Source organism: Kitasatospora sp. CB02891, assembly GCF_002803145.1.
Classification (GTDB): Bacteria; Actinomycetota; Actinomycetes; order Streptomycetales; family Streptomycetaceae; genus Kitasatospora; species Kitasatospora griseola.
The window spans coordinates 1-57,671 of sequence record NZ_NNBO01000003.1; the positions used below are offsets into that span (position 1 = coordinate 1).

The 57,671-nt window shown below is 71.8% G+C and carries 48 protein-coding genes, 2 tRNA genes and 1 riboswitch (1 of these 51 running past the window's edge); of the genes, 36 read left to right on the forward strand and 14 right to left on the reverse strand.

Annotated features, from left to right (window positions below; genetic code table 11):
* The first annotated feature begins 83 nt into the window (after positions 1-83).
* The 4 genes from CG736_RS08825 to CG736_RS08840 all read left to right on the forward strand — a co-directional run bounded on the left by CG736_RS08825 (position 84) and on the right by CG736_RS08840 (position 3,776).
* A complete protein-coding gene (locus CG736_RS08825) occupies positions 84-776 on the forward strand; it encodes a SigE family RNA polymerase sigma factor (protein ID WP_100585649.1) in 693 nt (230 codons plus the stop codon).
* A 655-nt stretch (positions 777-1,431) separates the two neighbouring features.
* A complete protein-coding gene (locus CG736_RS08830) occupies positions 1,432-1,878 on the forward strand; it encodes a hypothetical protein (RefSeq protein WP_157815486.1) in 447 nt (148 codons plus the stop codon).
* Positions 1,879-2,178: 300 nt separating this feature from the next.
* Positions 2,179-3,102, forward strand: a complete 924-nt coding sequence (locus CG736_RS08835; protein ID WP_369879997.1) for an ABC transporter ATP-binding protein — start codon at positions 2,179-2,181, stop codon at positions 3,100-3,102.
* Between the two features lie 8 nt (positions 3,103-3,110).
* Positions 3,111-3,776, forward strand: coding sequence for an ABC transporter ATP-binding protein (locus CG736_RS08840; RefSeq protein ID WP_100585651.1), 666 nt, complete (start codon positions 3,111-3,113; stop codon positions 3,774-3,776).
* An 11-nt stretch (positions 3,777-3,787) separates the two neighbouring features.
* Here CG736_RS08840 and CG736_RS08845 read toward each other — a convergent pair whose 3' ends face one another.
* Positions 3,788-4,615, reverse strand: a complete 828-nt coding sequence (locus CG736_RS08845; protein ID WP_100585652.1) for a patatin-like phospholipase family protein — start codon at positions 4,613-4,615, stop codon at positions 3,788-3,790.
* Positions 4,616-4,742: 127 nt separating this feature from the next.
* On the opposite strand from CG736_RS08845, the gene CG736_RS08850 reads away from it, so the two are divergent.
* The 4 genes from CG736_RS08850 to CG736_RS08865 all read left to right on the forward strand — a co-directional run bounded on the left by CG736_RS08850 (position 4,743) and on the right by CG736_RS08865 (position 9,178).
* Positions 4,743-7,304 (forward strand): sensor histidine kinase KdpD, encoded by a 2,562-nt coding sequence (locus tag CG736_RS08850; RefSeq protein ID WP_100585653.1) that lies wholly within the window; start codon positions 4,743-4,745, stop codon positions 7,302-7,304.
* A complete protein-coding gene (locus tag CG736_RS08855; RefSeq protein ID WP_043914021.1) occupies positions 7,301-7,981 on the forward strand; it encodes a response regulator in 681 nt (226 codons plus the stop codon). Before CG736_RS08850 ends, CG736_RS08855 begins: the two co-directional genes overlap by 4 nt.
* Before the next feature lie 76 nt (positions 7,982-8,057).
* Positions 8,058-8,468 carry an OB-fold nucleic acid binding domain-containing protein gene (locus tag CG736_RS08860; RefSeq protein WP_043916373.1) on the forward strand — a complete coding sequence of 137 codons (411 nt, stop codon included), beginning with the start codon at positions 8,058-8,060 and terminating at the stop codon, positions 8,466-8,468.
* Entirely contained in the window at positions 8,465-9,178 is a 714-nt protein-coding gene (locus CG736_RS08865) for a DUF3159 domain-containing protein (protein ID WP_232733894.1), read from the forward strand. Before CG736_RS08860 ends, CG736_RS08865 begins: the two co-directional genes overlap by 4 nt.
* A 60-nt stretch (positions 9,179-9,238) precedes the next feature.
* On the opposite strand, the gene CG736_RS08870 is transcribed toward CG736_RS08865, so the two are convergent.
* Both CG736_RS08870 and CG736_RS08875 read right to left on the reverse strand, forming a co-directional pair.
* Complete coding sequence (locus tag CG736_RS08870) at positions 9,239-9,895, reverse strand: TrkA family potassium uptake protein (protein WP_035862848.1); 657 nt, start codon at positions 9,893-9,895, stop codon at positions 9,239-9,241.
* Positions 9,895-10,563, reverse strand: a complete 669-nt coding sequence (locus CG736_RS08875; RefSeq protein ID WP_100585654.1) for a TrkA family potassium uptake protein — start codon at positions 10,561-10,563, stop codon at positions 9,895-9,897. Before CG736_RS08875 ends, CG736_RS08870 begins: the two co-directional genes overlap by 1 nt.
* A gap of 246 nt (positions 10,564-10,809) precedes the next feature.
* Between CG736_RS08875 and CG736_RS08880 the strand changes: the two genes are divergently transcribed.
* The 8 genes from CG736_RS08880 (at position 10,810) to CG736_RS36045 (ending at position 19,407) form a co-directional block, all read left to right on the forward strand.
* On the forward strand, positions 10,810-12,861 hold the full coding sequence (locus CG736_RS08880) for an APC family permease (protein WP_100585655.1): 2,052 nt from the start codon (positions 10,810-10,812) through the stop codon (positions 12,859-12,861).
* Between the two features lie 498 nt (positions 12,862-13,359).
* Complete coding sequence (locus CG736_RS08885) at positions 13,360-14,679, forward strand: class I SAM-dependent RNA methyltransferase (protein ID WP_198520435.1); 1,320 nt, start codon at positions 13,360-13,362, stop codon at positions 14,677-14,679.
* 174 nt (positions 14,680-14,853) lie between these two features.
* The gene (locus tag CG736_RS08890; protein WP_035862820.1) at positions 14,854-15,090 is read left to right on the forward strand and encodes a toxin-antitoxin system HicB family antitoxin; all 237 of its coding nucleotides are present in this window, start codon (positions 14,854-14,856) and stop codon (positions 15,088-15,090) included.
* A complete protein-coding gene (locus tag CG736_RS08895) occupies positions 15,087-15,500 on the forward strand; it encodes a fic family toxin-antitoxin system, toxin component (RefSeq protein ID WP_100585656.1) in 414 nt (137 codons plus the stop codon). The genes CG736_RS08890 and CG736_RS08895 overlap by 4 nt, the downstream gene beginning before the upstream one ends.
* Before the next feature lie 148 nt (positions 15,501-15,648).
* Positions 15,649-16,479, forward strand: coding sequence for a putative RNA methyltransferase (locus CG736_RS08900; protein ID WP_100585657.1), 831 nt, complete (start codon positions 15,649-15,651; stop codon positions 16,477-16,479).
* A gap of 98 nt (positions 16,480-16,577) precedes the next feature.
* Complete coding sequence (locus CG736_RS08905) at positions 16,578-17,930, forward strand: AAA family ATPase (RefSeq protein WP_157815487.1); 1,353 nt, start codon at positions 16,578-16,580, stop codon at positions 17,928-17,930.
* Positions 17,927-18,253 (forward strand): nucleotide pyrophosphohydrolase, encoded by a 327-nt coding sequence (locus CG736_RS08910; RefSeq protein ID WP_043914016.1) that lies wholly within the window; start codon positions 17,927-17,929, stop codon positions 18,251-18,253. Before CG736_RS08905 ends, CG736_RS08910 begins: the two co-directional genes overlap by 4 nt.
* 263 nt (positions 18,254-18,516) lie before the next feature.
* Complete coding sequence (locus CG736_RS36045; protein WP_157815488.1) at positions 18,517-19,407, forward strand: DUF6099 family protein; 891 nt, start codon at positions 18,517-18,519, stop codon at positions 19,405-19,407.
* A gap of 239 nt (positions 19,408-19,646) precedes the next feature.
* On the opposite strand, the gene dapD is transcribed toward CG736_RS36045, so the two are convergent.
* Positions 19,647-20,636 (reverse strand): 2,3,4,5-tetrahydropyridine-2,6-dicarboxylate N-succinyltransferase, encoded by a 990-nt coding sequence (gene dapD, locus CG736_RS08925; protein WP_100585661.1) that lies wholly within the window; start codon positions 20,634-20,636, stop codon positions 19,647-19,649.
* A gap of 101 nt (positions 20,637-20,737) precedes the next feature.
* Between dapD and CG736_RS08930 the strand changes: the two genes are divergently transcribed.
* The 3 genes from CG736_RS08930 (at position 20,738) to argF (ending at position 26,372) form a co-directional block, all read left to right on the forward strand.
* A complete protein-coding gene (locus CG736_RS08930) occupies positions 20,738-22,531 on the forward strand; it encodes a 3' terminal RNA ribose 2'-O-methyltransferase Hen1 (protein ID WP_100585662.1) in 1,794 nt (597 codons plus the stop codon).
* Entirely contained in the window at positions 22,528-25,131 is a 2,604-nt protein-coding gene (locus CG736_RS08935; RefSeq protein ID WP_100585663.1) for a polynucleotide kinase-phosphatase, read from the forward strand. Before CG736_RS08930 ends, CG736_RS08935 begins: the two co-directional genes overlap by 4 nt.
* Positions 25,132-25,370: 239 nt before the next feature.
* A complete protein-coding gene (gene argF / locus CG736_RS08940) occupies positions 25,371-26,372 on the forward strand; it encodes an ornithine carbamoyltransferase (protein ID WP_100585664.1) in 1,002 nt (333 codons plus the stop codon).
* Between the two features lie 140 nt (positions 26,373-26,512).
* On the opposite strand, the gene CG736_RS08945 is transcribed toward argF, so the two are convergent.
* The 4 genes from CG736_RS08945 to CG736_RS08960 all read right to left on the reverse strand — a co-directional run bounded on the left by CG736_RS08945 (position 26,513) and on the right by CG736_RS08960 (position 29,275).
* The gene (locus CG736_RS08945) at positions 26,513-27,061 is read right to left on the reverse strand and encodes a hypothetical protein (RefSeq protein WP_100585665.1); all 549 of its coding nucleotides are present in this window, start codon (positions 27,059-27,061) and stop codon (positions 26,513-26,515) included.
* A 196-nt stretch (positions 27,062-27,257) separates the two neighbouring features.
* The gene (locus tag CG736_RS08950; protein WP_043916367.1) at positions 27,258-27,662 is read right to left on the reverse strand and encodes a type II toxin-antitoxin system VapC family toxin; all 405 of its coding nucleotides are present in this window, start codon (positions 27,660-27,662) and stop codon (positions 27,258-27,260) included.
* A gap of 90 nt (positions 27,663-27,752) precedes the next feature.
* Positions 27,753-28,628: a hypothetical protein gene (locus CG736_RS08955; protein ID WP_100585666.1), complete on the reverse strand. Its 876-nt coding sequence runs from the start codon at positions 28,626-28,628 to the stop codon at positions 27,753-27,755.
* Between the two features lie 128 nt (positions 28,629-28,756).
* On the reverse strand, positions 28,757-29,275 hold the full coding sequence (locus CG736_RS08960) for a SigE family RNA polymerase sigma factor (RefSeq protein ID WP_100585667.1): 519 nt from the start codon (positions 29,273-29,275) through the stop codon (positions 28,757-28,759).
* Between the two features lie 317 nt (positions 29,276-29,592).
* Between CG736_RS08960 and acnA the strand changes: the two genes are divergently transcribed.
* The 5 genes from acnA to CG736_RS08985 all read left to right on the forward strand — a co-directional run bounded on the left by acnA (position 29,593) and on the right by CG736_RS08985 (position 37,470).
* Positions 29,593-32,238 (forward strand): aconitate hydratase AcnA, encoded by a 2,646-nt coding sequence (acnA, locus tag CG736_RS08965; protein ID WP_100585668.1) that lies wholly within the window; start codon positions 29,593-29,595, stop codon positions 32,236-32,238.
* 168 nt (positions 32,239-32,406) lie between these two features.
* Positions 32,407-33,723, forward strand: coding sequence for a glycoside hydrolase family 18 protein (locus CG736_RS08970; protein ID WP_100585669.1), 1,317 nt, complete (start codon positions 32,407-32,409; stop codon positions 33,721-33,723).
* Between the two features lie 379 nt (positions 33,724-34,102).
* On the forward strand, positions 34,103-35,509 hold the full coding sequence (gene ngcE / locus CG736_RS08975) for an N-acetylglucosamine/diacetylchitobiose ABC transporter substrate-binding protein (protein WP_100585670.1): 1,407 nt from the start codon (positions 34,103-34,105) through the stop codon (positions 35,507-35,509).
* A gap of 76 nt (positions 35,510-35,585) precedes the next feature.
* Positions 35,586-36,518 (forward strand): carbohydrate ABC transporter permease, encoded by a 933-nt coding sequence (locus CG736_RS08980; RefSeq protein ID WP_100585671.1) that lies wholly within the window; start codon positions 35,586-35,588, stop codon positions 36,516-36,518.
* 13 nt (positions 36,519-36,531) lie between these two features.
* Complete coding sequence (locus CG736_RS08985; protein ID WP_100585672.1) at positions 36,532-37,470, forward strand: carbohydrate ABC transporter permease; 939 nt, start codon at positions 36,532-36,534, stop codon at positions 37,468-37,470.
* A gap of 74 nt (positions 37,471-37,544) precedes the next feature.
* Here the strand turns inward: CG736_RS08985 and pepN are convergent, their stop codons facing one another.
* Entirely contained in the window at positions 37,545-40,112 is a 2,568-nt protein-coding gene (gene pepN / locus CG736_RS08990; protein ID WP_100585673.1) for an aminopeptidase N, read from the reverse strand.
* 173 nt (positions 40,113-40,285) lie between these two features.
* Here pepN and CG736_RS08995 point away from each other — a divergent pair, with 173 nt between their 5' ends.
* Positions 40,286-40,936, forward strand: coding sequence for a DsbA family protein (locus tag CG736_RS08995; RefSeq protein WP_100585674.1), 651 nt, complete (start codon positions 40,286-40,288; stop codon positions 40,934-40,936).
* Positions 40,937-40,993: 57 nt separating this feature from the next.
* Here the strand turns inward: CG736_RS08995 and CG736_RS09000 are convergent, their stop codons facing one another.
* A complete protein-coding gene (locus tag CG736_RS09000; protein WP_100585675.1) occupies positions 40,994-42,394 on the reverse strand; it encodes an amino acid permease in 1,401 nt (466 codons plus the stop codon).
* A gap of 280 nt (positions 42,395-42,674) precedes the next feature.
* On the opposite strand from CG736_RS09000, the gene CG736_RS09005 reads away from it, so the two are divergent.
* Positions 42,675-43,271 (forward strand): biotin transporter BioY, encoded by a 597-nt coding sequence (locus CG736_RS09005; protein ID WP_100585676.1) that lies wholly within the window; start codon positions 42,675-42,677, stop codon positions 43,269-43,271.
* 69 nt (positions 43,272-43,340) lie between these two features.
* Positions 43,341-43,826: a ribose-5-phosphate isomerase gene (locus CG736_RS09010; protein ID WP_100585677.1), complete on the forward strand. Its 486-nt coding sequence runs from the start codon at positions 43,341-43,343 to the stop codon at positions 43,824-43,826.
* Positions 43,827-43,892: 66 nt separating this feature from the next.
* On the opposite strand, the gene CG736_RS09015 is transcribed toward CG736_RS09010, so the two are convergent.
* A complete protein-coding gene (locus CG736_RS09015; RefSeq protein ID WP_100585678.1) occupies positions 43,893-45,146 on the reverse strand; it encodes a GNAT family N-acetyltransferase in 1,254 nt (417 codons plus the stop codon).
* Positions 45,147-45,333: 187 nt separating this feature from the next.
* Here CG736_RS09015 and CG736_RS09020 point away from each other — a divergent pair, with 187 nt between their 5' ends.
* The 3 genes from CG736_RS09020 (at position 45,334) to CG736_RS09030 (ending at position 48,660) form a co-directional block, all read left to right on the forward strand.
* Entirely contained in the window at positions 45,334-46,545 is a 1,212-nt protein-coding gene (locus tag CG736_RS09020; protein ID WP_100585679.1) for a PP2C family protein-serine/threonine phosphatase, read from the forward strand.
* A 388-nt stretch (positions 46,546-46,933) separates the two neighbouring features.
* Positions 46,934-47,128: a hypothetical protein gene (locus tag CG736_RS09025; RefSeq protein ID WP_043913995.1), complete on the forward strand. Its 195-nt coding sequence runs from the start codon at positions 46,934-46,936 to the stop codon at positions 47,126-47,128.
* Positions 47,129-47,500: 372 nt separating this feature from the next.
* Positions 47,501-47,656: riboswitch (cyclic di-AMP (ydaO/yuaA leader) on the forward strand.
* A 2-nt stretch (positions 47,657-47,658) separates the two neighbouring features.
* Positions 47,659-48,660 carry a M23 family metallopeptidase gene (locus CG736_RS09030; RefSeq protein WP_100585680.1) on the forward strand — a complete coding sequence of 334 codons (1,002 nt, stop codon included), beginning with the start codon at positions 47,659-47,661 and terminating at the stop codon, positions 48,658-48,660.
* Positions 48,661-48,886: 226 nt separating this feature from the next.
* On the opposite strand, the gene CG736_RS09035 is transcribed toward CG736_RS09030, so the two are convergent.
* Positions 48,887-48,960: transfer RNA gene (locus CG736_RS09035), tRNA-Gly, on the reverse strand.
* A gap of 150 nt (positions 48,961-49,110) precedes the next feature.
* Between CG736_RS09035 and CG736_RS09040 the strand changes: the two genes are divergently transcribed.
* The 5 genes from CG736_RS09040 (at position 49,111) to clpX (ending at position 53,895) form a co-directional block, all read left to right on the forward strand.
* Positions 49,111-49,184, forward strand: a tRNA-Pro gene (locus CG736_RS09040).
* Between the two features lie 205 nt (positions 49,185-49,389).
* On the forward strand, positions 49,390-50,775 hold the full coding sequence (gene tig / locus CG736_RS09045) for a trigger factor (RefSeq protein ID WP_100585681.1): 1,386 nt from the start codon (positions 49,390-49,392) through the stop codon (positions 50,773-50,775).
* Between the two features lie 235 nt (positions 50,776-51,010).
* Positions 51,011-51,628 (forward strand): ATP-dependent Clp protease proteolytic subunit, encoded by a 618-nt coding sequence (locus CG736_RS09050; protein ID WP_100586005.1) that lies wholly within the window; start codon positions 51,011-51,013, stop codon positions 51,626-51,628.
* 44 nt (positions 51,629-51,672) lie between these two features.
* Positions 51,673-52,335 (forward strand): ATP-dependent Clp protease proteolytic subunit, encoded by a 663-nt coding sequence (locus CG736_RS09055; RefSeq protein ID WP_043913990.1) that lies wholly within the window; start codon positions 51,673-51,675, stop codon positions 52,333-52,335.
* A gap of 273 nt (positions 52,336-52,608) precedes the next feature.
* On the forward strand, positions 52,609-53,895 hold the full coding sequence (gene clpX / locus CG736_RS09060; RefSeq protein WP_043913988.1) for an ATP-dependent Clp protease ATP-binding subunit ClpX: 1,287 nt from the start codon (positions 52,609-52,611) through the stop codon (positions 53,893-53,895).
* Between the two features lie 83 nt (positions 53,896-53,978).
* Here clpX and CG736_RS09065 read toward each other — a convergent pair whose 3' ends face one another.
* Positions 53,979-54,785 carry a hypothetical protein gene (locus CG736_RS09065; protein WP_100585682.1) on the reverse strand — a complete coding sequence of 269 codons (807 nt, stop codon included), beginning with the start codon at positions 54,783-54,785 and terminating at the stop codon, positions 53,979-53,981.
* 39 nt (positions 54,786-54,824) lie between these two features.
* On the reverse strand, positions 54,825-55,865 hold the full coding sequence (locus CG736_RS09070; RefSeq protein ID WP_100585683.1) for a hypothetical protein: 1,041 nt from the start codon (positions 55,863-55,865) through the stop codon (positions 54,825-54,827).
* A gap of 149 nt (positions 55,866-56,014) precedes the next feature.
* On the opposite strand from CG736_RS09070, the gene CG736_RS09075 reads away from it, so the two are divergent.
* Positions 56,015-57,671 carry the 5' portion of a valine--tRNA ligase gene (locus CG736_RS09075; RefSeq protein ID WP_100585684.1) on the forward strand. The gene runs 983 nt beyond the window's last position, so only the first 1,657 of its 2,640 coding nucleotides appear in the window; its start codon is at positions 56,015-56,017; the stop codon falls past the right edge of the window.

Consider the following 57,671-nt stretch of genomic DNA (forward strand, 5'->3'; position numbering starts at 1 on the left):
GGGCTTTTTCGCGTTCCCGGGCAGCGGGCGAACAAGTCCGAGGCTGTTGCCGGGTGCTTCGGTGCACGGCACACTGTGGCGTCATGGTCGTGGAGCAGGACGAGGGGGCCGGCGGCAGAGCCGGCCGGGGCGGCGACGACTTTCGAGTGTTCTACGAGGCCGCGTACGGTCAACTGGTCGCGCACCTGTATGCGCTGACGGGTGATCTGGGTGAGGCACAGGATGCTGCCCAGGAGGCGTTCGTTCGGGCGTGGAACCACTGGGGGCGGCTGGTGTCGCACGAGAACCCGGTGGCGTGGGTCCGGCTGACGGGGCAGCGGATCGCGATCAGTCGCTGGCGGCGGGCGCGGACGGCGTTGCAGAGCTGGATCCGGCACGGGGACGCGAGTTCGCCGGTGCCGGGGCCGGGTCCGGAGACGGTGGCCTTGGTGGAGGCGCTGCGGAAGCTGCCGGAGGCACAGCGGTCGGCGCTGGTGTGGCATCACATGGGGGGTCGTTCGGTGGCGGAGATCGCCGCGGACGAAGGGGTGCCGGTGGGGACGGTCAAGGCGAGGCTGCATCGCGGGCGGCAGGCATTGGCGGTGCTGCTGAGGGAAGAATCGGCGGCGGTCGCGGAGGAGTCGACGGTCGCGCCGCTGCGGTCGGCTCCGGCGGCTGCCGCGGGTGAACGGGCTGCGGGGAAAGCGGAGTTGACGGGGGTCGGCGAGGGTGACGGGGAGCCGGTGGCGATGCGGTTGACGGAGGCTCGGGTGCGAGTGGCGGATTCGCATGTCTAGACCCGAGGTGGAGACGCCGGGGTCAGTGGCGGAGGACCGTCCGGCGATCGGCGCGGCGCGGCTGGACGCGATGTTCGACGGGCTGCGGCGCGAGGTGGTGCTGGGAGTGTCGGCGCCGCCGAGTGCGGAGGTGGTGCGTCGCGGGATGAGGCGTCGTCGCCGTCGGGCGGGTGCGGTGGCGGTGGCGGGCGTACTGGGCATCGCGGTGCTGTGGTCCGTGGCGGCGGTGGTGCCGGCGCCGACGGGGCACGGGGTGGCGGGGTATCCGGTGCCGCCGACGGCTGCGGCGCCGCGGCCGACGGTGGATCTGCCGTTCCCGGCACCGCGGTTGTCGGGACCGCCGTCGGTGGACGGGGCGGCGGAGTGGGCGTCGTTGGAGTCGGCCGATGCCGCGGTGCGGGCACTGGTACTGGATGCGTCGCGGCTGCCGAGCGTGCTGGGCGGGTACGGCCCGTGGACGGTGCCTCAGGCGGAGGGCCCGTCCGCGTCCGGTTCGCCGGCGCAGCCTACCGCGCCGGCTTCGCCGGCGGGCGGCAACTCCGCGGGCACCGGCGGTACTTCACCGTCCGGAAGTCCGTCCCGAAGTGGAAGCCAGTCCGAGAGTGGAAGTCCGTCCGGGAGCCCCTCCGGAGCTGCCGCAAGCCCGTCGGGAGGCGTGACCGGAACCCCCGGTGCGGGCTCGTTCGCGGACGGCTGTGTGTCGCGGCTGGTCCGTACGGCGGGCGCCGAGCAGTTGTGGGGGCAGCGGTACGTGGACGCCGGTCACCCGGAGGCGTCGGCGCAGCAGGTGGTGATGCGGTTCGGGTCGCCGCTGGCGGCGGAGTACCAGGCGACCCGGCTGATGCGGGGTGGGGAGTGTGTGAGTTCGGGGGCCGGCTGGACGGTGGAGCAACAGGTCGGTGCGGTGGTGTCGTTGGGGGTGCGGCAGCCGGTGGCGTACGCGGAGGAGGTGGCGGTGCACATCAGCGGGACGATGGTGGCGGTGCTGACGGTGCGTCGCGGTGGGCGGGGGGTGACGCCGGCGGCGGGGTTGTCGGATCCGTTCCGGGCCTCGGCGGAGGAGTTCCTGCAACTGCGGGCGTCCGATCCCGGGGTCGGCTGAGGCCCGCGCGGGAGCGGAACGGCCGGGTGGGGCGAGGTGGCCGGGCGGTGTTCGGAGGGTTTCGAAAAAAGTCCGCGAACCGATGCAACCGGGCTGCTGCGGGCCGCGTTGGTGTGGTGAGGTCGCTGCCGATCGGGGTGGTGGCCTACGGGGGTACGCCCGGTCGGGTGGTCGGGGCAGAACAGGGGACTGCCCCGCCCGCCCGGCCGGGTGTCGGACCGGAACGCAGGCCGTGGTGAGCGGTGGCTCCGGCGGCCGGAGGGGAACGCGGTGGGGGCTGAGACGGTGGGGGTGCCGGCGGTGTCGGAGCCCGAGGGGCTGGACGAGCTGCGCAGGCGGGCGGTCGCGGCGGGGCCGCCGCCGGTCGAGGGCATGGTGGTGTGCGAGAACCTGGTGCGGATCCACCGTTCCGAGGGCGTCGAGGTGCAGGCCCTGCAGGGGCTCGATCTGACGGTCGAGGACGGCGAGTTGATCGCGGTGGTGGGCGCCTCGGGTTCCGGCAAGTCGACGTTGCTGGGGATCCTCGCGGGGCTGGACGTGCCGACGGCGGGCAGTGCCCGGGTGGCGGGGTACGACCTGCTGGCGATGGACAAGAAGGAGCGGTTGGCGTTCCGGCGCCGGACGGTGGGGTTCGTCTGGCAGCAGACGGCGCGGAATCTGTTGCCGTACCTGACGGCGGTGGAGAACGTGATGCTGCCGATGGGGTACGCGCGGGTGCCGCGGCGGGACCGGCAGCGGCTGGCGGCGGACCTGCTGGGAATGCTGGGCATCGCGCACCTGGCGGGTCGTCGTCCGGCGGAGATGTCGGGCGGTGAGCAGCAGCGGGTGGCGATCGCGGTGGCGAACGCGAACTCGCCGGCGCTGCTGCTGGCGGACGAGCCGACGGGTGAGCTGGACAGCGCGACCAGCGAGGAGATCTTCGCGGCGCTGCGTTCGGTGAACGAGGAGTTGGGGGTGACGGTGCTGATCGTCACCCACGACCCGATGGTCGCTCAGGAGGTGCGGCGCACCGTGCGGATCCGCAACGGGCGGACCTCGACGGAGGTGCTGCGTCCGGAGCGGGGCGAGCCGGGGGTGGAGTACGCGGTGCTGGACCGGGTGGGCCGGTTGCAGTTGCCGCAGGACTTCACGGAGGCGTTGGGGCTGAGCCGCCGGGTGCGGCTGGCGTTGGAGGAGGACCACATCGGGGTGTGGCGTGCGGAGGGATCGGAGGTTCGCGGGTGACTGGCGCGATGGTGGTCGTGGAGGACGTGCACCGGACGTTCGGTGCGGGTGACCGAGCGGTGCACGCGGTGCGCGGGGTGTCGTTCACGGCGAAGGCCGGGGAGTTGACGGCGCTGCGGGGCCGGTCGGGGTCGGGGAAGACGACGCTGCTGAACCTGGTGGGCGGTCTGGACATGCCGTCGGCGGGGCGGATCAGCATCGCGGGGATGGACCTGTCGGGTCTGGACGAGTCGGGCCGGTTGGCGCTGCGGCGGGACCGGATCGGTTTCGTGTTCCAGTCGTTCGGGCTGATCTCGGTGCTGACGGCGGCGGAGAACGTCGGGGTGCCGATGCGGTTGCGCCGAGTGGCGGTGAAGGAGCGCGAGGAGCGGGTCCGGACGCTGCTGGCGCTGGTGGGCCTGACCGATCACGCGGCGCAGCGGCCGACGGAGCTGTCGGGTGGTCAGCAGCAGCGGGTGGCGGTGGCGCGGGCGTTGGCGAACGAGCCGGCGCTGCTGATCGCGGACGAGCCGACCGGGCAGCTGGACTCGGACACCGGTCTGGCGATCATGGAGTTGCTGCGGGCGGTGGTGCGCAGCGAGGGCGTGACGGCGCTGGTGGCGACGCACGACCCGCAGCTCATGGACCTGGCGGACCGGGTGCTGGAGCTGCGGGACGGCAAGATCGTCGAGTAGTCGCGCGAAGGTCAGGTCCAGAGTTCGCGGACCTGGTCGGCGACCCGTCGGGCCTGGGTGCGGCCGGCCTCGGCGGCGGGGGCGCGGACGGCGGTGTCGAGCGGGTTGACTCCGAAGGCGGCGAGCGCGTCCTCGTCGGGGGTGAGGGCGAGGGCGGCGCCGGTGGCCCGGAGCGTCTCCAGTTCGGTGGCGAGGTGGTGGTCGGTCATCGGGGCGATGATCAGGACGGTCTGCCGGCCGGCCATCAGGTCGGCGTTGGTGTAGCTGCGGATGCCGCCGTCCACGTAGCGGTGGCCGTCGATCTCGACGGTGGGCCAGATGCCGGGGATGGCGCAGCTGGCGGCGACGGCGTCGACCAGGGGGACGCCGTTGTGGCGGTCGAAGGTGCGGAGCTCGCCGGTGTCGGCGTCGACGGCGGTGAGGGTGAGCGGCCGGTCGGGCCAGTCGTGGGCGGGGAGCCGGCCGGCGATGACGCGGCGTCGTTCGGCGGCGGGGACGGTGTCGGCGTCCAGGGCGAGGCGGCCGAGGCGGCGGCGCAGTTCGGCGGGGTCGGTGATCTCGGCGAGCAGGGTGCCGTAGGTTTCGAGGAAGGCGCCGAGGGTTTCGGTGGGCGGGACGATCTCGTGGTTCTGCCGGTCGGGGTCGGTCTGTCGGAGGTGGAGTTCGGCGAGCGGGAGGCCGGAGGCGAGTTGGCCGCCGACGGTGGCTCCGGCGGAGGTGCCGAGGATGTGGTCGGCGGTGCCGGGGAGGTCGAGGCCGGCTTCGGCGAGGCCGTGGAGCAGGCCGGTCTCCCAGGCGATGCCGGCGAGTCCGCCGCCGCCGAGTACGAGTCCGCGCATGTGGTCCCCCTGAAGTCGATCGATTCGTTCGGCATTGTGGCGCAACGGGCGTCAAGAAGTTGACAATTCTTCAGCCAGGCCAGCCTGATCAGCGGATATTCCGATTGCAGGGCTTAATCTCAGGGGCATGGTGCACACGGGCCGCGGCCGGCTGCGGATCTACCTCGGGGCGGCCCCGGGCGTCGGCAAGACGTACGCCATGCTCGCCGAGGCGCACCGCCGACTGGAGCGCGGCGCGGACGTGGTGGTCGGATTCGTGGAGACCCACGGGCGCGCCCGCACCGCCGAACTGCTGGACGGCCTGGAGATCGTCCCGCGCCGCACCATGACCCATCGCGGCGCCGAGTTCACCGAACTCGACCTGGACGCGGTGCTGGACCGCGACCCCGCGGTGGTGCTGGTCGACGAGCTCGCCCACACCAACGTCCCCGGTTCGCGGCACGCCAAGCGCTGGCAGGACGTCGAGGAGCTGCTGGCGGCCGGGATCGACGTGATCTCCACCGTCAACATCCAGCACCTGGAGTCGCTCGGCGACGTGGTCGAGGGCATCACCGGCGTCCGCCAGCGGGAGACCGTCCCGGACGAGGTGGTGCGGCGCGCCGACCAGATCGAGCTGGTCGACATGTCGCCCCAGGCACTGCGCCGCCGCCTGGCGCACGGCAACGTGTACGCGCCGGAGAAGGTGGACGCGGCGCTCGCCCACTACTTCCGGCCCGGCAACCTGACGGCGCTGCGCGAGCTGGCGCTGCTGTGGACGGCCGACCGGGTCGACGAGTACCTGCAGCGGTACCGGGCCGAGCAGGGCATCCAGGGCACCTGGCAGGCCCGGGAGCGGATCGTGGTCGGCCTGACCGGCGGCCCGGAGGGCGCCACGCTGATCCGCCGGGCCGCCAGGATCGCGGCCCGCGGCAGCGCCGGCGAACTGCTGGCGGTGCACATCTCGCGCTCCGACGGCCTGTCGGGTTCCTCGCCGCAGACGCTGATCGAGCAGCGCGCGCTGGTGGAGAGCCTCGGCGGCAGCTTCCACTCGGTGCTCGGCGACGACCCGGCGGCCGGGCTGCTGGACTTCGCGCGCGGCGTCAACGCCACCCAGATCGTGATCGGCACCAGCCGCCGCAAGGTCTGGCAGTACGTGTACGGGCCGGGCGTCGGCTACACGGTGACCCGGGACTCCGGGGACATCGACGTCCACATGGTCAACCACGAGCACGCGGCGCGCGGCCGGGGCCGGATCCCGATCCGGAAGGTCACCGACCTGGGCCGGACCCGGACGGTGGCGGGCTGGCTGATCGGCGTGGCCGGGCCGCCGCTGCTGGCGCTGGTGCTGAGCCGGTTCCACGGGCAGGGGCTCTCCACCGACATGCTGCTGTTCCTGTCGCTGACGGTGTGCGCGGCGCTGGTCGGCGGGCTGTACCCGGCGATCGCCTCGGCGCTGGTCGGATCGACGGCGCTCAACTACTACTTCGCGCCGCCCATTCACGCCTTCACCATCGCCGAGCCGCAGAACATCCTGGCGGTGGCGATCTTCACCGCGGTCGGCATCGCGGTCGCCACCGTGGTCGACCTGGCCGCCCGGCGCAGCCATCAGGCGGCCCGCGCCCAGGCCGAGGCGCAGACCATGTCGGCGCTGGCCGGCACCGTGCTGCGCGGCGCCCCCACCGGCGAGGGGGTGCTGACGGCGCTGCTGGAGCAGGTCCGGGAGACCTTCCAGCAGGAGGCCGTGGCGCTGGTCGAGCGCGCCGACCCGCACGCCCCCTGGCGCGCCGCCGCCGCGGTCGGCCCGCGCCCGCCCGCCGGGCCCGAGCAGGCGGACGTGGACGTGCCGGTCGGCGAACGCCTCGCCCTGGTGCTGCGCGGCCGGGTGCTGCCCGCCGCGGACCGACGGATGCTCGGCGCGTTCGCCAACCAGGCCGCCGTGCTGCTGGACCGCCGTCGACTGGCCGGGGAGGCCGCCGCCGCCCGCCGCGAGGCCGAGGGCAACCGGATCCGCACCGCGCTGCTGGCCGCCGTCTCGCACGACCTGCGCACCCCGCTGGCCGGGATCAAGGCCGCCGTCACCTCGCTGCGCGCCGAGGACGTCCAGTGGGACCCGGAGGACGAGGCCGAGCTGCTGGCCGGCATCGAGTCCGGCGCGGACCGCCTGGATCATCTGATCAACAACCTGCTGGACATGAGCCGCCTGCAGACCGGCACCGTCACCCCGCTGCTGCAGCCCACCGACCTGGACGAGGTGGTGCCGTTCGCCCTCGGCGGCGTACCGCCCGGCAGTGTCCGGCTGGACGTGGCGGAGTCGCTGCCGATGGTGCGCGCCGACGCCGGGCTGCTGGAGCGGGTGCTGGCCAACCTGGTGGAGAACGCCGTCAAGTACGGCCCGCCCGGCAGCCCGGTGCTGGTCAAGGCGGACCTGCTGCCCCGCGACGGCCGGGTCGAGCTGCGCGTCGTCGACCGCGGCCCGGGCGTCCCCGAGGAGGCCCGGGAGCGGATCTTCGCCCCGTTCCAGCGCTACGGCGACGCCCCGCGCGGCACCGGCGTCGGCCTCGGTCTGGCGGTGGCGCGCGGCTTCGCCGAGGCGATGGGCGGCGCCGTCACCGCCGAGGACACTCCCGGCGGCGGGCTGACCATGGTGGTCTCCCTGCCCGCCGTCGACCTGCACGACCACGCTGACAACGGAAAGGCCGGTCCCGCATGACCCGGGTCCTCGTGGTGGACGACGAACCGCAGATCGTCCGCGCCCTGGTGATCAACCTCAAGGCCCGCAAGTACGAGGTCGACTCCGCGCACGACGGCGCGAGCGCCCTGGAACTGGCCGCCGCCCGCCACCCCGACGTGGTGGTGCTCGACCTCGGCCTGCCCGACATGGACGGCGTCGAGGTGATCCGCGGTCTGCGCGGCTGGACCCGGGTGCCGATCATCGTGCTGTCCGCCCGGCACGCCTCCGACGAGAAGGTCGAGGCACTGGACGCCGGCGCCGACGACTACGTCACCAAGCCGTTCGGCATGGACGAGCTGCTGGCCCGGATGCGGGCCGCGGTGCGCCGCGCCGAGCCGGTCACCGCCGAGGGCGAGCCGGTGGTCGCCACCGAGTCGTTCACCGTCGACCTGGCCGCCAAGAAGGTCAACCGTCAGGGCCACGACGTCCGACTCACCCCCACCGAATGGCACCTGCTGGAAGTGCTGGTGCGCAACTCCGGGCGGCTGGTCAGCCAGACCCAGCTGCTGCAGGAGGTGTGGGGCCCGGCCTACCGCAAGGAGACCAACTACCTGCGGGTCTACCTGGCACAGCTGCGTCGGAAGCTGGAGGCCGACCCGTCGCACCCCCGCCACTTCATCACCGAACCGGGCATGGGCTACCGCTTCGAGCCGTGACCCGGACGTGACCGGGGCGTGACCGGCGCGGCCGGAGCTCTGCCGCCCGGCGGGGGTGAACCGGTACCCTTCCGGCATGAGTGGTGACAACATCGGCGACCAGCCGCAGGGCCGTTTCCGCCGCATGCTGAGTCGGCTGACGACCTCCTCGGAGGAGCTGGCGGCCGAGGAACTGCGGCAGGACACCGCCGAGGCGGGCTGCACCCCGATCGCCGCCTGCGGCGACCGTGAGATCGTCACGGTGGCCGGCACGCTGCGGACCGTCACGCTGCGCCCGCGCGCGGGTGTGCCCGCGCTGGAGGCCGAGCTGTTCGACGGCACGGAGGCGCTGGACGTGGTGTGGCTGGGCCGTCGCTCGATCGTGGGGATCGAGCCGGGCCGCCGCCTGATCGCCAGCGGCCGGATCGGCCACGCACGCGGGCGCCGCGTGCTCTTCAACCCCCGCTACGAGCTGCGTCCGGTGGGACACGGGAGCGAGTCCGCGTGAGCAACGAGGCCGAGGCGGTCAGGATGGCCGCGCACGACCCCCAGGGCGGCGACGACGAGCGGGACGCCTCGAAGGAGGCGGCCGAGACGGTGCTGAAGGCGTTCGGCGGCGTCCGCGGCATGATCGACATGACGCTGCCCGGCCTGGTGTTCATCGTCGCCTTCAACATCACCCACAAGGTGCCGGTGGCCGCCTGGTCGGCGCTGGCCCTGTGCGCGGTGTTCGTGGTGGTCCGACTGGCCCGCCGGGAGACCATCCAGCACGCCTTCTCCGGCGTGTTCGGCGTGGCGCTCGGCGCCTGGATCTCGATGAAGACCGGCAAGGCCGAGGACTTCTACCTGCCGGGTCTGCTGTGGAACGTCGGCTACTGCGTGGCGCTGGCGATCTCCGCACTGGTGCGCTGGCCGATGATCGGACTGATGCTGGGCCCGATCACCGGCGAGATGTTCACCTGGCGCAAGCAGAACCCGGGCCGGCTCGCCGCCTACACCCGGGCGACCTGGGCCTGGGTGGTGATCATGGGCCTGAAGCCGATGATCCTGTTCCCGCTGTACTTCACCCACAACGTCAACCTGCTGGGCTGGCTGAAGGTCGCCCTCGGCATTCCGCCGATGCTGCTGGCGATGTACGTCACCTGGCAGATCCTGCTGAAGGCGCCGCCGCCGATCAAGGCGGAGCTGCCCGAGGACGAGGAAGAGCCGCAGAAGTAGAGCCCCGTACGACGAAGGGCCCGCGCGATGCGCGGGCCCTTCGTCGTACGGCGGGGCGGATCAGCCGGCGAGCAGCGTCTCCAGCTCCTCCTCGCGCTCCTGGGCGGCCACGAACAGCAGTTCGTCGCCGGCCTCCAGGGTGTCGCTGCCGCCGGGGACCAGCACCCGGCCCGCGCGGATGATGGTGACCAGCGCGGTGTCCACCGGCCAGGCCACGTCCGCGACCCGGGTGCCGACCAGGCCGGTGTCGGCGGCCAGGGTGAGCTCGACCAGGTTGGCGTTGCCCTGCGAGAAGCGCATCAGCCGGACCAGGTCGCCGACGCTCACGGCCTCCTCGACCAGCGCCGACATCAGGCGCGGGGTGGAGACGGCGACGTCCACGCCCCAGGACTCGTTGTACAGCCACTCGTTCTTCGGGTTGTTCACCCGGGCGACCACCCGGGGCACCCCGTACTCGGTCTTGGCGAGCAGCGAGACGACCAGGTTGACCTTGTCGTCACCGGTGGCGGCGATCACCACGTGGCAGCGCTGCAGGGCGGCCTCGTCCAGCGAGGTGATCTCGCAGGCGTCGGCGAGCAGCCACTCCGCCAGCGGGACCCGCTCCACCGAGATGGAGTTCGGGTTCTTGTCGATCAGCAGGACCTCGTGGCCGTTCTCCAGCAGCTCTCCGGCGATGGAACGACCGACGGCACCGGCTCCGGCGATTGCGACGCGCATCAGTGACCAGCCTCCTCGGGGCCCTTGGCGAAGGCCGCCTCGACCGCGGTCAGTTCGTTGCGGCGCAGCATCACGTGCACCAGGTCGCCCTCCTGCACCACCATCTGCGGGGTGGGCAGCACGCCCTCGCCGACCCGCGTGACGAACGCCACCCGGACACCGGCCTCGGCCTCCAGCTCGGACAGGCGGTGGCCTATCCAGGCGGGGTTGAAGGCCACCTCGGCGAGCTGCACGGCACCCGACGGGTCCTGCCAGACCGGCTCGGCGCCGCTGGGCAGCAGCCGGCGCAGCATCTGGTCGGCCGTCCAGCGGACGGTGGCGACGGTCGGGATGCCCAGGCGCTGGTAGACCTCGGCGCGGCGCGGGTCGTAGATGCGGGCCGCGACGTGCTCGACGCCGAAGTTCTCGCGGGCCACCCGGGCCGCGATGATGTTCGAGTTGTCACCGCTGGAAACGGCGGCGAAGGCGCCCGCCTCCTCGATTCCGGCTTCCCTCAGGGTGTCCTGGTCGAAGCCGACACCGGTGACCCGGCGGCCGTTGAAGCCCGCTCCGAGCCGACGGAAGGCGGTCGGGTCCTGGTCGATGACCGCGACCGAGTGGCCTTGTTTCTCGAGCGTTCTGGCGAGGGCGGAGCCCACGCGCCCGCAGCCCATGATGACGATGTGCACGCGACTACCTCACCCGATCCGTTGGGGTCATGACCTGCGTAAACACCGCTCATCGTCCTTCCGTGCCCCCGATTGCGGGGGCGAGTTCTCGATCGCGCCTGTGATCCGACGCGAGGGGGCAACGAGGTGTTGCCCGCTAACCCGTATTCCGACACGCTAGCCGGTCCGCCGAACACAGTCGCGACCAAGGTGCCCCCGTGCGGCGTCGGTTGCCGCCGCGAGCCTTTAGCATTCCTTGCTGTGCCTATGCCTGCTGACCTACCGAAACGCATCCTGATCGGGCGTGCGCTGCGCAGCGACAAGCTGGGGGAGACGCTGCTCCCCAAGCGGATCGCGCTGCCGGTGTTCGCCTCGGACGCGCTCTCCTCCGTGGCGTACGCGCCCGAGGAGATCCTGCTCACGCTGTCGCTGGCCGGCGCCGGGGCGATCCACTTCTCCTGGCAGATCGGCGTCGTCGTCGCCATCGTGATGCTCGCGGTGGTCGCCTCGTACCGGCAGAACGTGCACGCGTACCCGAGCGGCGGCGGCGACTACGAGGTCGCCACCGTCAACCACGGGCCGAACTCCGGCCTGGTGGTGGCGAGTGCGCTGATGGTCGACTACATCCTGACCGTGGCGGTGTCCACCACCTCCGGCGTGGCCAACGTGGTGTCGGCGGTGCCGGCGCTGCGCGGGCACGAGATGGCGCTGTCGGTCTTCGTGGTCATCCTGCTGATGGGCATGAACCTGCGCGGTGTCCGCGAGTCCGGTTCGGCGTTCGCGGTGCCGACGTACGCGTTCATGGTGGGCGTGCTCGGCATGGTGGTCTACGGCCTGGTGCGGCACTTCGGGTTCGGTGCGGCGCTGCCCGCGGAGAGCTCGGCGTACCACCTGGAGGCGACGCCCGGGAACGGGGCGCTGGGCGGGTTCGCGCTGGTGTTCCTGCTGCTCAAGGCGTTCTCGTCGGGCTGTGCGGCGCTGACCGGTGTGGAGGCCATCTCCAACGGCGTGCCGGCCTTCCGCAAGCCGAAGAGCAAGAACGCGGCGACCACGCTGCTGATGATGGCGTCCATCGCCGTCACGATGTTCATGGGCATCATCTACCTGGCGCACCTGACCGGGACGCAGATGGCCGAGAACCCGACCGAGCAGCTGATCGGCGCGCCCGAGGGCTACCACCAGAAGACCGTGCTGGCGCAGATCTCCGAGGCGGTGTTCTCCAACTTCACCCCGGGCTTCTACTTCGTCGCGGGCACCACCGGCCTGATCCTGGTGCTGGCCGCGAACACCGCGTTCAACGGCTTCCCGGTGCTCGGCTCGATCCTGGCCCAGGACCGCTACCTGCCGCGGCAGCTGCACACCCGCGGCGACCGGCTGGCGTTCTCCAACGGCATCGTGCTGCTGGCCGGCGCGGCGGTCCTGTTCATCGTGGCGTTCGGCGCCGACCCGAACCGGCTGATCCAGCTGTACATCGTCGGCGTGTTCGTGGCGTTCAACATGAGCCAGTCCGGCATGATCCGGCACTGGACCCGGCTGCTGAAGACCGAGACCGACCCGAAGAAGCGCGCCCGCATGCAGCGCAGCCGGGCGATCAACACCTTCGGCCTGGTGATGACCATGGCCGTGCTGATCGTGGTGCTCGCCACCAAGATCGGCCACGCCTGGATCGCCATCGCGCTGATGGTGGTGCTGTTCGTGATGATGAAGGCGATCCGCCGGCACTACGACAGCGTCAACGCCGAGCTGAAGGCCGCCGAGGAGCCCGCGGACGTCGCCCCGCCGACCCGGGTGCACGCCGTCGTGCTGGTCTCCAAGCTGCACAAGCCCGCGCTGCGCGCCCTCGCCTACGCCCAGCTGTCCCGGGCGCACATCCTGGAAGCCGTCACCGTCAACGTCGACCCGGTCGACACCGCGGCACTGCGCAAGGAGTGGGACGAACGCGGCATCGAGGTGCCGCTGAAGGTCCTCGACTCGCCGTACCGCGAGATCACCGGCCCGGTGCTGGAGTACGTGAAGAACCTGCGCCGCGACAGCCCGCGCGACGTGGTCGCGGTCTACATCCCCGAGTACGTGGTCGGCCACTGGTACGAGCACCTGCTGCACAACCAGAGCGCGCTGCGGCTCAAGGGACGTCTGCTGTTCAAGCCCGGTGTGATGGTGACGTCCGTACCCTGGCAGTTGGAGTCCTCGGAGCGGCGCAAGGCGCCCAAGGCGTGGTCCGCGCCCGGCGCGGTGCGCCGCGGCGAGCCCCGTCCGCGACGCGGACAGGCTCCCGGGGAGTCCCGGGGCGGCAAGGACGACGCCGCGCCGCGCGACTAGCCGCGAAAGCCCGTCCGGCCTCCCGATGGCCCAGAATGGGCCCGTGGCGGATCGTTCCCGGTCCGCCACGGGCCGCCGTGTTCTCCACCGTCCGTCCCCCGTCTTTCGTATCGCGTAAGGAAGCGCCCCGTGACCCGCAACAACCCGCCCCGCTCCTCCGGTCGCCAGGGCCGCCCCGGCCGCACGTCCGGCGCCAAGCCCGGGCAGGTGGCGCACCCGCGCTGGAGCAGCCGGCCGTCCCGGCCCGAGGCCACCGACCGGGAGGGCAACACCGCCCGCAGCTTGCCGCCGGTGCCCGGCGAGCAGCGCCCCGCCGCCGAGCGGCCGGCGGTCGCGAAGCCGGCGGTCGAGAAGTCGGCCAAGGGCGCGGCGAAGGGCGCCCAGGGCGCTCGGGACGGCAGGGGCGCCCAAGGCGCCGCGGCGAAGAAGGCCGAGCGGCAGGGGCGCAAGCCCAGCGCGGTGCGGGCGCCCAAGGCGGTGCGACCGACCAAGCCGGTGCTGCGGCAGCCCTCCGGGGACCCGCTGGTCGGCGAGCGCTACGAGGTCGAGGTCGGGCCGGTCGCGCACGGCGGGCACTGCGTGGCCCGGCACGAGGGCCGAGTGCTGTTCGTCCGGCACGCGCTGCCCGGCGAGCGGGTGATTGCGCAGGTCACCGACGGCACCACCACCTCGCGGTTCCTGCGGGCGGACGCGGTGGAGGTGCTGGAGGCCGCCAAGGAGCGGATCGAGGCCCCCTGCCCGTTCTCCGGCCCCGGCAAGTGCGGCGGCTGCGACTGGCAGCACGTCACCCCCGGCGGGCAGCGCAAGCTCAAGGGCTCGGTGCTCACCGAGCAGCTCGCCAAGCTGGCCGGCCTCACCCCCGAGGAGGCCCACTGGGACGGCTCGGTCGAGCCGGTCGGCGGCAAGCTCCAGGCCGGCGAGGTCCCGGCCTGGCGCACCCGGGTGCAGTACGCCGTCGACGAGGACGGCGCCATCGGGCTGCGCAAGCACCGCTCGCACGACATCCAGCCGATCGACCGCTGCCTGATCGCCGCGCCCGGCGTCACCGAACTCGGCATCGAGTCCCGCGACTGGACCGGCGTCGCAGCCGTCGACGCGATCGCGGCGTCCGGCTCCTCCGACCGGCAGGTGATCCTGCGGCCGCGGCCCGGCGAGCAGCTGCCGCTGGTCGAGCTCGACCGGGAGACCTCGATCGCCCGGATCGACGAGCAGGACCTGTTCCACCGCGTGCACGGCCGCACCTTCGTCCGCGAGCGCGCCGCCGGCCGCACCTGGCGGGTCTCCAACGGCGGCTTCTGGCAGATCCACCCCGAGGCCCCGGACACCCTGGTCGACGCCGTCCTCAGCGGCCTCGACCCGCAGTGGGGCGAGAACGCCCTCGACCTGTACTGCGGCGTCGGCCTGTTCGCCGGCGCGCTCGCCGAGCGGGTCGGCGAGGACGGCGCGGTGCTCGGCATCGAGTCCGGCAAGCAGGCCGTCGCGGACGCCCGGCACAACCTCGCCGCACTGGAGAACGTCCGCATCGAGTGCGACAAGGTCGAGACCCTGCTGCCCCGCACCGGCATCACCTCCACCGACCTGATCGTCCTCGACCCGCCCCGGGCCGGCGCCGGCCGTGACACCGTCGCCCACCTCTGCTCGCTCTCCGCCCGCCGCATCGCCTACGTCGCCTGCGACCCCGCCGCGCTCTCCCGCGACCTGGCCTTCTTCCGCGAGGGCGGCTACCGCCCGGTCTCGCTGCGCGCCTTCGACCTGTTCCCGATGACCCACCACTTCGAGTGCGTGGCCATCCTGGAGCCGATCGCCGGCCGGCAGTAACCGATCCACTGTCGCAACGGGCGCGGGAGCCTCTCCCGCGCCCGTTCGGCGTTTCCGGGCGGGCGGCGACCGGTGGCCGGTTTTCGCGGGGGCGCGGGCGGACAGGGTGGGGGAGTGGGGGGTGCGGCCGGTTTGCGCCCTTGTTGTGCTAGCACCACGGCGCTAGCGTGAAGCATGGCCAAGAAGCAGCTGAACGTCAGGGTGGATGCGACCACCGCCGAGATGGCCCGCGAGCGGGCCGAACAGCAGGGGATCAGCATGAACCAGTACATCGAGCGTCTGGTCCAGCAGGACATGGGCGAGGCGGGGCGCAACTTCGTGGATGCCGCGGCGCAGTTCATGAAGGAGCACGAGGCGGCGTTCCTCGCCGAGTTCGGGTCGCCGAGCGAACTCCAGGACGTGCGCCGTTGAAACTTGAGGTCGACCTCTCGTGGCTGCTCATGACCGCCGAGCAGTACACGCCCGGTGACCCGCAGGTCACCGACTACGGATCGCTGCTCGCAGCGGTCACCAGGCACCAGGCCGAGATCTTCGACATCGCCGTCTACCCGGAGCCGCAGGACCGTGCGGCCGCGCTGATGCACCAGCTGATCCGGGTCCCCGCGCTGGAGCGCAACAACGAGCTGTTCGCCACCGCCGTGGCCTACGCGTACCTGGTGGCCAGCGGCTGCCGGGTGGCGACCACCGCGCGGGAGGTGCGCAGCCTGGCCCGGGCGATCCGGGAGGGCAAGCTCGGCATCACGGGTGTGGCGGAGCGGCTGGCGATGTGGGTGGTCGACGAGGCGGAGGAGGAAGAGGTCGGCGACGACGGCGAGGAGTGAGCCGTCGGCAGGTCGGCACGGCGAGGAGTGAACCGTCGGCAGGTCGGCGCAGGTGGGGTCAGGGGCAGGGAGAGCGACGAGGCGTCCGCAGCCGGGATACCCTCGACGTTCCCCCGGCCCCTGACGATCCCGCGAGGATGCGACCGAGTTGCTGCAGGACATCGAGCCCTATCTGGTCTGCCCGCACTGCGCCCGCCCACTGACCCTGGACGGTCGGACCCTGCGCTGCCCGCAGGGCCACAGCTTCGACCAGGCCCGGCAGGGCTACGTCAGCCTGCTGGCCGGTGACGCGAAGGCGGGCACCGCCGACACCGCGGAGATGGTCGCCGCCCGCAGCGAGTTCCTGACGGCCGGCCACTACCGTCCGCTGGAGCAGGCGCTGGCCGAGGCCGCCGCCGAGGTCGCGGCGGACACCGGTCTGGTGGCCGACCTGGGCGCGGGCACCGGCCACTACCTGGCGCGGGTGCTCCGGGCGCGGCCCGGCGCGGCCGGCGCGGCCCTCGACCTGTCGAAGTACGCGCTGCGGCGCGCCGCGAAGGCGCACCCGAGGATCGGCGCCGTGGTGTGCGACGCCTGGCGCCCGCTGCCGCTGCGGGACGGTGCGGCGGACGTGCTGCTGAACGTGTTCGCGCCGCGCAACGGACCGGAGATGCGCCGGGTGCTGCGTCCGGGCGGGCGGCTGCTGGTGGCCGCGCCGACCTCCCGCCACCTGCGGGAACTGGTGGGCGCGCTGGGCCTGCTGTCGGTGGACGAGGACAAGGACCGGCGGATCGAGGAGAAGCTCGGCCCCTGGTTCGCGCCGGTGGGGCGCACCGAGGTGGAGTTCACGCTGCGGCTGTCGCGGACGGACGCCGCCGCGGTGGTCGGGATGGGCCCGAGCGCCTGGCACACCGACCCGGCCGCGCTGGCCGCCGCGCTGGACGCGCTGCCGCAGCCGGTGGAGGTCACCGGTTCGGTGCGGATCACCGCGTACGGGTGACACTTCGCCGGCGGCCCGGGGACGGTTGGGACTCGAAGGGGTGAAAGGCCGTCAGGAGAGACGTTTCTCCAGCTCACTGCGGGCCTAGAGTGCTCGGAGTGACCAGCGAAGCCCCCTTGGCCCCGCCTCCGGTCGGCCCGCCCGACCGCTCCTCCGTCCCGTCGGGCGGACGCCCGCCCGCGGAGCCCACCCCTCTGGTGAAGCGCCCCACCGTCGAGGAACTGCGGCTGACGTCCTTCAAGTCCTACCGGCGCGCCACCCTGCCGCTGTCGCCGCTGACCGTCCTGCACGGCCCGTCCGGGGCGGGCAAGTCCAACGCGTTGGACGCCCTCGCCGTGCTGTCCCGGCTCGCCCTCGGCGAGGAGATCAAGCCCTCGCTGGACGGCATCGGCGGGATCGGCGGCCCGCTCGCCGTCCCGGTGCGCGGCGGGCTGGTCGGCTGCGTGCCGCACGGGCGCAACGCGATCATCCTGGGCTGCACCGTGCGCTCCGGCGTCGGGCCGGTCCGGCTCGAAGTGGTGGTGCGCACCGACGAACGCGTCCGGATCGCCCGCGAGTGGCTCACCCTGGACGGCCGGACCCTGATGGAGACCGGCGAGCAGGACCTCGCCCGCGGCCGGGTCAACGTCACCTGGCACAACGACTCCCGGCAGGGCGACATCCGCGCACCGCTGTCCAGCAGCAGCCTGATCACCGCCCAACTGCCGCTGCGGGTGGCCGGATCGTCCAACGGCGAACGCAAGGTCCTGGCCGCCTCCGAACAACTGCTCACCGCACTGCGCGAGGTGTTCGCCCTGCACCCGGTGCCCGCCGCGATGCGCGGCTGGGCCAGGCCCGAACCACAGGCCCGGCTGCTCGGCACCGCAGCCAACATCTCCGCCGTCCTCGGCCGCCTCGAACACGAATGCCAGCGCCGGTGGGCCCGGCTGCTGCGCACCGTCCAGGCCGCCGCCCCGCACCCGCTGCTCGGCCTGGACGTCGCCCGGCGCGGCGACGGCGCGCAGCAGCGACTGATCGCCGTCTTCGACGAGGGCGTGCTCGGTAGGACCGGCGCCGACCAGGCCTCCGACGGCATGCTGCGGCTGCTCGCCTTCGCTGCCGTCCTGCTCACCGGCGCCGACGTCATCGACGTCGACCCGGCCGCCGAAGTCCCCGACGCGCACCGGCAGTTGGTGCTTCTCGCCGAGGACCTCGGGGCCGGCCTGGCGGCCGAGCAGGTCGCTGCGCTGCTGCGGCTGGCCCGCGAAGTCACCGGCAAGGGCGATATCCGGCTGCTCGCCACCCTTCAGGAACCCGGGCCGGCGCTCGGCCTGGACGGCGTCGAACTGGTCGAGTGCCGCCGCGATCCGGCCACCGGCCACAGCCTGCTGCGGCGCGCCGAACCCGCCGCCCGGGTGCCCGTCCAGGGCGCGGCCCGCGACGGCTCCGCAGTGGTAGACCTGGGGGAATGAACGACGATCTCACGGTGCCCGAACTCCAGCGGCGACTGGCCGAGTTCGCGGCCGCCAGGAACTGGCAACCGTTCCACACCCCGAAGAACCTGGCCTCGGCGCTGAGCGTCGAGGCCGGTGAACTGCTGGAGATCTTCCAGTGGTTGACGCCCGAACAGGCCGCCGCGGTGATGACGGACCCGGACACGGCGCACCGCGTCCGGGACGAGGTCGCCGACGTGCTGGCCTACCTGCTGCAGCTGTGCACGGTGCTGGAGGTGGACCCGCTGCGGGCGCTCGCGGAGAAGATCGAGCGCAACGAGAGCCGGTTCCCGGCGGCCTGACGCGGTTCCCGGGTGGGGCGGCTGTCGGTTGAGGTGGTGCCCGTTCCGGACGGCTCCGGCTGAGGCGCCTCCGGTTCGGGGCGGTTCCCGGCGGGCGGAGAAATCATCCGGTTTTCCCTCCTACGGGGGACCGGAGTTTTCCACAGGGCCGGGTTGTCCACAGGTGCGGCGAATGCGCTGGGAGTGCCCGGCCGACGGCGGCACGCTGAGCCCCTGACCGACCGCCGACCGACGGCGGCGGCGAACGAGGGGAGCGCTGCACCGTGGAGGCACTGCGACTGATCAAGACCGTCCGGCACGCCCTGGTCGAGTCCCGGGCGACCGGAGACATCCTGCACCAGGCCTGGCAGTCCGGGCTGCTCACCGAGGCGGTCGGGGCCCGGATCGGCGACCACGACGGCGAGGAGTTCGCCACCCTCGGGCAACTGCTCTCGGAGGCCGGTTCGCACGCCGCGAGCTGCCTGCGACCGCCGCCCGATCGCAGCCGCTACGGGCCCGGCGGCGGGCCGGGCGACTGGTCCGGGCCACCGCTCGTGGAGCGGCTCACCGAACTCGGCGAGCTGGAACCGGTGCTGACGGAGCTCGCCGGGCTGCTGGCGGAGGCCAGCGAGAACCTGGTGGTGCTGGCCTGCGGAGCGGAGACCGAGAGCCTGTACTGGGCCTGCATCGACGGGCTCGACGCGAACTCCGAATGCCGTGACCTGGTCGCCGAGCTGCTGCGCGAGCAGCGGCGGACGGCGGTGCCCGACGGGGTGTCACCGGAGGACGGGGAAGCCGCGCAGGACGCGGAAGATCCGGCGGACGCGGTGGCACTGATGGCAGCGGCGGCGCTCCCGGAGCCGGAGGAGGGGAGTGCGGCGCCGGGCGGGGCCCGGCGGGAGGAGCCGAGGCTCGTGGTCCCGCTGGGCCCGCCGGTTCCGGCGGCGCGCGCTCAGGCGCGGGCCGAGTCGTCCGGCTCGCTCGCGGGTGCGGTGTCCCGCAGGTCGGAGTCGAGTCCGGCCAGGTCGGTGTTGATCGAGGCGAGCAGCTCCTGCATCTGCTCCAGCAGCGACTTGGTGGTGACGGGCGCGCCGTCCGTGGGGGTGCCCGGGGTGGGCGGCTCGGTCCAGGGCTCGGACATGAGAGGGCCCCTTCAGCTCGGTGGTGCGGGGTGAAGCGCCGGGGGTCGACGCCGCCGGTCCAACGAGCCCCCGCCGCGCGCGGTCACCCCGGACCACCCGTAGCGGTCCAACCCCGCGGCCCGGTCAGCCCCAGGGGTGAGCCGAGTTTGCGAGCCCCGCCCCCGCTCGGCTACGGCGCCGAGCGGGGGCGGGGAGAACTCCGCGGGCAGCCGTCGGACGGCTGCCGGGCAGCCGCGGCCGCGGCTGCTGAAACGTGATGACCTGGAAGGAGGTCAGTTGTGCGAGTGCAGATCCGCGTTCAGACCGCCCCACGAACCGCTGCGGGCGATCACCTCGACCGCGCCGGACTGCGAGTTGCGGCGGAACAGCAGGTTGTCCTGGCCGGACAGCTCCACGGCCTTCGCCACCGTGCCGTCCGGGGCGGTGACCCGGGTGCCGGCGGTGACGTACAGGCCCGCCTCCACCACGCAGTCGTTGCCCAGCGAGATGCCGATGCCCGCGTTGGCGCCCAGCAGGCAGCGCTCGCCCACCGAGACGACCTGCTTGCCACCGCCGGACAGGGTGCCCATGATCGAGGCGCCGCCACCGATGTCGCTGTGGTCGCCGACCACCACGCCCGCGCTGATCCGGCCCTCCACCATCGAGGTGCCGAGGGTGCCGGCGTTGAAGTTGACGAAGCCCTCGTGCATCACGGTGGTGCCCTCGGCCAGGTGCGCGCCGAGACGGACCCGGTCGGCGTGCGCGATGCGCACCCCGCTCGGCGCCACGTAGTCGGTCATCCGCGGGAACTTGTCGATGCCGTACACGGCGAGCTGCCCGCCCTGGGCGCGCACCGCCAGCCGAGCCTGCTCCACGTTGCCCACCGGCACCGGGCCGATCGACGTCCAGGCGACGTTCGCCAGCAGGCCGAAGACGCCGTCCAGGTTCTGGCCGTGCGGCTTCACCAGCCGGGAGGAGAGCAGGTGCAGGCGCAGGTAGACGTCGTGCGCGTCCAGCGGCTTCTCGTCCAGCGAGGAGATCACGGTGCGCACCGCCACCACCTCGACGCCGCGCCGTGCGTCGGCGCGCAGCGCCTCGGCGGCGCCGGGGCCGAGCGCCTGCTCGGCCTCCTCGGCGCTCAGCCGGACGGTGCCCGACGGGCCGGGGGCGGCGGCCAGCTCGGGCGCGGGGAACCAGGTGTCGAGGACGGTGCCGTCGGCGGCGATGGTCGCCAGGCCGGCGGCCACCGCGCCGCTTGCGGAAGTGGAGGTCTCAGCAGTCACATCCCGCACGTTAACCAATCAAGGCAAGGCCTGACCAACACGCTCACCGGACGGACAAAACCTGATGCCCGGAATCCGGCTCAACAGCCATACTCGGCCGGGTGTTCGTATCCATCTCCACCACCGGCACTGCCGAGAATCCTGCCTCCGACCTGGGCTTCCTCCTGCACAAGCACCCTGACAAGGTGCAGCGGTTCACCACCGCGCACGGCACCGCGCACGTCTTCTACCCCGAGTCCGGGGAGCAAACGTGCACCGCCGCGCTGCTGCTGGAGATCGACCCCGCGGCGCTGCTGCGCCACGGCCGCGGCAAGGGCCGCTCCGGCTCGCCCGACCTGGCCCTCGCCGAGTACGTCAACGACCGGCCGTACGCCGCGTCCTCGCTGCTCGCGGTGGCGCTGCGCACGGTGTTCCGGTCCGCGATGAAGGGCGAGTGCCCGCACCGCCCCGAACTGCCCGGCCGTGCCATGCCGCTGCGGATCGTGCTGCCCTCCGTCCCGGTGGCGGGCGGCGGACCGGAGCTGGTGGACCGACTGTTCGCGCCGCTGGGCTGGCAGGTCGGGGCGACGCCCGTCCCGCTGGACGAGTCCTTCCCCGAGTGGGGCGACTCCCGGTACGTGCGACTCGAACTCACCGGCACCCTGCGGCTCGCCGACGCCCTGCAGCACCTGTACGTGCTGCTGCCGGTGCTGGACGGAGCCAAGCACTACTGGGTCGCGCCCGACGAGGTCGACAAGCTGCTGGCGGCCGGCCAGGGCTGGCTCGCCGACCACCCCGAACGCGCCCTGATCACCCGCCGCTACCTGTCCCGCCGCTGGTCGCTGACCCGGCTCGCGATGGAACGCCTCGCCCTGGCCCGCCTGGCCGAGGCCGACGACCGCGAGGCCGAGGAAATCGACAACGCCGTCCCCGACACCCCGGAGGAGGTGACCGCCACCGACCTGACCATCGACCTGACCACCGACCCGTCCACCGACTCGGGTGCCGTTCTTCCGGCCGACGCCGCTGCAACTCCGGTACGTCCGGTGCAGGGGTCGCCGACCACAGGGCCGGAGTCGATATCGGAGCCGGAGCCGGGCCGTTCCACCGTCACCGGCGCCGTCACCGGTGCCGAGGCCGACGGCGAGGGCGCCGAGCGCGGCGAGTCGTTGGCGGCTCAGCGGCGCACCGCGATCCTGGCCGCGCTGGCCCGCACCGGTGCCGCCCGGGTGCTCGACCTGGGCTGCGGCCAGGGCGAGTTGGTGGGCGCGCTGCTCAAGGAGCCGCGGGTGACCGAAGTGCTCGGTGTGGACGTGTCCTCCCGGGCGCTGACGATCGCCGCCCGCCGACTGCGGCTGGACCGGATGCCGGAGCGCCTGGCGAGCCGGGTTCGGCTGGTCCAGGGCGCGCTGACGTACACCGATGCCCGGCTGAAGGGCTACGACGCGGCGGTGCTGTGCGAGGTGATCGAACACCTCGACCTGCCCCGGCTGCCCGCGCTGGAGTACGCCGTGTTCGGTGCGGCCCGGCCGGCCGCGGTCGTGGTCACCACCCCGAACGCGGAGTACAACGTGCGCTGGGAGACCCTGCCCGCCGGACACCTGCGGCACGGCGACCACCGGTTCGAGTGGAACCGCGCCGAGTTCACCGCCTGGGCGGAGCAGGTGGCCGACAGCTTCGGCTACACGGTCGCGTTCGAGCCGGTCGGCCCGGTCGACCCGGAGGTCGGCGCGCCCACCCAGCTCGCACACTTCCGCCTCACCGAGCCCGCTCCGACCACCGTCGAAACCGCAGGAACAACGACCGCCACCACCGACACCACCACCACCGACACCACGACTACCGAAAACACCGTCACCGACCGCACCGACGCCCCGTCGAACGACCTCGCCCCGGAAGGGAGCGCTCACCGATGACCACCGAAACCCTGGAGGCCGGCACCCCCACCGGCCGGCGCCTCCCCGTCACCGACGTCTCGCTGGTGGTGCTGATCGGCAGCACCGGCGCCGGAAAGTCGAGCTTCGCCAGGAAGCACTTCCTGCCCACCCAGGTGATCTCGTCGGACTCCTGCCGGGGGCTGGTCTCCGACGACGAGAACGACCAGTCCGCTTCGGCCGACGCCTTCGACGTGCTGCACTACATCGTCGGCAAGCGGCTCGCGGCCGGCCGGCTCACCGTGGTCGACGCCACCAACGTGCAGCAGCACGCAAGGCGTGCGCTGATCGCGCTGGCCCGGGAGCACCACGTGCTGCCGATCGCGATCGTGCTGGACGTGCCCGCCGAGGTGTGCGCCGAACGCAACCGGGCCCGGCCGGACCGGCAGCTGCCGGCCCACGTGATCCCCCGCCACCAGCGCGACCTGCGGCGTTCGTTGCGCGGCCTGGAACGCGAGGGCTTCCGCAAGGTGCACGTGCTGCGCGGGGTCGAGGAGATCGAGCACGCCGAGATCGTCCCGGAGAAGCGGTACAACGACCTGCGGCACCTGACCGGCCCGTTCGACATCATCGGTGACATCCACGGCTGCCGCTCCGAGCTGGAGACCCTGCTCGGCCGGCTCGGCTACGCGATCACCCGGGACGAAGCGGGCCGCCCGGTCGACGCCGCCCACCCGGACGGCCGGACCGCCGTGTTCGTCGGCGACCTGGTCGACCGCGGCCCGGACAGCCCGGGCGTGCTGCGCCTGGTGATGGGCATGGTCGCGGCCGGCCACGCGCTCTGCGTGCCCGGCAACCACGAGAACAAGCTCGGCCGCTGGATGGACGGCCGCAAGGTCACCGTCTCGCACGGCCTGCAGGAGACGATCGATCAGCTGTCCGGCGAGAGCGAGGAGTTCCGCGCCCAGGTGCGGGCGTTCATGCGCGGCCTGGTCAGCCACTACCTGCTGGACGGCGGCGAGCTGGTGGTCTGCCACGCCGGCCTGCCGGAGAAGCTCCACGGCCGGGCCTCCGGCCGGGTCCGCTCGCACGCGCTGTACGGCGAGACCACCGGCGAGACCGACGAGTACGGCCTGCCGGTCCGCTACCCGTGGGCCGAGGAGTACCGCGGCCGCGCCCTGGTGGTCTACGGCCACACCCCGGTGCCGGTGGCGAGCTTCCTCAACAACACCATCTGCCTGGACACCGGCTGCGTCTTCGGCGGCAGCCTCACCGCGCTGCGCTACCCGGAGCGGGAGATCGTCGGCGTGCCCGCCGAACAGGAGTGGTACGAGCCGATCCGCCCGCTGCGCGCGGACGCGCCCGGCGGCCGGGAGGGCCGTCCGCTGGACCTCGCCGACGTGGCCGGCCGCCGCGTGGTGGAGACCGCCACCCTCGGCAACGTCTCCGTCCGGGAGGAGAACGCCGCCGCCGCGCTGGAGGTGATGAGCCGCTTCGCGCTCGACCCGCGGCTGCTCGCCTACCTGCCGCCGACCATGGCGCCCTCGCCGACCTCCCGTCGCGAAGGCTTCCTGGAGCACCCCGAGGAGGCGTTCTTCGCCTACCGGCACGACGGGGTGCGGCAGGTGATCTGCGAGGAGAAGCACATGGGCTCCCGCGCCGTCGTCCTGGTCGCCCGCGACGACACCGCGCTGGACAAGCGCTTCGACCTGTCCGGCCGGGGCGCGATCTGGACCAGGACCGGCCGCGCCTTCCTGTCCGACGGGCAGCTCACCGACGCGATACTCGACCGGCTGCGGGCCGCCGCCGAGCAGTCCGGCCTGTTCGACGAACTCGACACTGACTGGCTGCTGCTGGACGCCGAGCTGATGCCGTGGTCGCTGAAGGCCGTCGAACTGCTGCGCCGCCAGTACGCCGCGGTCGGCGCGGCCGCCGGCGCCGCGCTGCCCGTCGCGCTCGACGCCCTCGCCCGGGCCGCCGCCCGCGGCTTGGACGTGGCGGAGCTGACGGACCGCCAGCACCAGCGCGCCGCCGACGCGCTGGCCTTCACCGAGGCGTACCGGCGCTACTGCTGGCCGACCGAGGGCCTCGACGGCATCCGGCTGGCCCCGTTCCAGCTGCTCGCCGCCGAGGGCGCCAACCTGGCGCTGCGCCCGCACACCGAGCACCTCGACCTGATCGACCGCCTGGTGGACGCCGACCACCGGCTCGCGGCGGAGGCCGACGGCACCACTCCGGTGCTGCACCGCACCGGGCGGATGCTGGTCGATACCGAGGACGAGTCCTCGGTGGCCGCCGCCGTCGCCTGGTGGGAGGAGCTGACCGGTGCGGGCGGCGAGGGCATGGTGGTCAAGCCGGTCGAGGCGCTGCACCGCGAGAGCAACGGGCGGCCGGTCCAGCCCGGGCTGAAGGTTCGCGGCCGTGAGTACCTGCGGATCATCTACGGCCCGGACTACACCCGGCAGCTGGACCGACTGCGGCAGCGCTCGCTGGCCCACAAGCGCTCGCTCGCCCTGCGCGAGTACGCGCTCGGTCTGGAGGCGCTGGACCGGCTGGCGGCCGGCGAGCCGCTCTGGCGGGTGCACGAGGCGGTGTTCGCGGTGCTGGCCCTGGAGTCCGAGCCGGTCGACCCCCGTCTCTGACACGGGGAGTCCCGCTCCCGACCGCGCCCGGGCGGACGGTTCGCCGTCCGCCCGGGGCCCGGTCGCCCGCCCGGGTCCGCCGTCCCGCTGCCGTCCTCGCTGTCCCGCCGTCCTCGCCCACCTCTTCGTCCTCGCCGCCCCGCCGTCTTCGGCGGGCCTGGCAACCTCGATGTGCATGATTATTCGATGACTCGTATACACTTCCTACTTCGGCCCATTGACTGACCCAGGAGACGGGTATGGCGTTCAACCTCCGGAACAGGCACTTCCTCAAGGAGATCGACTTCACTCCCCAGGAGTTCCGTCACCTGGTCGACCTCTCCGCGCAGCTCAAGGCCGCCAAGTACGCCGGTACCGAGCAGCCGCGGCTGCGGGGCAAGAACATCGCGCTGATCTTCGCCAAGACCTCCACCCGCACCCGCTGCGCGTTCGAGGTGGCGGCCCACGACCAGGGCGCGTCCACCACCTACCTGGACCCGGCGGGGTCGCAGATGGGCCACAAGGAGTCGATCAAGGACACCGCCCGGGTGCTGGGCCGGATGTTCGACGGCATCGAGTACCGGGGCGACGGCCAGGAGATCGTCGAGGAGCTGGCCGCCCACGCGGGCGTCCCGGTCTGGAACGGCCTGACCGACGAGTGGCACCCCACCCAGATGCTGGCCGACGTGCTCACCATCCAGGAGCACTCCACCAAGCCGTTGAGCGAGACCACCCTGGTCTACCTCGGCGACGCCCGCTCCAACATGGGCAACTCGCTGCTGGTCACCGGCGCGCTGCTGGGCATGGACATCCGGATCGTCACCCCGGCGCAGCTGTGGCCGTCGGAGGAGGTCCAGAAGGCCGCCCACACGCTGGCCGAGGCCAGCGGCGCCATGATCACGCTGACCGAGGACGTGGCGGCGGGCGTGGCCGGCGCGGACTTCCTGTACACCGACGTCTGGGTGTCGATGGGCGAGCCCAAGGAGGTCTGGGCCGAGCGGATCGCCCTGCTGAAGCCCTACCAGGTCTCGATGGACACGGTGCGCGCCACCGGAAACCCGGGGGTCAAGTTCATGCACTGCCTGCCCGCGTACCACGACCTCGGCACCGAGATCGGCCGGCAGATGTTCGAACTCACCGGCATGGCCGAACTGGAGTGCACCGACGAGCTCTTCGAGTCGCCGCACTCCGTGGTCTTCGACCAGGCCGAGAACCGCCTGCACACCATCAAGGCCGTGATGGTGGCGACCCTCGGCTCCTGACGCCCCCGACCCCCCGGCTCCCGACCTCTCGGCTCCGAGGTGCCCGCGAGGCGCCCGCTCCCGAGGCCGGTCCCGCCGCCCGCTCCGAGGCCCTGGCCCCCCAGACCCTGGCCCCCAGGCGCGCGTTCCCGGGCGCGGGTTCAGAAGTCGACGTCCACGCAGCCCACCCGGTCGGCGGGGGCGTGGGCTCCGGCGGCGGGGCCGGCGTGCAGCACCAGCGAGTGCGCCTCGTCGGGCCGGAACGTCCAGGGGACGGTCGCCGAGGCGTCGCCGCCCCCGCCGGGATCGGTGCGCACCGTCATCCGGACTTCGTTGTCCGCGGCGTCCGAGCCCGTCGTGTGCTGGTAGTGCGGTCCGGACGCCGCGGGGTCGGTGGCGCAGTGGCCCGTGTGCACATGCGCCGGGAACTCGTGCGAGCCGGCCACCTCGGCGAGTTCCACCGCGACGGTCGTCCGGCCCGCCTCCCGGTGGACGGTGACCCGCACCTGCGCGCCGTACGGCACCAGGTCGGGCGCGTGAGTGATCGCCTTGGCGGGGACGATGCCGTTCGCCCGGTCGAACTGGGCGTCCACCACCTGGTCGGGGACGACCGCGGCGGGCGTCCCGCCGGGGCCGGCGATTTCGGGTGGCCCGATCGGCAGCAGGGTGAGCGGCGCCAGCAGTGCACCGGCGGCGGAGGACAGAGGCATCGCGGACCTTCCGACGGACCGTCAGGGAACACCGCCCACCGTGGCCGCCGCCCGCCCCGTCACGCACGTCGCCGTGCCGCAGCACTGCCCGCAGTCACCCGTACGAGAACGCCCGGTCGGGCACCGCCCGACAGCTCCTCGCCGGACCGGGCTGGCCGGAGGCCGTCCGTCCGCCCGCTCGCCCGTCCGCCCCGGCTCAGCCGGCGGCGGTGATGCCGCGGATCTCGCAGCGCGGCCCGCTGGCGCGCATCAGCCGCAGGTCGGCGGTGATCAGCGGGGCGCCGCAGTGTTCGGCGACCGCGACGTAGGCGGCGTCGTCCGGGGTCAGGTTGTCCTTGAGCTCCCAGATCCGGCCGAGCAGCGGCGCGATCTCCATCTTCCGGATCGTCAGCTCCGGCAGCCGCTGGGCGATCCGGGCCGCCTGCTCGGCGGTCACCTCCTTGGCGAGGTAGAGCCCGCGCAGCGACTGCATCACCTCGATCAGCACGTGTTCGGGCGCGACCCAGTCGGGGTCGGCGGCCAGTGCGGCCCGGGCTGCGGCCCCTCGCGGGCCCTGGTCGGCGAGCGAGAGCACCACCGCGGAAGCGTCCACCACGATCACCCGCTCACGGTAGCCCGCGCGCGCCGCGGTCCGGCACCGGGGTGCCCGACGACGGATCCGGCCCGCCGATCCGGTCCCGCACGGCTGCCCCTACTGCGCGGTCCCGCTCGTCGGCGCGTCGGAGCGGGTGCCCGTGGCCGGTTCCTGCACCACCGAACTCGGTCGGCCCGTCGGGCTCCTGATGAGGTCGGGCGTCGGCTGCGCGCCGAGGTCCGCGGGGTCCTCCCGGGCGACGAGGGCCGACCAGTCCAGGTCGGTCGTCCAGCGCGTGACGTCCTGCCAGGTCACCAGCGGCGCGTTCCCGTCGGCGCCGGTGGCGACCAGGGTGACCACCAGTCCGTCGACCCGTCGCAGCTCCGCCACGTAGCTGAGCTGCCCGGCCTCGTCGTACCTGGTGACGGCGATCCCGGTGCCGCCGGCGCCGGTGAGGGTCGCGCACTTCTCGCCGACGGGGCGGGTGGCACAGTCGAGGCTGCCGGACGGCCACGGCGAGTGGCGGCCGGTCGGGGCCGTCAGCTGGATCCTGAGGGCGCCGGTGTGGTCGTCGCCGAGGCTGCGCAGGCCGGCCAGGAAGACGGTCTGCACCTCGGCGTCGGAGGTGGAGCGGCGGCCGTCCCAGGTGTCGACGACCAGCATCGGGCCGAGCAGCTTGCCCAGCAGGGCCCGGGCGTTGAAGCCGTTCACCGGCACCAGGCCGGACGGCAGGGTCGACTGCGGCGTGGGAACGGGCGGCATCGATCCGCCGGCGCCGGGGGAGACGGTGAGGGCGGGCGGGGCGGGGCGCAGCAGCAGTCCGCCGCCGAGGGCCAGGCCGGCGACCGCGAGGACCGTCCCGGCGAGCGCGGCCCGCCGTCGCAGCCGGATGGCCCGGCCTTCGGCGGTGGCTCCGGCGACGAGCAGGCCGAGGTCGGGCACGGCGTCGCCGACCGCCCGTTCGAAGACGTCGCTCAGCTCCTGCTCGGGCATCGGGGCGTTCTCGCTTTCTGACGGCGCATCGGTCGGTTCGGCGGACGGCCGGTCGGACGGCCGGTCGGCCGGAGGGTTCTCCGCAGGGGCGGCGGGGCCCGGGTGGCGGGGGCGGGGCGGAGGTCCGGTCACGGGACGAGGGTGTGCAGCTGCGGGGCGAGCTGGCGGCGCAGCCGGGTGAGGGCGCGCAGCGCGCGGACCCGGACGGTGCCGGGGGCGAGCTGGAGTTCCGCGGCGGTCTCCTCGACGCTGCGGTCCTCCCAGTAGCGCAGCACCAGGACGGCCCGGTCCTTGGGCGGCAGTTCGGCGAGGGCGGCGAGCAGGGCGACGCGCAGTGCGGGGTCGGTGTCGGGGGCGGCCTGTTCGGGGAGCAGGTCGAGGCCGGGCAGTTCGCTGCTGCGGCGCAGCCGCCGGTGCGAGAGGTAGCAGCGCAGCAGCACGGTGCGGGCGTAGGCGACGGGGTTGTCGGCCTGCCTGACCCGGCCCCAGGAGGCGTAGATGCGGGCGAGCGCGGTCTGGGTGAGGTCCTCGGCGAGGTGCCAGTCGCCGCACAGCAGCAGGGCGGTGCGGAACAGGGCGGTGCCGCGGGCGTGCGCGAACTCCTCGAACTCGCGCCGCTCCTCGGCCCTTCGCCGCCCCACCGCCATCCGCACCCCTCGTCACGTGCCGGGTTCCGGCGACGCTGCGGGCTGGACGCGGAGCCGCTCGGTACATGAGGACAGATGCGCCGGGGCTGCGGTTGCGGTACAGGATGTGCGGGTGAAGTTTGGACGGAGCCATGCACTATGGTTTATCTCGACATCGAGATACATTCGGCGTTAGACTTTATCTTGACGTCAAGATACTTGCCGAGAGGCGCAGGCCCCGCGTCCGGCGGGCCTTCCATCATCGGCTCGGTGGGCCGGCGGCCGTCAGGTTAGCCAAGCCTTACCTTATCACCGGGTGGACCAAGAAGGAGTCAGTCGTGTCCGCGAACAGCTTCGACGCCCGCAGCTCGCTGCAGGTGGGCGACGAGTCGTACGAGATCTTCAAGCTCTCCGCCGTCGAGGGTTCCGAGCGGCTGCCGTACAGCCTCAAGGTCCTGCTGGAGAACCTGCTCCGCACCGAGGACGGCGCCAACATCACCGCCGACCACATCCGCGCGCTGGGCGGCTGGGACCCGACGGCCGAGCCGTCCGAGGAGATCCAGTTCACCCCGGCCCGCGTGATCATGCAGGACTTCACCGGCGTGCCCTGCGTGGTCGACCTGGCCACCATGCGCGAGGCCGTGAAGGAGCTGGGCGGCGACCCGTCCAAGATCAACCCGCTGGCGCCGGCCGAGCTGGTCATCGACCACTCCGTCATCGCCGACAAGTTCGGCACCCCGGACGCCTTCGTCCAGAACGTCGAGATCGAGTACGGCCGCAACAAGGAGCGCTACCAGTTCCTGCGCTGGGGCCAGACCGCGTTCGACGAGTTCAAGGTCGTCCCGCCGGGCACCGGCATCGTCCACCAGGTGAACATCGAGCACCTGGCCCGCACCGTCATGGTCCGCAACGGCCAGGCGTACCCGGACACCTGCGTCGGCACCGACTCGCACACCACCATGGTCAACGGCCTGGGCGTGCTGGGCTGGGGCGTCGGCGGCATCGAGGCCGAGGCCGCGATGCTCGGCCAGCCGGTCTCGATGCTGATCCCGCGCGTGGTCGGCTTCAAGCTCAACGGCCAGCTGCCGGCCGGCACCACCGCTACCGACCTGGTGCTCACCATCACCGAGATGCTGCGCAAGCACGGTGTGGTCGGCAAGTTCGTCGAGTTCTACGGCGAGGGCGTCACCTCGATCCCGCTGGCGAACCGCGCCACCATCGGCAACATGTCGCCGGAGTTCGGCTCGACCTGTGCGATCTTCCCGATCGACGCCGAGACCATCAACTACCTGAAGCTCACCGGCCGCGACGCGCAGCAGCTCGCCCTGGTCGAGGCGTACGCCAAGGAGCAGGGCCTCTGGCACGACCCGTCGGTCGAGCCGGTCTACTCCGAGTACCTGGAGCTGGACGTCTCCACCGTCGTCCCGTCGATCTCCGGCCCGAAGCGCCCGCAGGACCGCGTGATCCTGGCCGAGGCCGCCGAGAAGTTCGCCGAGGCGCTGCCGACCTACTCCGCCGAGGCCTCGAAGCCGACCGCGGTCACCGCCCCCGACGGCTCGACCTACGCGATCGACAACGGCGCGGTCGTGATCGCCTCGATCACCTCCTGCACCAACACCTCCAACCCCTCCGTCATGCTGGGCGCCGCCCTGCTGGCGAAGAAGGCCGTGGAGAAGGGCCTCACGGTCAAGCCGTGGGTCAAGACCACCCTGGCGCCCGGCTCCAAGGTCGTCATGGACTACTACGAGAAGGCCGGCCTGCTCCCGTACATGGAGAAGCTGGGCTTCAACCTGGTCGGCTACGGCTGCGTCACCTGCATCGGCAACTCGGGCCCGCTGCCCGAGGAGGTCTCCGCCGCGGTGAACGAGTCCGACCTCGCGGTCGTCTCGGTGCTCTCCGGCAACCGCAACTTCGAGGGCCGGATCAACCCGGACGTCAAGATGAACTACCTGGCGTCCCCGCCGCTGGTGGTCGCCTACGCCCTCGCCGGCAACATGAACATCGACCTGACCAAGGACGCGCTGGGCCAGGACGCCGACGGCAACGACGTGTTCCTCGCCGACATCTGGCCGTCCGAGCAGGAGGTCGCCGACACCGTCGCCGGCTCCATCGACGAGGCCATGTTCGACAAGGGCTACCAGGACGTCTTCGCCGGCGACCACCGCTGGCAGTCGCTCCCGGTCCCGACCGGCAACACCTTCGAGTGGGACGCCGAGTCGACCTACGTCCGGAAGCCCCCGTACTTCGAGGGCATGGCCAAGACCCCGAGCCCGGTGACGGACATCGCCGGCGCCCGCGTGCTGGCCAAGCTGGGCGACTCGGTCACCACCGACCACATCTCCCCGGCCGGCAACATCAAGCCGGGCACCCCGGCGGCGCAGTACCTCACCGAGCACGGTGTGGAGAAGCGTGACTTCAACTCCTACGGCTCGCGCCGTGGCAACCACGAGGTCATGATCCGCGGCACCTTCGCCAACATCCGCCTGCGCAACCAGATCGCGCCGGGCACCGAGGGCGGCTACACCCGCGACTTCACCCAGGCCGACGCGCCGGTGTCGTTCATCTACGACGCCTCGCAGAACTACCAGGCCGCGGGCATCCCGCTGGTGGTCCTGGCCGGCAAGGAGTACGGCTCCGGCTCGTCCCGCGACTGGGCGGCCAAGGGCACCGCGCTGCTCGGCGTCAAGGCCGTCATCGCCGAGTCCTACGAGCGCATCCACCGCTCCAACCTGATCGGCATGGGCGTCCTGCCGCTGCAGTTCCCGGCCGGCCAGAACGCCGACTCGCTGGGCCTGACCGGCGAGGAGACCTTCGAGTTCACCGGTGTCACCGAGCTGAACGAGGGCCGCACCCCGAAGACCGTCAAGGTCAAGGCCGGAGCTGTCGAGTTCGACGCGGTGGTGCGCATCGACACCCCCGGTGAGGCGGACTACTACCGCAACGGCGGCATCCTGCAGTACGTGCTGCGCAGCCTGATCGGCTGACAAGGCGTCACCGAAGAGCCGCACCGCCCCGCGAGGGACGGTGCGGCTCTTTGCCATTTCTTGGAGGAATCCCGGCCATCCCCTTGTGCGGTGCCCGCAGGGTGGACTAGACCTCTCCATCAGCACTTGGTCCATACCAATTGACGCTGAATCGGAGAGATTCACGGAATGACCACCAGACGAACCTCCGCACTCCTCGCCGCCGCGACCATCGGCGCCCTGCTCGTCTCCCCGGCCACCGCGCAGGCCCAGGAGAAGGGCCACCGGCTGAACGGCCAGCGGGTCGGCTACTTCACCCAGTGGGGCATCTACAGCGGGTTCTCCGCCAAGAAGGTCCAGGACAGCGGCCAGGCCGGCCGGCTGACCGTGATCAACTACGCCTTCGGCAACGTCTCCGCCGACGGCTCCTGCTTCGAGGCGAACGCGGCCGGGGTGGGCGACGCCTGGGCCGACTACCAGCGCCCGGTGGGCGCCGAGGAGTCGGTGGACGGCGTGGCGGACGCCCCGGGCCAGGCGCTCAAGGGCAACTTCAACCAGCTGCGCAAGCTGAAGGCGAAGAACCCGCAGCTGCGCGCGGTGATCTCGCTGGGCGGCTGGAGCTGGTCCAAGCACTTCTCGGACGCGGCGCTCACCGACGCCTCCCGGAAGAAGTTCGTCTCCTCCTGCATCGACCTGTACCTCAAGGGCGACCTGCCGCAGCTGGGCTCGGCCGAGGGCGGCGCGGGCGCGGGCGCCGGGGTGTTCGACGGCATCGACATCGACTGGGAGTACCCGGGCAGCCCCGGCGACGAGGGCAACGTGGTGCGTCCCGAGGACGGGCGGAACTTCACCCTGCTGATGCAGGAGTTCCGCACCCAGCTGGACGCGCTGTCCGGCAGGAAGGGCCCGCACTACCTGCTCACCGCGGCGGTGCCGGCCGGTGAGTCCGCGATCGACAAGTTCGAGATCGACAAGGTCGCCAGGTCGGTGGACTGGCTGAACCTGATGGCCTACGAGCTGCACGGCCCGTGGGAGACCAAGGGCCCGACCAACCACGAGTCGAACCTGTACTCCGACCCGAACGACCCCACCGGGCTGCAGCTGAGCGTGGACCGGCTGGTCGGCACCTACACGGACCGCGGCCTGCCGTCGAAGAAGGCCGTGGTGGGCGTCCCGCTCTACGGCTTCGGCTGGACGGGCGTGCCGGGCGGCCCGCGGGGCAACGGCCTGTACCAGTCGGCCACCGGGCTGGCCCGCGGCGGCACCCTGTCCTACAAGCAGATCAAGGAGCTGCCCGGCACGGTCCACAACGACCGGGCGCACGGGGCGAGCTGGAAGTTCGACGGCACCGACTTCTGGACGTACGACACCCCGGAGCTGGCCACCCGCAAGGCCCGCTACGTCCAGGAGAACGACCTGGGCGGGGTGATGGTCTGGTCGCTGGACGGCGACGACGCCCAGGGCAGCATGATCGCCGCGCTGGACAAGGGGCTTCGGGACGACTGAGGATAACTGAGGGTTCGTCAGGCGCTCACCGATGCGCGGCTTCGTCGTCACGGTTCTCGAACCGTAATGCGCGAAGCTGCGCATTTCTATGTTCAAACGAACATTTGCGCGCTAGATTCGCGCTCATGGCTGGCGCGGACACGTAATGTGCAGGGTCCCTGCACATTGCACATGCTGCACCGCCGACAACGCTTTGACTGTCAGGTTTGTTATCAGACCGGCGGCCTATTGCTGTCAGATGAACAGTGGACTATACCTTTGCGCATCATCACACAGCCTCTGACCGGCATCTTCGCCGCTGGGCACCTTTCGGGCCAAGGAAGTTGACGCATCGTCAGCTTCGGCTCATATCTTCTGGAACTGAGGGGTTAGGGCACGCATGGGCTCTGCAACTGAGTACAACCGCCGCGACCTGTTCAAGCGCGCGGCCGCGATCACCGTCCTGGCGGCCGGCAGCAGCTCGCTGCTCGCGGCCTGCGCCGGCGGTACCGGGAGCTCCGACAAGGGCACCAAGGCGGCGGGCGGCTTCAACCTGAGCGACGCCAAGAACCCGTTCGGGGTGAAGGACGCCGACGGTCTCGAGGTCTTCATCTTCGACGGCGGCTACGGCAACGAGTACGCCAAGGCGTTCGAGGCGATCTACTCGAAGCAGTTCCCGGGTGCGAAGATCAACCACCAGGCCGACAAGGACGTCACCGGCAAGCTCCAGCCGCGCTTCAACGCCGGCTCCCCGCCGGACGTCATCGACGACTCGGGCGCCAAGCAGATGAAGCTGGACGTCCTCGCGGACTCCAACCAGCTCACCGACCTGGCCCCGCTGCTGGACGCGCCGTACATCGACGACCCGTCGAAGAAGATCCGCGACGTGCTGATGCCCGGCACGATCGACTCCGGCACGGTCAAGGGCAAGGTCTACAACCTGTCCTACGTGTACACCGTGTTCGGCTGGTGGTACTCCGGCAAGCTGTTCAAGGACAACGGCTGGACCGCGCCGAAGACCTGGGCCGAGTTCATCACCCTGTGCGAGCAGATCAAGGCCAAGGGCATCGCCCCGGTCGCGCACCAGGGCAAGTACCCGTACTACATCAACGTCGTCATGATGGACATGATCGCCAAGCAGGGCGGCCTGGACCTCATGAAGCGGATCGACTCCCTCGACGCCACCGCGTGGGACGACCCGGCCGTGAAGTCCGTGCTCGACGCGTTCTACCAGATCGTCGACAAGGACTTCCTGCTCCCCGGCACCAACGGCATGACCCACACCGAGTCGCAGACGGCGTGGAACCAGTACAAGGCCGCGTTCATCCCGTCCGGCTCCTGGCTGGAGAACGAGCAGCTGCCGACCACCCCGGCCGACTTCGACATGAAGTTCCTGCCGATGCCGTCGCTGCCCGGCGACAAGCTGCCCTTCGAGGCCATCCGGGCCGGTGCCGGCGAGCCGTTCATCGTCCCGTCGAAGGCCAAGAACGTGGCCGGCGGCCTGGAGTTCCTGCGGATGATGCTGACCAAGGAGGCCTCGGGCAAGTTCGCCCAGACCGCCAACAGCCTCACCTGCCTGAAGGACGGTGTCGGCCCGGAGGTCCAGCTGAAGCCGGGCACCGCCTCCACCGTGGTGGCGCTGAAGGCCGCGGGCGACAAGACCTTCAACTTCCAGTACCCGAACACCGCTTCGAAGTTCGACGAGGACCTGCAGAACGCCTCGGGCGAGCTGATGGCCAAGCGCATCACTCCCGCCGAGTGGATCAAGCGGGCCAAGGAATCGGCCACCAAGAACAAGACCGCCTGATCGGTCACTCGATCAACGCACCGGGGGCATCGAGACGCCCCCGGTGCGTCTTCCTGACGGACAGGAGAAAGTGACCATGCGTCACGGCAAGTACCCCTTCATCGTGGGGTTCCTCTTCCTTCCGATCGTGCTGTACGTCGGCCTGGTGCTCTGGCCGTACCTGCAGACCTTCGGATACTCCCTGACCAACTGGTCCGGGGCGAGCCAGGAGATGGATTTCATCGGCCTGGACAACTACACGAGACTCCTCGATGACGAGGTCTTCGCCGGTGCCCTCTGGCACAACCTGCTGCTGCTGATCCTGCTGCCGGTCGTCACCATCCTGATCGCGCTGTTCTTCGCCTTCATGCTGAACGTCGGCGGCAAGGGCGGCACCGGTGGCGTGCAGGGCGTCAAGGGCGCGCCGTTCTACAAGGTCGTCTTCTTCTTCCCGCAGGTGCTGTCGATCGCGATCCTCGCCGTGCTCTGGGGCGCGGTGTACCGCACCGACCAGTCCGGCCTGGCCAACGGCGTCCTGATCAAGCTCGGCCTGGCCACCGTGAACGACCCGGTGCAGTGGTTGTCCGACCCCGACCTGGTCATGTGGTGCGTGCTGGCGGTGCTGGTCTGGTCCGGCGTCGGCTTCTACCTGGTGCTGTTCTCGGCCGCCATGCAGGGCATCCCGAAGGACATCTACGAGGCCGCCCTGCTGGACGGCGCCAAGCGCGGCCAGACCTTCTTCAAGATCACCCTGCCGCTGCTCTGGGAGACCGTCCAGACCGCCTGGGTCTACCTGGCCATCGTCGCCATGGACGCCTTCGCGCTGGTCTCGTCGATCACTCCCGGCGCGTACTTCGGCGGTGGTCCCGACCACCACAGCGAGCTCATCTCGACCTACCTGATGCGCAGCTTCCTGCGCAACGGCGAGGCGGGCTACGCCTGTGCGATGGGTGTGGTGATCTTCTTCTTCACCCTCATTCTGACCATCGTCTCGCTGTGGGCCACCAAGCGCGACAAGATCGAGTACTGAGCGGGGACCGGACATGACCACTCTCGACAAGACCGCGAGCGTCCCCGGTCAGCGCGGCACCAAGCCCAAGCCGGGCAAGGACCAGCGCTTCGCCGACGGCGGCGGCGCACTGAACGTCTTCTCGCACGGCTTCCTGGCCGTCTGGGCCGTGCTGATCCTCCTGCCGCTGCTCTGGGTCGTCCTCGGCTCGTTCAAGACCGACGCGCAGATCAACGGCTCGGCCTGGAGCTGGCCGGCCCACTGGGGCTTCGACGCCTTCTCCCGTGCCTGGTCCAAGGGCATCGGCGGCTTCTTCGCCAACACCGTCATCGTGCTGCTGGGCTCCGTCACCCTGACCATGCTGCTCGGCTCGATGGCCGCCTACGTGCTGGCCCGCTACGAGTTCAAGGGCAACCGGTTCATCTACTACCTGTTCGTCGCGGGTTCGATGTTCCCGGTGTACCTGGCCCTGGTGCCGCTGTTCTTCATGGTCCGCAACCTCGGTGAGATCTCGCCGTACCTCGGTCTGAACAGCTACGCCGGCCTGATCCTGGTGTACGTCGCCTACTCGCTGCCGTTCACCGTGTTCTTCATGTACTCGTTCTTCCGCACCCTGCCGAGCGCGGTGCACGAGGCCGCGATGCTGGACGGCTGCTCGCACACCCGGACGTTCTTCCAGATCATGGTGCCGATGGCCAAGCCCGGCCTGATCAGCGTGGGCATCTTCAACGTGCTCGGCCAGTGGAACCAGTACATCCTGCCGGTCACCCTGATGCAGCCCACCACGGCCGGCGAGGCCGACCACTCGATGCTCGCCCAGGGCCTGGTCAACCTGGCCCTGCAGTCCGGCTACAAGAGCGACGCCCCGGCGCTGTTCGCCGGTATGACGATCGCGATGCTGCCGGTGCTGGTGGTGTACCTGTCCTTCCAGCGCCAGGTCCAGGCGGGTCTGACCTCCGCCACTCTCAAGTAGCGTCCGCCGTACGGCAGAAGGCTCGGCCCCCGTTCCAACTCGGAGCGGGGGCCGGGCCGTTGCGCGCGGGTGGGCTACTGGACGTCGCAGGCCTGGGCGCGAAGGGCGCGGTCCAGGTCGTCGCGGCACTCCAGCACCAGGCGGCGCAGCGCGGGCGCGGCGTCCTGGTGGGCGGTCAGCCAGGCGTCGGTGGCCGCCAGGGTCTCGGGCGTGGTCTGGTACTGCGGGAAGAAACCGCCGACGATCCGCATCGCGATCTCGATCGAGCGGTCCGCCCAGATCGACTCCAGCATCGCGAAGTACGGCTCGGCGTAGCCGGCCGTCAGCTCGCGCTGCCCGGCCTGGTTGAAGCCGGCGATCTGCGCCTCGACCAGGGCGTTGGGCAGCTCGTCGGAGTCGACCACGGCGCTCCAGGCCGCGGCCTTGGCCTCCGGCGTGGGGAGCGCGGCCAGGCACTGGGTGTGCTGGCGGCGGCCGCTGGCGGTGTTGTCGCGGGCCAGTTCGGCGGCCAGCTCCTCGGTGCCGGCGTCGCCGTTGGCAGCGAGGGCCAGCCAGAAGCTCCAGCGCAGTTCCTGGTCCACCGTCAGGCCGTCGATCCGGGCGGTGTCCTCCAGCAGGCCGCGCAGCAGCTGCAGGTGGTCGGCGCGCTCGGCGGTGTCGGCCAGGAAGCGGGCCCAGGCGAGCTGGTGGTCGCTGCCGGGGGCGGCCTGCGCGAGCTCGCGCAGCGCGACCTCGGCGAGCGCGGTGCCGTACTCGGCGCGGCGGGCCGGGTCGGCGTACAGCTCCAGGGCGGTGCCGGCCTGCTGGTGCAGGGACTGCAGCACGCCGATGTCGGACTCCCGGCCGGCGAAGCGCTGCACCAGGTCGAGGTAGTCGCGGGTGGGCATCAGCCCGTCCCGGGTCAGGTTCCACACCGCGGACCAGGCCAGCGCCCGGGCCAGGCCGGTCTCGCCGGTGAGGTCGCCGAGGCCGGTGCGCAGGGTCTCCAGCGAGCGCTCGTCGAACCGGACCTTGCAGTACGTCAGGTCGTCGTCGTTGAGCAGCACCAGCGCGGGCAGTGAACGGCCGGCCGCGTCGGCGACCACGGTGCGGGCGCCGGTGACGTCCAGCTCGTAGCGGTCGGTGCGGCGCAGCGCGCCGTCCTCGGCGAGGTCGTACAGGCCGACCGCGATCCGGTGCGGGCGGATCACCTCGCCGTCCTGGCGGATCGCCAGTTCGGTGATCCGGCCCTCGGCGTCGTGGGTGACCTCGGGGGTGAGGGTGTTGACGCCGGAGGTCTGCAGCCAGGCGGCGGACCAGCTGCGCAGGTCGCGGCCGCTGGTCTCCTCCAGGGCGTCCAGCAGGTCGCCGAGGACGGTGTTGCCGAAGGCGTGCTTCTTGAAGTAGCGGCGGGCGCCCTCGAAGAACGCGTCCCGGCCGACGTAGGCGACCAGCTGCTTGAGGACGGACGCGCCCTTGGCGTAGGTGATGCCGTCGAAGTTGAGCTTGGCGTCCTCCAGGTCGCGGATGTCCGCGGTGATCGGGTGGGTGGTGGGGAACTGGTCCTGCCGGTACGCCCAGGCCTTGCGGCGGTTGGCGAAGGTGATCCAGGCGGCGCTGTACTTGGTGGCCTCGATCTGCGCGAAGGAGCCCATGAAGTCGGCGAACGACTCCTTCAGCCACAGGTCGTCCCACCACTTCATGGTGACCAGGTCGCCGAACCACATGTGCGCCATCTCGTGCAGGATCACGTTGGCGCGCGCCTCGTAGGCGGCCTCGGTGACCTTCGAGCGGTAGATGAACTCCTCGCGGAAGGTCACGCAGCCGGGGTTCTCCATCGCGCCGATGTTGTACTCGGGGACGAAGCACTGGTCGTACTTGCCGAACGGGTACGGGTAGTCGAACTCGTCGTGGAAGAAGTCCAGGCCCTGCTTGGTGACGGTGAGGATCTCGTCGGCGTCGAAGTAGGGGGCCAGCGACCGGCGGCAGGTGGCGGCGAGCGGGATCTCCAGCACGCTGCCGTCGGCCAGCCTGCGCGAGTAGTGGTCGCGCACCACGTGGTACGGGCCGGCCACCACGGCGGTCAGGTAGGTGGAGATCGGCTTGGTCGGCGCGAACTCCCAGGTGCGGGCGGCGCCGTCCTCGGTGATCTCCTCGTGCACCGCGTTGGCGTACACGTCCCAGGCCGCGGGGGCGGTCACCGTGAAGCTGAACGGGGCCTTCAGGTCGGGCTGTTCGAAGTCGGCGAACACCCGGCGGGCGTCGGCCGGCTCGTAGTGGGTGTACAGGTAGGTCTCGCCGTCCACCGGGTCGACGAAGCGGTGCAGGCCCTCGCCGGTGCGGCTGTAGGCGCACTCGGCGACCACCGTCAGCTCGTTGTGCGCGGCGAGCTCCGGCAGCGCGACCCGGGCCCCGTCGAACACCTCGGCCGGGTCGAGCCGGCGCCCGTTCAGCTCGACGGAGACCACCTCGGGGGCGAGCAGGTCGGCGAAGCTCGACGCACCCGGGGTGTTGCAGTCGAACGAAATCCGGGTGGTGGAACGGAAGGTGGGTCGGCCGGGGTCGGCCGCCGCACTCACGTCCAGGTGGACGCGGTAGCTCTCCACCCGGATGATCCCGGCCCGGTCGCGGGCCTCCTCACGGCTCAGGTTCTTGCCCGGCACGGCGGTACTCCTCTGTACGGAACACACGGCTTTCGGAGTGTTCATGGCACCCCGTCGGGGGCAATCCTTTCACGCCCTCCCCACGGTGCCATTGCACTGGGCGAGGAATCATCACGGCCGGGTCCGGGTTGCAGCTCCGCGGGGGAGACCCCGCACCGCTCGACCGCCGATTCATGGGGACACCGCACGTGAGCACTGCCGACCGCCGCAAGACCGCCGACTTCTGGTTCGACCCGATCTGCCCGTGGGCCTGGATGACCTCCCGCTGGATGCTGGAGGTCGAGCGGCTCCGCCCGGTGGACGTCCGCTGGCACGTGATGAGCCTGTCCGTCCTCAACGAGGGCCGGGACGACGTGCCCGAGCAGTACCGCGAGCTGCTGGCCGCCGGCTGGGGCCCGGTCCGGGTGCTGATCGCGGCCGCCGAGGCGCACGGCGAGGGGGTGCTCGGCCGGCTCTACACCGAACTCGGCCTCCGCTTCCACAACCAGGGCCTGCCCAACACCCGGGAGACCGTGGTCGCCGCGCTCACCGCCGCCGGGCTGCCCGCCGAGCTCGCGGACGCCGCCGACACGGACGCGTTCGACGAGAAGCTGCGCGCCTCCCACCGGGAGGGCATCGGCCTGGTCGGCGAGGACGTCGGCACCCCGGTCATCGCCGTGGAAGGCCCGGACGGCGACCGGGTCGCCTTCTTCGGCCCGGTCGTCACCCCGACGCCGCGCGGCGAGGCCGCGGCCCGGCTCTGGGACGGCACGCTGCTGGTGGCGTCGACGCCCGGCTTCTACGAGATCAAGCGCACCCGCACCGCGGGGCCCTCGTTCGAGTAGCCGGGCACGGAGGAGCCCCCGCACCCTTTCCGGGGTGCGGGGGCTCCTCCAGGTGCGTCAGACCGCCGGTCGGCGGCTCCGCAGGTGGCCGACGACCGCCAGCGCGACCGTCAGGCCGGCGGTGAAGTACAGCTGGATGCGGTTGGCGGAGTCCATCGTCATCAGCACCAGGACCACCGCGATCGCCGCCAGCGCGGCGTACGTCAGGTACGGGAACGCCCACATCCGGACGGGGAGCTGCGCCGCGGGCAGGTGGCGGCGCATCCGGAGCTGGGCGACGGCGATGAAGGCCCAGACCACCAGGACGGCCGCGCCGACCATGTTGAGCAGCCAGGTGAAGACCGTCTCCGGCCACCAGTAGGAGAGCAGCACGGCGAGGAACCCGAACGCGCAGGACGCCAGCACCGCGCGCCGCGGGACGCCGCCGGACAGCCGGGCCATCGCCCGGGGGCCGTGGCCGCGGGCGACCAGCGAGTGCGCCATCCGGGACGAGCCGTAGATGTTGGCGTTCATCGCGGACAGCAGCGCGATCAGCACCACCACGTTCATCAGCTGCGCGGCGCCCGGGATGCCGAGGGTCTGCAGCACGGCCACGTAGGGGCCGGGCCGGACCACGGCCGGGTCGTCCCACGGCACCAGGGTGACGATCACCGCCATCGAGCCGACGTAGAACAGGGCGATCCGCCACATCGCGGTGCGCACCGCGAGGGCCACGCTGCGCCGGGGGTTCTCGGACTCGGCGGCGGCGATGGTGACGGTCTCCAGACCGCCGTACGCGAAGACCGAGGCGAGCAGGCCGGTGACCAGCCCGCTCGCGCCGTGCGGCAGGAAGCCGTGGTGGCCGGTCAGGTTGTCGGCGCCGGGGGAGGCGGTGCCGGGCAGCAGGCCGAGCACGGCCAGCACGCCGATCACCAGGAAGGCGCTGATCGCCAGCACCTTGATCGCGGCGAACCAGAACTCGAACTCGCCGAAGTTGCGAACGGCCGCCAGGTTGGTGACGCAGAAGAACGCCATGAACATCGCGACCCAGGCCCAGGACGGCACGGCGGGCAGCCAGCCGGAGACGATGCCGGCCGCGCCGATCGCCTCCACCGCGACGCCCACGCACAGCAGCACCCAGAACAGCCAGCCGACGGTGAAGCCGGCCCACGGGCCGATCTCCCGGTCGGCGTGCACCGAGAACGAGCCGGAGGCGGGCCGGGCCGCGGACATCTCGCCGAGCATCCGCATCACCAGCATCACCAGCAGCCCGGAGGCGGCGAAGGCGAGCACCACGGCGGGGCCGGCGGCGGCGATGCCGGAGCCGGAGCCGACGAACAGGCCGGCGCCGATCACTCCGCCGAGCGCGATCATCGACAGGTGGCGCTGCTTGAGTCCGTGGGCCAGGCCGGTGTCCTCGGCCGCGCCGTCGGCGGCCGGGCGGGCGGTCGCCTTGGCGGTGGGTGGAGTACGGGTCATGCGGAGGGTTTTCCAGACTGTGTGACGGTCCGACCGTTTCGGAGGGATCTGTCCACTATTCGGCATGTGACGTGGACGCCCCAACCGGGACCGGCATCCGGACGCCGTTCCGACGGACAGTGACGGCGGAACCACCGTGAGCACCCGGTGAGGACTTGGTCACAGGCCGGACCCGACAAGCCCGGCCCGGTCGGCTTTGTCGTGCCCCGACGCGGTGGCGGAGCCCTGACAGCGCGTAGGTTCACAGATGATCCATTCCGTCGGAATCCCGGGAGCAGCCATGGCCATCGCCGCGTCGACACCGTCCACCGCCGTCCTTGCCGACCTGCTGCCGCAGGCGTCCACCCGGATCGGCGCGCGGACCCGCGACCTGGCCCTGGTGGCCGGCGGCGCCGCGCTGACCGGCATCGCCGCCCAGCTGTCCGTCCCCGTGCCGGGCTCGCCGGTGCCGGTGACCGGGCAGACCTTCGCCGCGCTGCTGGTCGGCACCGCGCTCGGCGCCCGCCGCGGCGCCGCCGCGCTCGGCCTCTACCTGGCGGCCGGCGCGGCCGGCCTGCCCTGGTTCGCCGAGGGCACCTCCGGCGCGGGCATGGCCACCTTCGGCTACGTGATCGGCTTCGTGCTGGCCGCCGCCCTCACCGGCGCGCTGGCCCGCCGCGGCGCCGACCGCAGCCCGCTGCGCACCGCCGGCGCGATGGCGCTCGGCAGCCTGGTCATCTACGCGGTCGGCGTGCCGTACCTGGCGTTCGCCCTGGACGTCCCGCTGGCCAGGGCCGCGAGCCTCGGCATGTACCCGTACCTGATCGGCGACGCGCTGAAGATGGCGCTCGCGATGGGCGCCCTGCCGCTCACCTGGAAGCTCCTCGGCCGCCGCTGACGACCCGTCCGAACCGGGCCCGCCGCCCCTGCCGGGGCGCGGGCCCGGTGGCATGTCACACTCGTGTCCATGCGCGTCTACCTGGGCTCCGACCACGCCGGATACGAACTGAAGAACCACCTCGTCGAGTGGCTGAAGGAGGCCGGGCACGAGCCGGTCGACTGCGGCCCGCACATCTACGACGCCGAGGACGACTACCCGCCGTTCTGCCTGCGGGCGGCCGAGCGCACCGCCGCCGACCCCGAGGCGCTGGGCGTGGTGATCGGCGGCTCCGGCAACGGCGAGGCGATCGCCGCCAACAAGGTCAAGGGCGTCCGCGCCGCGCTGGCCTGGAGCGAGCAGACCGCCGCCCTCGGCCGCGAGCACAACAACGCCAACGTGATCTCGGTCGGCGGCCGGATGCACACCCTGGACGAGGCCACCAAGTTCGTCGAGATCTTCCTCAACACCCCGTACAGCGGCGAGCCCCGGCACACCCGCCGGATCGAGATGCTCTCCGAGTACGAGACCACCGGCGAGCTGCCGCCCATTCCGGCGCACCACCCGCAGGGCTGATCCGGCCACAACGCACCGCGCCCGCCCGGGAGTTGCCCGGGCGGGCGCGCGTCTTCCGGCAGCCGGTCAGAAGCCGTGCGGCAGCCAGGGCTCCAGCCCCGAGCGGAACGCCGCCGACACCGGCTCCAGCACACCCGGCCGCAGCTCGTGCACCAGACCCGCCGCGGCCAACGCCGTCAGCGAGGTGCCGCCCAGGTAGGCCGAGCCCAACTCGCGCACGTCCAGCGCCAGATCGGCCGGTTCGTCGGTCGGCACGCAGGTGGCCGGCTTGCCCGGCGCGGCCGTCAGCCGCCAACGGCCCGCGTTCCACGGGCAGAACGCGTCGGTGACCTCCAGCACCGCGTCCACCGGCTGCGCCCAGCCGCGCGCCCCGAGCGCCTTCGGCAGGTCCACCAGCCGCACGAACATGGCGTCCATCATCCGGGGCGTCAGGTGCCGGACGTCCGACACCAGGTGCAGCAGCGGGTCGTCCGCCGGCAGGTTGAACGCCTCCACCCGCTCCGTCAGGTCCAGGTCCAGCAGGAACTCCCACAGCCGGGCGTACACCCAGGGCTGCTCCGCCTGCACCGCGCGGACCCGGACCACGCCGGCCGCGCCGCGCTCGTTCCAGTCGTCCTTCACCGCGTACCGCGCGTAGCCGAGCAGCTCGCCGGTCTCCGGGTCCTCCGCCAGCACCGACTGCAGCGGGGAGAAGCCGCTGCGGGACTCCGGCGCGTCCAGCACCGGGAGCTTCTCCCAGCCGGGCTGCCGCAGCAGGGTGCCCGGGCGGCGGGTGGCGAGGCGGGCGTACAGCTCCTCGCAGCGCGCCAGTTCGGCCGTCGGATCGGCCAGCCGCAGCACCAGCCCGCCGCGGCGCTCCGGCGTGTGCACCTTCACCCGGCCGCGGAGCATCGACACCACGGCCTTGCGGGTGCCCTGCCCGTAGCCGAACCGCCCGTAGATCGCCGGCTCGGACGCCGTCAGCACCGCCAGCGACTCCCCGGCCGCCCGCACGTCCGCCAGCAGACGGCGCATCATGGCGGTCAGCGCGCCCCGGCGCCGGTGGGTGGGCAGCACGCCCACCATCGTCACGCCCGCCGCCGGGACCACCGCGCCGCCCGGCACCACCAGTCGGAAGCTGAACGCCGAGCCGCCGCCGACGATGCGCTCGCCCTCGCAGATCGCCAGCGAACGCTCCACCTCCGTCAACTCGTGCCACAGCGCGCGCTCCGCGGGGGCCTCCCCGCCGCCGCCGAAGGCCACGTCCAGGGTGCTGTACCAGGTCTCCCACTCCTCGGCGCGCAACGGCCGCAGGGTCAGTTCGGGGTGTCGAATCGTCATGAGGCCCTGCCTACCACCCGAACCGGAAGCGTGCGACCGATTTGTCGCGCCCATGCCGGTCTCCGGTCTCCGGTGCTCCCCGTCGCGGCGCCGGCGGCCGAAACCCACCGGAGCGTGCCGCTCCCGTTGCACTCGGTGCCACCCGGGCCGTCGACGCGGGCACCGCCGGTGGATAAGGTCGGTCCCCATGGCCGACAGCGCGCGCACCGGAGCGACGGGCCGGGGCGGCAGACCGCCCCGCGAGCCCGTGACGGCCCGGCTGCGCGCTGCGCTGTACCGGGCCCGACGCAGGCTGCGCCGCACCGGCGTCGACTACTTCCGCGGCGACGGCGCCGACTGGTGGGCGTTCGCCGCCCTCGCCCTCGCCGTGCCCGTGCTGGTGCTGCTGAACATCGCGATCCCCGACTGGGCCCCACCCACCGCCCTGGTGCTGCCGGTGCTGGCCGGCGCCCTGCTGCTGCGCCCCGGCACCCTGGTGCTGCTGTACGCCGTCGCGGCGGGCGGGCTGATCGCCGAGTCCCTGGTGCACACCGGGGAGCGCGTCGCCAGCGCGCAGCCCGAGGCCTACACCCACGGCGTGACCCCGGGTGCCGCCCTGGTGGTCGGCGCGGTCGGCGTCGCCGGGCTGCTGGTCGCCCAGTTCCGCCGCCGGATCGGCGTGCCCTGGCGGGGCGGCTCCACCATGCTGTTCGACCTGCGCGAGCGGATCCGGGTCCAGGGCCGCATCCCGCAACTGCCCGACGGCTGGCACACCGACACCGCGCTGCGCCCGGCCGGCGGCCAGTCCTTCTCCGGCGACTTCATGGCCGCCGCCCGCACCGGCCCCGGCGGGCGGGTGCTCGAAGTCGTCCTCGCCGACGTCTCCGGCAAGGGCATGGACGCCGGCAGCCGCTCGCTGCTGCTGTCCGGCGCCTTCGGCGGACTGCTCGGCTCGCTGCCCGCCCACGACTTCCTGCCCGCCGCCAACGGCTACCTGCTGCGCCAGGACTGGGCAGAGGGCTTCGCCACCGCCGTCCACCTGGTGGTGGACCTGGACACCGGCGAGTACGAACTGCTCTCCGCCGGGCACCTGCCCGGCATGCACCGCCTCGCGGGGGCCGGTCGCTGGGAGGTCAAGGAGGCCGAGGGCCCGCTGCTCGGCGTCTACGACGAGGCCAAGTTCGAGGGGGTGCGCGGCACCCTCGGCCCCGGCGACGTCCTGATGCTGTGCACCGACGGCATGGTGGAGATCCCCGGCCGCGACCTCGCCGAGGGCATGGACCGGCTGATGGGCGAGGCCGACCGGCTGGTCGCCGCCGCACCGGTGGCGATCCGGTCCGGGGCGGCGGTCCGGCTGATCGACACCGTCGCCAAGCACGTCAACGACGACCGCGCGGTGCTGCTGATCTGGCGCCGCTGAAGCCGCGGCGAGTGCAGGCCCGGTGAGCGCGGAGTGTCCACGGAGTGTCAAACCCGGGCGTTGATCTTCGGCCAATTCCGGTGCGGCGTCCGGGCCGGCCGGTGACACCGGATCTGCCTGCCGGTTTACCGCGCCGGCCTGCGCGGACCGCCGCCCGCCGACGGGCCGTCAGAACCCGTCCGCTATCGTCGCGGTCGGCGAAAATCAGTCCTACCAGGCGGGTTCGGGCGCAGGAGCCCCGGGCAAGTTCTTTACGCACTCCGCACGAGCGACCACACTGAGTCCGGATGGAGTGGTGGGGACACGGGGGGCTGGGGCCGGTTTCCGCCTGGGAGCCATCGCCGGCTTTCACCCGAACCCCCGCCACGAATCGAGGAAGTGAGTCCCGGTGGCCTTCTCCGTCTCCGCGCTTGTCCTGTTCGGCATCATCGTCGCGATCTTCATTCGCAACAAGCAGCTGAAGTCCGGGCACGCCATCGTCGCCGCCCTGTTCGGCTTCATGCTGAGCCAGTCGACCATGGCCGGCCCGATCCAGCAGTTCCTCACCTCGGTCTCCAAGGCCATCGCCTCGATCGCGGGTTGACGCCGCGTCGGCTCTCCGGCGACACGCCACGACGGGCGGGAGGCACCCCCGCACCGTCCATTCGGCCTGCCCGCAGGTGACCAGGGTCACCCGCGGCGTCACGCCGGGTCCACGACCGAACGCGCACGGTGGCCGAGGTCGCCCACCGTGCGGGGTTCGTACGCGCACTGTCATGATCCCGTACGCGCACCGCAGTGGCCCGGTCGACACCGCGTGACCTGGTGGACCGTCAGCCCCTTCCCGATCTTGGGAACGGGGCCGGTCGGCGTTTGCCAGCCTCGCGGGCCGTGGGATTTGCTTCGTCCGCAGCCCGGCCAGTGACCGGGCGGGCCACCGGACGGAACGCCTAGTCCTGCCGTCGTCCGGTGCCGACCAGATACCACGCCACGGCAGGAGCGGGGGAACCACAGGTAAGTCGCCGGGCCCGGGAACATCCGGGAACGGCTCGGGGTGAAGCCGCAGTTCTGCGGCCGGGCAACTCTCGCCCGAACCCGACAGCTCACCTCGCAGGCGTCGGAGAGGAATGCTTCATGTCCGTTCAGGGCAAGCACCGCAAGCCGCGCCTGGCCACCGTCGCCCGCATCGCCATCGCCGCCGGTGTGGCCGGTGCCGCGATCGGTCTCCCGGTCACCGCCGCCTCCGCGCACACCGCCACCGAGCAGGGCGCCAACCGCCCGGCGTCCCAGGTCTCGACGGACGCGACGCCGGTCGCCTCCGCGCACGACTACCGGGTCGTCTCCGGCGACACCCTGTCCAAGATCGCTGCCGCGCAGCACGTGGACGGCGGCTGGGAGAAGCTGTACCAGGACAACCACTCCGTGGTCGGCGGCAACCCCGACCTGATCTTCCCCGGCCAGCAGCTGACCATCAACGGCCAGGCCGCCGCCCCCGCGAAGGCCCCGGCCGCCAAGTCCGCCTCCTCGGACACCGCCGCGAAGCCCGCCGCCGCGCCGAAGCCCGTCACCGCGCCGAAGCCCGCCACCAAGCCGGCCGTCACCGTCACGAAGCCGGCCGTCGCCGACACCGCCAAGACCCAGCAGGCGGCCCCGGCCCCGAAGGCGTCGACCCCGGCTCCGGCCGTCACCACCGTGCCGGTCGCCCCGGTGGCCGCGACCACCAGCGCCAACGCCGCGTACGTGGCCCCCGCGCCGGGCAAGGTCACCACCGGTTACAAGGTGGCCGGCTCCAACTGGTCCAGCGGCTACCACACCGGCATCGACTTCCCGGTCGCCACCGGCACCAGCCTCAAGGCCGTCGCCGCGGGCACCGTGGTCTCGGCCGGCAACGGCGGCGCCTACGGCAACCAGGTCGTCATCAAGCTGGCCGACGGCAAGTACGCCCAGTACGCCCACCTGTCCTCGATCTCCGTCTCGGCCGGCCAGGCCGTGACGGCGGGCCAGCAGATCGGCCTCTCCGGCGCCACCGGCAACGTCACCGGCCCGCACCTGCACTTCGAGATCCGCACCACCCCGGACTACGGCTCCGACATCGACCCCGTCGCCTACCTGGCGGCCCACGGCGTCAACGTCTGATCCACGCCTCACCCCCCGAAGGCCCCGCGCAGCCACCCGGCCGCCCGGGGCCTTCGGGCTGCCCGGGGTCCGGCGCTCCGGGCGGGCCGCCGGGGTGCGGCAGCGGGGTGCGGCAGGGGGGCCGATGGATGCGGCCGGGCGCGTGGTCGAGGGGTGTGGCCGAGGGGGTGACCGGCCGAAACGCCGACGGCCCCGACTGCGTGGGCAGTCGGGGCCGTCGGCCTGCTGGAGCGGGTGACGAGAATCGAACTCGCGTGACCAGTTTGGAAGACTGGGGCTCTACCATTGAGCTACACCCGCAAAGGCGTACCCGCACCGCGGTCGCGGTGGCGAGGACTGGATCAGGGTACCTGGTCGCGCCGGTGGATTGCACACTTCTTCCGCGTTGTCGGCTCGCGGATATCGCCCCGGTCGAGGGGTGGCCGACGTGTACTCTTCTGCTCGGCACCACGGGGTGTGGCGCAGGTTGGTAGCGCGTCCGCTTTGGGAGCGGAAGGCCGTCGGTTCGAATCCGGTCACCCCGACCGTGCGGCAGGGTCTCGTCGGTGGGCGGGGCCCTGTTGTCGTTGTGGGCGCGGGTGTTGGGGGCAGTCGCCCCAACCTGCACCCGGTGCCGGGCACAGTCGCTTTCGTGGTACCGGTAGGATGGACCGCTGGCGGTAGTACGGACAGCATTTCAGCCCCAACCGCCTATCGCCCTGACCGCAAGCCCCCCTAGGAGACCCAACCGTGAAGAGCGCCGTCGAGACTCTGAACCCGACCCGGGTTCGACTCACCGTCGAGGTGCCCTTCGAGGAGCTCAAGCCCAGCCTCGACGCGGCGTACAAGAAGATCAACCAGCAGGTCACCGTCCCGGGCTTCCGCAAGGGCAAGATCCCGAACCGGGTCATCGACCAGCGCTTCGGCCGTGGCGCGGTGCTGGAGGAGGCCGTCAACGACGCGCTTCCGCGCTTCTACACGCAGGCCGTCGACGAGGGCCAGATCGACGTGCTGGGCCAGCCGGACATCACCGACATCGCCGGTGTCGAGAACCTGGCCGACGGCGGTGACCTGAAGTTCACCGCCGAGGTCGACGTCCGTCCCGAGGTCACCCTGCCGGACTTCACCGAGATCGCCGTCGTGGTGGACCCGGTCGAGGTCACCGACGAGGACATCGAGAAGTCGCTGCAGCAGCTGCGCGAGCGCTTCAGCTCCGTGAAGGACGTCGAGCGCGCCGCCGCCGAGGGCGACGTCGTGGTCGTCGACCTCGAGGCCAAGGTCGACGGTGAGGTGCCGGAGGACGGCACCGCCACCGGCGTGAGCTACGAGATCGGCTCCGGCCGCCTGCTGGACGGCATCGACGAGGCCGTGGTCGGCCTGTCCGCCGGTGAGGCCAAGACCTTCACCACCACCCTCAAGGGTGGCACCCAGGCCGGCCAGGACTCCGAGGTCACCGTCACCGTGACCACCGTCCAGGAGAAGGAACTCCCCGAGCTGGACGACGAGTTCGCGCAGCTCGCCTCGGAGTTCGACACCCTGGAGGAGCTGCGCGGGGACTCCCGCAAGCGCCTTGAGCGGATGAAGGAGTTCGACCAGGCCACCCAGGCCCAGGAGAAGGTCCTGGACGAGCTGCTGACCCGGGTCGAGATGGACTACCCGGAGAAGCTGCTCGCGGACGAGATCGGCACCCGCAAGCACAACCTGGAGCACCACCAGCTGGAGCCGATGGGCCTGACCCTCGACACCTACCTCGCCTCCCAGGACAAGTCCCGCGAGGACTACGACAAGGAGACCGAGGAGCAGGCGAAGAAGGGCATCAAGACCCAGTTCGTCCTGGACCAGATCGTCAAGAACGAGGAGCTGGGCGTCAACCAGGAGGAGCTCACCGAGCACCTCATCCGTCGCGCCGCCGGCTCCGGCATGACCCCGGACCAGTTCGCCCAGCAGGTCGTCCAGGGCGGCCAGGTCCAGCTGCTGGTCGGCGAGGTCGCCCGCGGCAAGGCGCTGGCGCTGGTCGTCGAGGCCGCCAAGGTCACCGACACCAACGGTGAGGTCGTCTCCTTCGAGGACGAGGAGGAGGAGGCCGCCGAGGCCGCCACCACCGAGGCCGCCGCCGAGGAGACCACCGAGGCCTGAGCCTCGTAACCGCCGGGAATCCGGCGGAACGCAGCACCGGGACGGGCCCGGGCACCGCACGGTGCCCGGGCCCGTCCGCGTCGGGCCCGGTCACCCTGCGCTCACAGCGAACAGTTCTGCGTGGGGGATTCAGCGGCGGGGCCTGCGCGTTAGGGTCGGTGGACAGCGACACACAACGCAGATCGACTGAGCAGGTGGCTAAGTGACGTTCCCGCAGATGCAGATGCCTGGCCCGATGGCACCGCACGCCGCCGGCGGCGACGTGGGCGGCGGCCTGGGCGACCAGGTCTACAACCGGCTGCTCAACGAGCGCATCATCTTCCTCGGCCAGCAGGTCGACGACGACATCGCCAACAAGATCACCGCCCAGCTCCTGCTGCTCGCGGCGGACCCCGAGAAGGACATCTACCTCTACATCAACTCCCCGGGCGGCTCGATCTCGGCCGGCATGGCGATCTACGACACCATGCAGTACATCAAGAACGACGTGGTGACCATCGCCATGGGCATGGCCGCGTCGATGGGCCAGTTCCTGCTGACCGCGGGCGCCAAGGGCAAGCGCTTCTCGCTGCCGAACGCCAACATCCTGATGCACCAGCCCTCCGCGGGCCTCGGCGGCTCCGCCACCGACATCCGGATCCAGGCGGAGCAGCTGCTGCGCACCAAGAAGCGGATGTCGGAGCTGATCGCCCAGCACAGCGGTCAGTCCTTCGAGCAGATCACCGCGGACTCCGACCGTGACCGCTGGTTCACGCCGGAGGAGGCCAAGGCGTACGGCCTGATCGACGAGATCATGCACAGCGCCGCGGACGTCCCGGGCGGCGGCGGCACCGGCGCCGGCCAGGCCGGCTGACCGGCATCGGAACCCAGACCGCACGCTTCGGAGGACCAGAGAACATGAACATCCCCAGCCTGTCCGGTGCCAAGGCCCGCCTGGAGGACATGCGGGCCGAGGGCCGCTACATCGTCCCGCGGTTCGTCGAGCGCACCTCGCAGGGCATCCGCGAGTACGACCCGTACGCCAAGCTGTTCGAGGAGCGCATCATCTTCCTCGGCTCGCAGGTGGACGACGTCTCCGCGAACGACATCATGGCGCAGCTGATCTGCCTGGAGTCGATGGACCCGGACCGGGACATCTCGCTGTACATCAACTCGCCCGGTGGCTCGTTCACCGCGCTGACGGCGATCTACGACACCATGCAGTTCGTGAAGCCCGACATCCAGACGGTCTGCATGGGCCAGGCCGCCTCGGCCGCCGCGGTCATCCTGGCCGCCGGCACCCCCGGCAAGCGGATGGCCCTGCCGAACGCCCGGGTGCTGATCCACCAGCCGTACACCGAGACCGGCCGCGGTCAGGTGTCGGACCTGGAGATCCAGGCCAAGGAGATCTTCCGGATGCGCGAGCAGCTGGAGACCATGCTGGCCAAGCACTCCAACAAGGAGGTCGAGCAGGTCCGCGAGGACATCGAGCGCGACAAGATCCTCACCGCCGAGGAGTCGCTGGAGTACGGCCTGATCGACCAGATCATCTCGACCCGCAAGAACTCCTACATGGAGTGATCGCTCGCCCCGGTGCGTACGTGACGTACGCCCCGCCCCGGGGCGTTCCGGTCGGGGCCGCCGCCCCGGCACAATGGCTGTCGGGTCATGCACCCGCGACGGCATCTGTTCGGTATCAATTCGCCCAGGGCGTAGGGCAGAGCGGCCGAAGTCGACGGAAACAACGGCTCGGCAGAGTACCGTCGGATACCAGACCGACCGCCGACGGCGAAGCCGGTCTCACAGCACCAGGCCCCGACCCCCGCGGGGCCCCTGGCGAAGGGGAAGCACCTCGTGGCACGCATCGGAGACGGTGGCGACCTGCTCAAGTGCTCGTTCTGCGGCAAGTCGCAGAAGCAGGTGAAGAAGCTGATCGCCGGGCCAGGCGTGTACATCTGTGACGAGTGCATCGACCTGTGCAACGAGATCATCGAGGAGGAGCTCGCCGAGAGCTCCGAGGTGCGCTTCGAGGAACTCCCGAAGCCCCGCGAGATCTACGAGTTCCTGGACCAGTACGTGGTCGGCCAGGACCTCGCCAAGAAGGCGCTGTCGGTCGCGGTCTACAACCACTACAAGCGCGTCCAGGCGGGCGAGGCCGGTCGTTCCGGCTCCGGCCGGGACGACGCGATCGAGCTGGCCAAGTCGAACATCCTGCTGCTGGGCCCGACCGGCTCCGGCAAGACGCTGCTCGCGCAGACCCTGGCCCGGATGCTGAACGTGCCGTTCGCGATCGCGGACGCCACGGCGCTGACCGAGGCCGGCTACGTCGGCGAGGACGTCGAGAACATCCTGCTGAAGCTGATTCAGGCGGCCGACTACGACGTCAAGAAGGCCGAGACCGGGATCATCTACATCGACGAGATCGACAAGGTCGCCCGCAAGAGCGAGAACCCGTCGATCACCCGGGACGTCTCCGGCGAGGGCGTGCAGCAGGCCCTGCTGAAGATCCTGGAGGGCACCACCGCCTCGGTGCCGCCGCAGGGCGGGCGCAAGCACCCGCACCAGGAGTTCATCCAGATCGACACCACCAACGTGCTGTTCATCGTGGGCGGCGCGTTCGCGGGCCTGGAGCGGATCATCGAGGGCCGGGCGGGCGCCAAGGGCATCGGCTTCGGCGCCACCATCCGCTCCAAGCGCGAGCTGGACGCCTCGGACCACTTCCGCCAGGTGATGCCGGAGGACCTGGTGAAGTTCGGGATGATCCCGGAGTTCATCGGCCGACTGCCCGTCATCACCAGCGTGCACAACCTGGACCGCGAGGCGCTGCTGCAGATCCTCACCGAGCCGAAGAACGCGCTGGTGAAGCAGTACCGCAAGCTGTTCGAACTGGACGGCGTGGAGCTGGAGTTCACCCGGGACGCGCTGGAGGCGATCGCCGACCAGGCGATCCTGCGGGGCACCGGCGCGCGCGGTCTGCGGGCCATCATGGAGGAGGTGCTGATGTCCGTGATGTACGAGGTGCCGTCCCGTCAGGACGTCGCCCGCGTGGTGGTCACCGGGGACGTGGTCTCCAAGCACGCCATCCCGACCCTGGTCCCGCGCGACATGATCAAGCGTGAGCGCCGGGACAAGAGCGCCTGACCCGGGCGCCACGACGGCGACACGAAAGCGGCCCCGCACCGGTGAACGGTGCGGGGCCGCTTTCATGTCCCGTGCGGTACGGGCTACTTGGGGACCTCGGAGAGCTTGCGCAGCTCCTGGGTGTCAGCGATGATCCGGTCCTTCGAGACACCGGAGTCGCTGGAGCCGTCGAGCTCCAGGACGACCACCACGGACGAGCTGTCGGCCCACACGCAGATGCCGCCCTGCTCGCCGGCGATCTCGGTGGTGCCGCAGGACAGCCGGCCGCCCAGCGGGCCCGGGTCGACGTCGCTGCGGTCCTTGATGCCGTCGCCGCCGGCCGAGAAGCTGCTGAACGCCGCGTCGACCTGCTTGGACGGGAGCAGCACCTTGCCGGTCATGCCGGACACCAGCAGCATCTTCTGCTGGTCCGAGGAGCGGTAGATGGTGCTGACCGGCTCGGCGTTGGTGAACGAGTTCTTGTCCTCGCCGAGGCCGCTCTGGAGGGTGCTGGACAGGCGCTTGGCGTCCGCGTCCTCCGGGTCGCTCGTCAGGTCCTTGAAGGACTGCGGCAGGACGACCTTGTTCTTGCCGGTGTTCGACGCGGTGTCGTAGATCAGGTAGCCGATCGTGGCGGCGCCGCCGAGAACCACCGCGGCCACCACGGACAGGCCGATCCACAGGCCCTTGCGGGACTTCTTCGCCATCGGCACGCCGGGCGGGTAGCCGCCGGGGGTGCCGGGCGGGAAGCCCGGCGGCGGGACGGCGCCGCCGCCCCACGCCTGCTGCTGCGGCGGCACGGGCTGGCCGTAGCCGCCCTGGGGCGCGCCGGGCGCGCCCTGCGGGGGTATCGGACCGTCCTGGGGCGGGCCGAAGCCGGGCTGCGGCGGGCCGAACTGGTTGTCGGACACGGGGGCTCCGTTCGAGCGTGAAGTGTGCTGCGGTGAGGCTTACTTGGCGACGGTCGCGGCGTCGCGGAGCTGACGCGTGCGGGCCGCGGCCTCGGTGGTGCTGATGGTCTTGCCGGTCGAGTCCATGGAGACGAACGCGACCACGCCGATGGTGGAGTGGCTGGCGAACATGCAGATCGGGACGCCGATCGAAGCCTTGCCGCTGCCGGTGTCCGAGGAGCCCACGCCGCAGCGGAGCTTGGCGCCCGGGTCGGTCGGGTCGCTCGCGTCGACGTCCGCCAACTCCTGCTTCCAGACCGGCTTGTCCTTGGCCGAGCCGTCGCCCTCGTTCAGCTTCTGGGTGGCGGTGTCGAGCGCCTTGGCCGGGTCCGGGACCTTGCCCCAGGAGCCGCTGAAGCTGGCCACGTCGGTGGCGGTCTTCTGGTACGTCGCGGTGAGCGAGCCCTCGAAGGTGCCGACGCCGTCCAGGCCCTTCAGCTCGCCCTTCTCGGAGGCGTTCTTCTTGGTGTAGCCGGCCGCGCTCTCCGGCGCCGCCAGCTTGTACTTGCCCTCGGTGTCCGAGCCCTTGCCGCCGCTCAGCGCCCACCAGCCGACGCCGCCGCCCACCACCGCCAGCACCAGGACCACCACCAGGGCGATGATCCCGCCCTTGCCCTTGGCCGGGGCGACCGGCGGCGGGTAGCCGCCGTAGCCGGGCTGGCCGGGCTGACCCGGCTGCTGGGGCATGCCGCCCCACTGCTGCTGGGGCGGCACCTGCTGCGGGTAGCCGTAACCGGGCTGCCCGGTGGGCGGCTGGGGTGCACCGTAGGCCGGCTGCTGCTGCTGCGGGGCGCCGTAGGCGGGGGGCTGGGGTGCGCCGTAGGCCGGCGGCTGCTGCGGGGCGCCGTAGGCGGGGGGCTGGGGAGCTCCGTAGGCCGGCGGCTGCTGCTGGGGAGCGCCGTACGCGGGGGGCCGGGGTGCGCCGTAGGCCGGCGGCTGCTGCTGCGGGGCGCCGTAGCCGGGCGGCTGCGGAGGAGCGTCGTACGGCTGCTGCGGCTGTCCCTGTGGATACTGCTGCGGTCCCTGACCCTGGCCGTACATGCGTCTTGGTTCTCCCCCGCCGCCTCTGTTGCGCGGCCCCGTCCGATCGAGTATGCGGGCACGCTACCGTACGGCCCCCCCGCCGCGCCCGCATGGTCGGCGCACTGTCGGGTCACGATCGGTGTTCCGGCTTCCGTAAACTGTGCGTCGTGACCGACACGACGAACCAGCGCCCCGAGAGCTCGAAGCCCGGGGACGAAGCAGCCACCCTCCCGACGACCTACGCCCCGGCCGAGGTAGAGGGCGTGCTGTACGAGCGCTGGGTGGAGCGTGGCTATTTCACCGCCGACGCGAAGAGTGACAAGCCCGCGTACACCATCGTCATTCCGCCGCCGAACGTCACCGGCGCGCTGCACCTGGGCCACGCGTTCCAGCACACGCTGATGGACGCGCTGACCCGCCGCAAGCGGATGCTGGGCTTCGAGGCGCTCTGGCTCCCGGGCATGGACCACGCGGGCATCGCCACCCAGAACAAGGTGGAGCAGCAGCTCGCCGAGTCCGGCCTGTCCCGGCACGACCTGGGCCGCGAGGCCTTCGTCGAGAAGGTCTGGGAGTGGAAGGAGAACTACGGCGGCCGGATCCTCGGCCAGATGCGCCGTCTCGGCGACGGCGTGGACTGGTCGCGCGAGCGGTTCACCATGGACGAGGGCCTGTCGCAGGCCGTCCAGACCATCTTCAAGAAGCTCTTCGACGACGGCCTGATCTACCGGGCCGAGCGCATCATCAACTGGTGCCCGCGCTGCCTGACCGCGCTGTCCGACGTCGAGGTCGACCACAAGGACCTCCCCGGCGAGCTGGTCTCGATCCGCTACGGCGACGGGGACGACTCGATCGTGGTCGCCACCACTCGCGCCGAGACCCTGCTCGGCGACACCGCGGTGGCCGTCCACCCGTCCGACGAGCGCTACGCGCACCTGGTCGGCCGGACCATCAAGCTGCCGCTGACGGACCGTGAGATCCCGGTCGTCGCCGACGAGCACGTGGACCCGGAGTTCGGCACCGGCGCCGTCAAGGTGACCCCGGCGCACGACCCGAACGACTTCGCCATCGGCCAGCGCCACAACCTGCCGAACCTGACGGTCATGGACGAGCGCGGCACGATCACCGTGCACGGCCCGTTCCTCGGCCTGGACCGGCTGGAGGCCCGCTCCGCCGTGGTCGGCGCGCTGCGCGAGCAGGGTCGCATCGTCGCCGAGAAGCGCCCGTACGAGCACGCGGTCGGCCACTGCTCGCGCTGCCACACCGTGGTCGAGCCGCGGCTGTCGCTGCAGTGGTGGGTCAAGGTCGAGCCGCTGGCCAAGGCCGCCGGCGACGCCGTTCGCGACGGCAAGGTCGAGATCCACCCGAAGGAGCTGGAGCGCCGCTACTTCGACTGGGTCGACAACATGCACGACTGGTGCATCTCGCGCCAGCTGTGGTGGGGCCACCGGATCCCGGTCTGGTACGGCCCGGACGGCGAGGTGATCTGCGTCGGCCCGAACGAGGAGCCGCCCACCGGCGAGGGCTGGGTCCAGGACCCGGACGTGCTGGACACCTGGTTCTCCTCCGGCCTGTGGCCGTTCTCCACCCTCGGCTGGCCGGAGAAGACCCCCGAGCTGGAGAAGTTCTACCCGACCGACGTCCTGCTGACCGGCCACGACATCATCTTCTTCTGGGTCGCCCGGATGATGATGTTCGGCCTGTACGCGATGGACGGCGAGATCCCGTTCAAGACGGTCGCGCTGACCGGCCTGGTCCGCGACCAGTTCGGCAAGAAGATGTCGAAGTCCACCGGCAACGCGGTCGACCCGCTGGACTGGATGGACG

Bases quoted from the DNA above. Each gene is read 5' to 3' on its own strand.
- CG736_RS08825 (WP_100585649.1), top strand. From the start codon at position 84: ATGGTCGTGGAGCAGGACGAGGGGGCCGGCGGCAGAGCCGGCCGGGGC.
- CG736_RS08840 (WP_100585651.1), top strand. From the start codon at position 3,111: ATGGTGGTCGTGGAGGACGTGCACCGGACGTTCGGTGCGGGTGACCGA.
- CG736_RS08845 (WP_100585652.1), bottom strand. From the start codon at position 4,615: ATGCGCGGACTCGTACTCGGCGGCGGCGGACTCGCCGGCATCGCCTGG.
- CG736_RS08850 (WP_100585653.1), top strand. From the start codon at position 4,743: ATGGTGCACACGGGCCGCGGCCGGCTGCGGATCTACCTCGGGGCGGCC.
- CG736_RS08855 (WP_043914021.1), top strand. From the start codon at position 7,301: ATGACCCGGGTCCTCGTGGTGGACGACGAACCGCAGATCGTCCGCGCC.
- CG736_RS08860 (WP_043916373.1), top strand. From the start codon at position 8,058: ATGAGTGGTGACAACATCGGCGACCAGCCGCAGGGCCGTTTCCGCCGC.
- CG736_RS08870 (WP_035862848.1), bottom strand. From the start codon at position 9,895: ATGCGCGTCGCAATCGCCGGAGCCGGTGCCGTCGGTCGTTCCATCGCC.
- CG736_RS08880 (WP_100585655.1), top strand. From the start codon at position 10,810: ATGCCTGCTGACCTACCGAAACGCATCCTGATCGGGCGTGCGCTGCGC.
- CG736_RS08890 (WP_035862820.1), top strand. From the start codon at position 14,854: ATGGCCAAGAAGCAGCTGAACGTCAGGGTGGATGCGACCACCGCCGAG.
- CG736_RS08910 (WP_043914016.1), top strand. From the start codon at position 17,927: ATGAACGACGATCTCACGGTGCCCGAACTCCAGCGGCGACTGGCCGAG.
- CG736_RS08935 (WP_100585663.1), top strand. From the start codon at position 22,528: ATGACCACCGAAACCCTGGAGGCCGGCACCCCCACCGGCCGGCGCCTC.
- argF (WP_100585664.1), top strand. From the start codon at position 25,371: ATGGCGTTCAACCTCCGGAACAGGCACTTCCTCAAGGAGATCGACTTC.
- CG736_RS08945 (WP_100585665.1), bottom strand. From the start codon at position 27,061: ATGCCTCTGTCCTCCGCCGCCGGTGCACTGCTGGCGCCGCTCACCCTG.
- CG736_RS08955 (WP_100585666.1), bottom strand. From the start codon at position 28,628: ATGCCCGAGCAGGAGCTGAGCGACGTCTTCGAACGGGCGGTCGGCGAC.
- CG736_RS08960 (WP_100585667.1), bottom strand. From the start codon at position 29,275: ATGGCGGTGGGGCGGCGAAGGGCCGAGGAGCGGCGCGAGTTCGAGGAG.
- CG736_RS08970 (WP_100585669.1), top strand. From the start codon at position 32,407: ATGACCACCAGACGAACCTCCGCACTCCTCGCCGCCGCGACCATCGGC.
- ngcE (WP_100585670.1), top strand. From the start codon at position 34,103: ATGGGCTCTGCAACTGAGTACAACCGCCGCGACCTGTTCAAGCGCGCG.
- CG736_RS08980 (WP_100585671.1), top strand. From the start codon at position 35,586: ATGCGTCACGGCAAGTACCCCTTCATCGTGGGGTTCCTCTTCCTTCCG.
- CG736_RS08985 (WP_100585672.1), top strand. From the start codon at position 36,532: ATGACCACTCTCGACAAGACCGCGAGCGTCCCCGGTCAGCGCGGCACC.
- CG736_RS08995 (WP_100585674.1), top strand. From the start codon at position 40,286: ATGGGGACACCGCACGTGAGCACTGCCGACCGCCGCAAGACCGCCGAC.
- CG736_RS09000 (WP_100585675.1), bottom strand. From the start codon at position 42,394: ATGACCCGTACTCCACCCACCGCCAAGGCGACCGCCCGCCCGGCCGCC.
- CG736_RS09005 (WP_100585676.1), top strand. From the start codon at position 42,675: ATGGCCATCGCCGCGTCGACACCGTCCACCGCCGTCCTTGCCGACCTG.
- CG736_RS09010 (WP_100585677.1), top strand. From the start codon at position 43,341: ATGCGCGTCTACCTGGGCTCCGACCACGCCGGATACGAACTGAAGAAC.
- CG736_RS09015 (WP_100585678.1), bottom strand. From the start codon at position 45,146: ATGACGATTCGACACCCCGAACTGACCCTGCGGCCGTTGCGCGCCGAG.
- CG736_RS09020 (WP_100585679.1), top strand. From the start codon at position 45,334: ATGGCCGACAGCGCGCGCACCGGAGCGACGGGCCGGGGCGGCAGACCG.
- CG736_RS09030 (WP_100585680.1), top strand. From the start codon at position 47,659: ATGTCCGTTCAGGGCAAGCACCGCAAGCCGCGCCTGGCCACCGTCGCC.
- CG736_RS09050 (WP_100586005.1), top strand. From the start codon at position 51,011: ATGGCACCGCACGCCGCCGGCGGCGACGTGGGCGGCGGCCTGGGCGAC.
- CG736_RS09055 (WP_043913990.1), top strand. From the start codon at position 51,673: ATGAACATCCCCAGCCTGTCCGGTGCCAAGGCCCGCCTGGAGGACATG.
- CG736_RS09070 (WP_100585683.1), bottom strand. From the start codon at position 55,865: ATGTACGGCCAGGGTCAGGGACCGCAGCAGTATCCACAGGGACAGCCG.